Raw genomic sequence first — 55,421 nt, 5'->3', positions numbered from 1 at the left:
CGATCCGTCCGCTGTTCCCCGAAGGTTTCATGAATGAAGTGCAGGTCGTCTGCACCGTCGTTTCCACCAACAAGAAGTCCGATCCGGACATCGCCGCGATGATCGGTACCTCCGCCGCCCTGGCGATCTCCGGCATTCCGTTCGCCGGCCCGATCGGCGCCGCCCGCGTCGGTTTCCATCCGGAAATCGGCTACATCCTCAACCCCACCTACGAGCAACTGCAGAGTTCCAGCCTCGACATGGTCGTGGCCGGTACCGAAGACGCCGTGCTGATGGTGGAGTCCGAGGCCGACGAACTGACCGAAGACCAGATGCTCGGTGCCGTGCTGTTCGCCCACGACGAGTTCCAGGCGGTGATCCGTGCCGTCAAGGAGCTGGCCGCCGAAGCTGGCAAGCCGGCCTGGGACTGGAAAGCCCCGGCGGAAAACACCGTGCTGGTCAACGCCATCAAGGCAGAGCTGGGCGAAGCGATCTCCCAGGCCTATACCATCACCATCAAGCAGGACCGCTACAACCGTCTGGGCGAGCTGCGCGACCAGGCCGTGGCCCTGTTCGCCGGCGAGGAAGAGGGCAAGTTCCCGGCTTCCGAGGTCAAGGACGTATTCGGCCTGCTGGAATACCGCACCGTTCGCGAGAACATCGTCAACGGCAAGCCGCGTATCGACGGTCGTGACACCCGTACCGTGCGTCCGCTGCGCATCGAAGTCGGCGTGCTCGGCAAGACCCACGGTTCCGCGCTGTTCACCCGTGGCGAAACCCAGGCCCTGGTCGTCGCGACCCTCGGCACCGCGCGCGATGCCCAGTTGCTGGATACCCTGGAAGGCGAGCGCAAGGACGCCTTCATGCTGCACTACAACTTCCCGCCCTTCTCGGTAGGCGAGTGCGGCCGCATGGGCAGCCCGGGTCGTCGTGAAATCGGCCATGGCCGTCTGGCCCGTCGTGGCGTCGCTGCCATGCTGCCGACCCAGGACGAGTTCCCCTACACCATTCGCGTGGTTTCCGAGATCACCGAGTCCAACGGTTCCAGCTCGATGGCCTCCGTGTGCGGCGCCTCCCTGGCGCTGATGGATGCCGGTGTGCCGGTCAAGGCGCCGGTCGCCGGTATCGCCATGGGCCTGGTCAAGGAAGGCGAGAAGTTCGCCGTCCTGACCGACATCCTCGGTGATGAAGACCACCTGGGCGACATGGACTTCAAGGTTGCCGGTACCGACAAGGGCGTCACCGCCCTGCAGATGGACATCAAGATCAACGGTATCACCGAAGAGATCATGGAGATCGCCCTGGGCCAGGCCCTGGAAGCTCGCCTGAACATCCTCGGCCAGATGAACCAGGTCATCGCCAAGCCGCGCGCCGAGCTGTCCGAGAACGCCCCGACCATGCTGCAGATGAAGATCGACTCGGACAAGATCCGCGACGTCATCGGCAAGGGCGGCGCGACCATCCGTGGTATCTGCGAAGAGACCAAGGCCTCGATCGACATCGAGGACGATGGCAGCGTGAAGATCTACGGCGAAACCAAGGAAGCCGCCGAGGCCGCCAAGCTGCGCGTCCTGGCGATCACCGCGGAAGCCGAGATCGGCAAGATCTATGTCGGCAAGGTGGAGCGCATCGTCGACTTCGGGGCCTTCGTCAACATCCTGCCGGGCAAGGACGGCCTGGTGCACATCTCGCAGATCAGCGACAAGCGCATCGACAAGGTCACCGACGTGCTGCAGGAAGGCCAGGAAGTGAAGGTCCTGGTGCTCGACGTGGACAACCGTGGCCGCATCAAGCTGTCGATCAAGGACGTGGCTGCCGCCGAAGCTTCCGGCGTGTAAGTCGAGTCGTGATCGATGAAAACAGGGCCCTCGGGCCCTGTTTTCGTTTCCGCGACACGCTTCTCGGCGAAGGGGGCGAATCCTTGCATTTTGCAAGCCCTGTCATCGCCAATTCGGCATTCTGCAACCGTCTCGCTTCCAGCCTATTTTTTAACTTATTGTTTTTAAAGGATTTTATTTTAGAGAAAAACTGGCACAGCGCTTGCGATATCTACTATGCAACTGACGCCAGGAATGGCTGCAGTTTTTCGAAATCCATAGGAGAAACCGCAATGAAATTCAGCAAACTCGCTATTGCCGCTGCTACTGCCACTGCTCTGAGCTTCTCGATGGCCAATGCGTTCGCTGCCCAGCCCATCAGCCTGGCGGCCAACGACACTATGCAGAAAACCGAAGAAGCGGTTTCCGATACCTGGATCACCAGCAAGGTGAAATCCAGCCTGATCGCCAACAAGAATGTCAGTGGCGTCGATATCAAGGTCGAGACCAACAAAGGTGTGGTTTCCCTTTCCGGCAACGTGAAGAGCGATGCCGAGCGTGACCTGGCGATCGAGACCGCCAAGGGCATCAAGGGCGTGAAAGCCGTTTCCGCCGATGGCCTGAAATCGGTCGAGTAAGCGCCCGGGCCGAACGACCCCTTTTCCCTCGTCACCAGGAGGAAGACCGATGAATTCCGATGTGATCAAAGGTAAGTGGAAGCAACTCACCGGCAAGATCAAGGAGCGTTGGGGCGATCTGACCGACGACGATCTCCAGGCTGCCGACGGACATGCCGAATACCTGGTCGGCAAGCTGCAGGAACGCTATGGCTGGTCCAAGGAAAGGGCTGAACAGGAAGTTCGCGACTTCAGCGATCGCCTGTGAACAGGTAGAAAGAAGCCCCGCCGGGATTGCCCGGCGGGGCTTTTTCATGGGCGCTGGATTCAGTCGCCGCGCCGGCTCTGGATGGCGCTGAGGCGGTTGCCCTCGAAACGGACGAAATACAGCATGCCGTTCCATGGCCCATAGATCCATTCCTGGACCTCGACCTCGTAGCGCTTGCCCCATTCCCCGACGACCTCGCGATAACCCAGGCTGTCGCGGCTGCGTGGCTCGCCGCAGCGCGCAAGAACGTCGGCGCTGCTGTCGCCGGTGCTGACCAGGCGGCTGCCGCAACGCAGCGAATCGGCCTGCGCATGTGCCAATGGCAGCAGGGACAGCAGCGCCACCAGGCCGGTACGCGGAAGCGAGCGATTCAACGCTTGAACTCGATGCGTTTCAGCTTGTTGGCTTCGAAGGTCAGGATGTAGGTCACGCCGTTGCGCGGGCCGTACACCCACTCCTCGACCTTGAATTCCCGCCGATCGTAGCTGCCCAGGGTATAGCCGACGTCGTCGCGGTGATCCGGATCGCCGCACTTTTGCTGTACTTCGAAGGCCCGGTCGCCGACGCTGACCAGCGCACTGCCGCAACGCATGGTGTCGGCCTGCGCGCTCGCGCAGGCAAGGTAGAGCAGGGGGGCCGCGAGGGCGGCGAATCGCTTGTGCAAGGTATCACTCGCTATCCAGGTGCAATTGGGTGTCGACATTACCCTTGTCTTCGCCTTCGGCGAAACTGACGTCGATCAAGTAGATGCGATCGTCCGGCAACTGGCCTTTCTCCACCAGGTAATCCTTGATCCGGGTGGCCCGGGCCTGGCCGATCTGGCGCAGCAGCACCTGGCTCTTGGCCCAGGAAGCGATCACCGCTTCGCGCATCTTCGCGGTGCGTTCGTCGCTGTCCAGTTCCTTCCACTCGGCCGGTGGCTGCTGCTTCAGGCGGGTCCGGTAGATGCCTTCGAGCAGCGGCGCCTGCATGTTCTCCGGTACCTCGAGTTGCTTGGCGTCGCTCGGGACCTTGTCGCCGCGACGCTGGAGCATGCGGTAGTAGGTGTTCTGGTATTCCAGTTCGAGACGCTTGGCGCCGATCGAGGGACCGTCAGCCGCGGCGGAGGCCACGCCTTCCACTTCCAGGCGCAGCGCCGGCCGCTCCTTGAGCGCATCGGCGAGCTTGTCGAGGTTGGCCTGGGCTTCCGGCGTCAGCTCGTCGCTGCCCGCGGCGAAGGGTACCGTGCCGAGATCCTCGTTGCCGCCGGCGGCGAGGCCGGCGATGAACTTGAACGGCGCCTGCACGGCGCGCAGGACCAGGTTGCGCAGGGTCTGCCAGACGATCGGCATGACGCTGAACTCCGGGTTGTTCAGATCGCCGGCCACCGGCAACTGGATATCGATGTTGCCCTTGGTGTCCTTGAGCAGGGCTACCGCCAGCTTCACCGGCAGGTCCACGGCATCCGGGCTGTCGACCTTCTCGCCGAGTTGCAGGCCTTCCAGCAGGACCTTGTTTTCCGCCTTCAGTTGGCTGCGTTCGATCTGGTAGTGCAGGTCCAGGTTGAGTCGCCCCTTACGGATGCGGTAGCCGGCGAACTTGCCGGAATAGGGCGTCAGGGTGGTCAGCTCGACGCGCTTGAAGCTGGTGGTGATGTCGAGTTTCTTCAGCGGGTCGAATGGGTCCAGTTCGCCGGCGATGGTCACCGGTGCGTACTTGTCTACCTTGCCCTTGATGTCCACCTTGGCCGGCTGCGAGTTGCGCGTGTCGAGGGTGCCGACTTCGCCGCTGAGCTGCTGGATGGCGGTACCGAACGGCGGCATCAGGGTCAGGTCGGCGAAGTTCGCCGAGCCGTTGTTGATCCGTACGCCGCCGATGTGGATGCCCAGCGGCTTGCTCGCCGGCGCGTTCTTGCTTTCGGCGGCGGCCTTGCCGGACGAACTACCCGGTTGCGGGATGATCAGCTCGCTGACGTTGGTGCTGCGATCTTCGTTGATGATGAAGCGGGCGTAGGGCTCCTCGAAGGACACGCTCTGGATCGACAGGCTGTCCTCGTGCCGATAGGCGAGGCCGTTGAGGGTCAGCTTGGTCCATTTGACGAAGTCGCGGTCCTTGATGGTATCCAGGGTATGCAACTGGCTGACTTCGGCGCTGCCGTCGACGCTGAAGGCCAGCGGCTCGACGCTCTTCAGGTCGACCGCCAGCTCGCTGCCAAGGAAGCCGCTGCGCAGTTCCAGGCGGATGAACGGCGAGATGTAGGCCTGGGCCACGCGCAGGTCGATGTCGCGGGTACTGACCTTGAGCTTGGCGCTGACCGGGTCGAGCACCACCTGGCCGCTGGCCTGGACCTGGCCGCGGTTGCCGAGGCCGGTCTTGAGCTTGAGGTCGAAGGGGGTCTTGCCGAGGCTGTCGACGTTCTGCAGGTCGAGGTCCAGCGGGCCGACTTCCAGCGGGACCTCGGTGGCCGGCTGGCGATCCACCAGGTGCGCCTTGTAGCCGCGCAGCTGGGCGTCGCGCAGGACGATGTGCCAGGGCTTGGCGGGCGTCTCCGCGGCGGCTTTCGTACTTTCCGGCGGAGGCGTCTTTGCAGTGTCGGCGAGCTGTTGCGGAGAGTCGCTGGCCGCCTTGTCGATTTCCGCAGTCTTGGCCGTTTCCTGCCCGGTTGCCTTGCCGGTCTTCGGAGCCTTGTTCGTCTCTTGCTTGGCTACCTTGTCGGCAGTGCCTTCCGCGACCTTGGCGGACTCTTTGTCGTCCGTTGCCCTTTCCGTCTCGGCGACGCTGGCGTCCTTCTCCGCAGGCCTGTCCTTGCCCGCGTCGCCCGAGGCTATCGCGGCTGCCTTGGCGGCACCGTCGGTTGCCGGTTCGCGGGTGGTCTGCGCCGCGTCGGCCGGGGCAGCGGCGGGATCGGTGTTTTCCGCCGGCTTGGGCGCAGGCGCCTTGCGTGGCGGCGGAGTGAAGTCGGCGAACAGTTTCTGCCAGTCGAGCTGGCCGTCCTTCTCGCGCGCGGCCCAGGCTTCCAGGCCCTGGCTACGGACTTCGCCGAGCACCACTTCCTGCTTGGCCAGGTCCAGGGTGGTAGCGGCCACGTCGAGGCTGGCGAGCTTGGCCAGCGGCTTGCCCTGGGGCGAATTGATGCTGAAGTCGGCGAGTTTCAGCGCGGCCTTGTCGAGCAGCAGCTGGGTGTCCTTGGACAGGTCCAGGCGATAGTCGCTGGAGAGGCTGACCACGCCGTTCTCCAGCACCAGCGGGGCATTGTCGCGGACATAGGGCCACCAGGCCTTGAGCTGGATATCCTTGACGCTCAGGTGGCCCCTGGACGTGATCGGCACCAGGGTCAGGTCGCCTTCCCAGTCGAGGCGGCCGCCGTTCGGGCCGGTGGCGACCAGGGTCATCTTCGCGCCGTCGTCGGGCAGGGTGCTGAGGTTGTGCAGCTCGAAGCCCAGCGGATCGAAGCTGAAGTCCACCGGCTCGCTCGGTCGCAGGTCCTGGAAGTGCAGGCTGCCCTCGGCCAGTTGGATGCGGTCGATGCGCAGCGGGAACGGATCGCTCGGCTGTTCAGGCTCGGGCGATTCGCTCGGCGGGATCCTGAACAGGCTGGCCAGGTTGAGCTGGCCCTTCTCGTCGAACAGCAGTTCGGTATGCGGACCTTCCAGCTCGACGTCGGCCAGGTGCAGCTGGCGTTTCCACAGGCTGTCCAGCTGCAGGTTGGCGTACAGCCGGCGGAAGGCGAGCTGGGGGTTCTTCTCCTCGCCCAGGCGCAGACCCCAGAGGGTCAATTCCAGGCTGAAGGGGTTGAATTCGATACGTTCGAGACGTGCGGGGACGGTGGCGTATTGCGCCAGTTGCTGGTTGGCGACGCGCAGCCCGATGCCGGGTATGAGCAGGAAGCCCAGCAGGCAATAGACGAGGAAGGTGATCAGCAGGGCGCTGACAGCGCGTTTCAGTCCTTTGGGCATGGCTCTCTTTCGTTTTCCGTTCTAAGCGGTGCGTTGGAGTATGGCACGGCCTCAAGGTTCCGACCGTGATTCGCGCCGTTTCAGAGCCTTTGGACGGGTATTCTTGCTGTCACGGCACGAAAGTTCAGTGACTCACCGGCGGCAGCCCCATGCGCCGGCAGGCTCTATGCATCGAAGCGTTGCGCACCGCCCAGCGCAGCAAGGGTACGCTGCGCCTGACGCTGCCTCGGATCAGGCGGCGTTGCAGCGGACTGAACGGGAGGTCGAGCATCGATCCGGCCCATTCCGGCAACAGCTCGGCGCCTGCGCGCAGCATCAGCGCGCCGAACGGCCTGGCCAGGGTGCTGGGCGCTGGTGCGTTGAAGAGAATCCGCACCACTTCGCGGGTGCGTTCGTCGCAACGCAGGCGTGGACGCATCGCCTCCAGGTAGGCGGCGATCTGCTGGCGGTCGCGCGGTACCGCGCGGGCGCCGAGGCGTTCGGCGACCAGGGCGATTTCCGAGTAGTAACGGTCCTGCTCGCTGCCCGGCAGGTCGGGATTGAGATAGCGCAGGTAGGACTTGAGAAAGCTGCTGACCTCGGCGACATGCACCCAGGTCAGCAGGTCCGGGTCGCTGGCGGAGTAGGGCGTGCCGTCGGGCAACTGGCCAATGACGCTTTCGTGGATGCGCCGGACCCGCTCGATCAGTCGCTCGGCATCGGCCAACGGGCCGTAGGTGGTGGCCGAGATGAACTGACCGGTACGACGCAGGCGCCCGAGCAGGTCGTCGCGGAAATTGGAGTGGTCCCACACCCCCGCCAGGGCCAGCGGATGGAGCATCTGCAGGAGCAGCGCGCCGATGCCGCCGATCATCATGCTGCTGAAGTCGCCGTGGACCTTCCAGCAGGCGGCGTCGGGGCCGAACAGGCCCGGATCGCCTTTCGGCGATTCGAAGTCGACACCGCCGACGGCGAGCCCGGTAAGGCTCAGCACCTGGCTTTCAATATGGCGACGGACGCTTTCCATGGGGGGCTCGCTACGACGGGGCAGGCACGAGCTTAACCCAGGCGCCGGAGCGACTGGAACCGTCCCGCGCCGCAGGGCGGCGGGACGGTTGCGCGGGTCAGCGGTTGAGGCGATTGTCGATCAACCCCTGCACCACTCCCGGATCGGCCAGGGTCGAGGTATCGCCGAGACTGTCCAGCTCGTTGCAGGCGATCTTGCGCAGGATACGCCGCATGATCTTGCCGGAGCGGGTCTTCGGCAGGCTGGGCGCCCATTGCAGGTGATCCGGCTTGGCGAAGCTGCCGATCTCCTTGCCGACCAGGGCCAGCAATTCCTGTTGCAGCGCCTCGCTGGGCTGACTGCCGGCCATCAGGGTGACGAACGCGTAGATGGCCTGGCCCTTCACGTCATGCGGGCAGCCGACCACCGCCGCCTCGGCCACCGCATCGTGCAGGACCAGCGCGCTCTCGACCTCGGCGGTGCCGATCCGGTGTCCGGAGACATTGATCACGTCGTCGACCCGGCCGGTGATCCAGTAGTAGCCGTCCTCGTCGCGGCGCGCGCCGTCGCCGCTGAAGTAATACCCGGGGTAGGGCTTGAAGTAGGTGTCGATCATCCGCTGGTGGTCGCCGTAGACGCTGCGGATCTGACTCGGCCAACTGGCCTTGATCGCCAGTACGCCGCTGCCCGCGCCGTCGATTTCCTTGCCTTTCTCGTCGAGCAGCACGGGTTGCACGCCGAAGAACGGGCGGGTCGCCGAGCCTGGCTTCAGCGCAGTGGCGCCGGGCAACGGGGTGATCAGGATGCTGCCGGTCTCGGTCTGCCACCAGGTGTCGACGATGGGGCAGCGCTTCTCGCCGACCACCTGGTAGTACCACTCCCAGGCCTCGGGGTTGATCGGCTCGCCCACCGAGCCGAGCAGGCGCAGGCTGCTGCGCGAGGTCTGGCGGACCGGGGCGTCGCCTTCGCGCATCAGCGCGCGGATCGCGGTCGGCGCGGTGTAGAAGATATTCACCTGGTGCTTGTCGATCACCTGCCAGAAGCGCGAGGCGTCCGGGTAGTTGGGCACGCCCTCGAACATCAGGGTGGTGGCGCCGTTGGCCAGCGGGCCGTAGACGATATAGCTGTGTCCGGTGACCCAGCCGACGTCGGCGGTGCACCAGTAGACGTCGCCATCGTGGTAGTCGAACACGTACTTGTGGGTCATCGCCGCGCCGAGCAGGTAGCCCCCGGTGGTGTGCAATACGCCCTTCGGCTTGCCGGTGCTGCCGGAGGTATAGAGGATGAACAGCGGGTCCTCGGCGTCCATCGCTTCCGCCGGGCAGTCGGCTGAGGCCGCGTGGAGCGCCTCGTGGTACCAGATGTCGCGGCCTTCGACCCAGGGTATGTCGCCCTGGGTGCGCTCGACCACCACCACGGTGGAGACGGCTGGGCAGTCCTTCAGCGCCTTTTCCACATTCTGCTTCAGCGGGATGTACTTGCCGCCGCGCACGCCCTCGTCGGCGGTGATCACGGTGCGGCAGTCGGCATCGAGGATGCGGTCGCGCAGCGAGTCCGGCGAGAAGCCGCCGAACACCACCGAGTGCACCGCCCCGATGCGGGCGCAGGCGAGCATGGCGTAGGCGGCCTCGGGAATCATCGGCATGTAGATGCAGACCCGGTCGCCCTTTTCCACGCCGCGGCTCTTCAGCACGTTAGCCAGGCGGCAGACGTTGTGGTGCAGCTTGCGGTAGGTGATGTGCGCGGATTCGCTGGGGTTGTCGCCTTCCCAGACGATCGCGATCTGTTCGCCGCGGCGTTCCAGGTGGCGGTCGATGCAGTTGTAGGCGACGTTCAACTGGCCGCCCTTGAACCAGGTGGCCTGGCCTTTCCTCAGGTCGCCGTGGTGGACGCTGTGCCAGGGCTTGAACCAATCGAGGAAGGCCTTGGCCTGCTCGCCCCAGAACTCGTCGGGGTTCTCGACGGATTGGCGGTACAGGCGCTGGTAGTCGTCGTCGTTCAGGTAGGCACGCTGGCGGACGGCGTCCGGCACCGGGTGGACGCTGATCTCGAACATGGCGGTTTCCTTTGTTTTTCTGCTCCGCAAGGTGTCGAGAGACCGCACGCGGCCCCTCTTCAGGTTCGACCAAGGGTGGGCCAGGCGAGTGCCATGTTCAAGTGCCAAAGGCGCGAGCGGGGAAGGCGCCGGGGTCAATCGCAGGGCGGAATGAAAAAGCCCGGCCTAGGGCCGGGCTTTGGGGAGAGGCGGATCAGCCGCGATGGCGGCCGCGGAAGAAGTCGATCAGGCCTTGGGTCGAGGCGTCCTCGGCCGGGGTTTCCTCGCTGCCGACCAGGCGCGAATAGACACCCTTGCCGAGTTCCTTGCCAAGCTCCACGCCCCATTGGTCGAAGGCGTTGATGCCCCAGAGGATGCTCTGTACGTAGACCTTGTGCTCGTACATGGCGATCAGCGCGCCGAGGCGGCGGGCGCTGATGCGCTCGACCACCAGGGTGTTGCTCGGTCGGTTGCCCGGGATCACCTTGTGCGGCGCCAGGCGCTGCACTTCGGCTTCCGGCAGGCCCTTGGCGCGCAGTTCGGCCTCGGCCTCCTCGCGGCTCTTGCCGAGCATCAGCGCCTGGCTCTGCGACAGGCAGTTGGCGTACAGCCACTGGTGATGGTCGGCCACCGGGTTGTAGCTGCTCACCGGGACGATGAAGTCCGCCGGGATCAACTGGGTGCCCTGGTGCAGCAACTGATGGTAGGCGTGCTGGCCGTTGCAGCCGACACCACCCCAGATCACCGGCCCGGTGCCGCTGGTGACCGGCGTACCGTCCTGGCGCACGCTCTTGCCGTTGGATTCCATGTCCAGTTGTTGCAGGTGGTCGGTGATATTCCGCAGATAGTAGTCGTAGGGCAGGATCGCGTGGCTGTTCGCGCCCCAGAAGTCGCCGTACCAGACGCCGAGCAGGCCGAGCAGCACCGGGATGTTGCGTTCGAACGGCGCGGTCTGGAAATGCTGGTCCATGTTGTAGGCGCCGGACAGCAGTTCCTTGAAGTTGGAGATGCCGATGGACATGGCGATCGGCAGGCCGATGGCCGACCACAGCGAGTAGCGGCCGCCGACCCAGTCCCACATGGGGAAGATGTTTTCCTCGCGGATGCCGAAGGCGATCGCGGCCTCCTTGTTGCTGGAGACGGCGATGAAATGGCGGTAAAGCTCTTCCTCGGTGCCGCCCTGGGCCAGGTACCAGGCGCGTGCGGCCTGGGCGTTCTTCAGGGTTTCCAGGGTCCCGAAGGACTTGGAGGAAACGATGAACAGGGTGGTCTCGGCGTTCAGGCGGCTGGCCAGTTCATGGAACTCGCTACCGTCGATGTTCGCCAGGTAGTGGCAGCGCACGCCTTTCTGGGCGAACGGCAGCAAGGCTTCGGATACCAGTTGCGGGCCGAGGAAGGAGCCGCCGATGCCGATGTTCACCACGTCGGTGATCGGCTTTTCGGTATAGCCGCGCCACAGGCCGTTGTGCACGTAGCCTACCAGCTCGGTCATCTGGTGCAGGACGCGATGGACTTCCGGCATCACGTCGACGCCATCGACCAGCACCTTGTCGCCGATCGGTCGACGCAGCGCGGTATGCAGTACCGGCCGGCGCTCGGAGGCATTGATCGCCTCGCCGTCGAACATCGCCCGGATCGCGTCGCTCAGCCGTGCTTCCTCGGCCAGCTTCACCAGCAGGTCGATGGTGTCCTGGCGAATCAGGTTCTTCGAGAAGTCGAGGAACAGCCCACAGGCGCTGAAGGAAAACCGCTTGAAGCGCTCCGGATCGTCGATGAACGCCTGGCGCATTCTGAAGTCCTGCAGTTCCTGGCGATGGGCGGCCAGGGCGCGCCAACTGTCGAGTTGCGTGGCATCCAGCGGAGTGAGGTGGTGCTTCATGGCTGACCTTCTGGTTGGAATTCGATGGCGCACTTATTTGAACATGAAAAAGCCCGGATGAAACCGGGCTTTATCCAGAGGGGGCGAGGTCAGGCGACCTGTATCGGAATCGCCTCGCTGGTATGGCTGAGCTGGTTGCCCGGCGCCATGTACAGCATGCGCGGCTTGTGGCTGGCCAGTTCGGCTTCGCTGTAGTGTGCGTAGGCGCAGATGATCACGCGGTCGCCGACCTTGGCCTTGTGTGCCGCGGCGCCGTTCACCGAGATCATCTTCGAGCCGTTCTCGGCGCGGATCGCGTAGGTGGTGAAGCGCTCGCCGTTGTCGACGTTGTAGATCTGGATCTGTTCGTACTCGCGGATTCCGGAGAGGTCCAGCCAATCGCCGTCGATGGCGCAGGAGCCTTCGTAGTCGAGGACGGCATGGGTGACTTCGGCGCGATGCAACTTGGCTTTGAGCATGATGGCGTGCATGGGGCGACTCCTATCGGGTCCGCGGGGGGCGGCAGAGTATGGCGAGTCCGTGGTGAGCGCTCAAGCCCCCGGGAACCGGGGGCTCGGCATGTGTCAATCGAGGTGGACTGAGAGGTTGTCGATCAGCCGGGTACTGCCCAGGTAGGCGGCGGCCAGGATCACCAGTTGGCGGTCGCCGGGTACCCCGGGGCGTAGGCTGATCGGCTCGCGGATTTCCAGGTAGTCGGGGCGCAGCCCGGCCTGTTCCAGGGCCTGGCGGGCGTCGGCGAGCAATGCCGGGAAGTCCTCGGCGCCGGCGCGTATGCGTTCGCCGAGCTGCCGCAGGGTGCGGTAGATCGCCGGGGCGGCGGCGCGCTGCTGCTCGTCGAGGTAACCGTTGCGCGAGGACAACGCCAGGCCATCGGCGGCGCGCACCGTCGGCTCGCCGAAGATCTGCACCGGCAGGTTGAGGTCGCGGACCAGCTTGCGGATCACCGCCAACTGCTGGAAATCCTTTTCGCCGAACAGCGCGAGGTCCGGCTGGACCATGTTCAGCAGCTTGCTGACCACGGTCGCCACGCCTTCGAAATGGCCGGGACGACTGGCGCCGCAAAGGCCTTCGGAGACGCCGGGAACATGGATGCGGGTCTGCCCGTCCATGCCGTCGGGGTACATTTCCTCGACGGTCGGGGTGAACAGCAGGTGGCAGCCGGCTTCGAGCAGGCGTTCCTGGTCGGCTGCGAGGGTTCGCGGGTATTTGTCGAGGTCTTCGCTGGGGCCGAATTGCAGCGGGTTGACGAAGATGCTGACGACCACGAAGTCGGCGCGTTCGCCGGCTTTCTTTACCAGCGCGGCATGGCCGGCGTGGAGGTTGCCCATGGTCGGCACGAAGCCGATGCGCTTGCCTTCGCTGCGGGCGCGCGCCACCGCGGCGCGCAGTTCACGGACGGTCTTGACGGTGTTCATGCGTTGAATCCGTGTTCGGCGGCGGGGAAGGACACGTCCTTGACGGCGCGGACATAGGCCGCGATGGCGGCCGGGATGCTCTCCTGGCCTTGCATGAAATCCTTGACGAACTTGGGCGAGCGGCCGGTCAGCGAGAGACCCAGCATGTCGTGCATGACCAGCACCTGGCCATCGGTCGCCGCACCGGCGCCAATCCCGATCACCGGGATCTTCACCGCCTGGGTGATCTCTTCGGCCAGCACGCTGGGCACGCACTCCAGCAGCAGCATGGCGGCGCCGGCCTGCTCCAGGGCGATGGCATCGGCGCGCAACTGGCGCGCCTGGGTTTCCTGGCGGCCCTGGACCTTGAAGCCGCCGAACAGGTTGACCGCCTGCGGGGTCAGGCCGAGATGCGCGCAGACCGGCACGCCCATCTGTGCCAGGCGGGCGATCGGCTCCGCCAGCCAGGCCCCACCCTCCAGCTTGACCATGTGTGCGCCGGCCTGCATCAGGCGGACCGCGTCGGCAAGGGTCTGGGCCACGGAATGGCTGGATTCGAAGGCCAGGTCGGTGACGATCAGGGAACCTTTGTTACCGCGTTTCACGCAGGCCGTGTGATAGGCCATTTCCTCGTTGCTGACCGGCAGGGTGCTGTCGTGACCCTGCAATACCATTCCGAGCGAATCTCCGACCAGAAGCACGTCCACGCCGGCCTGGCTGGCGGTGTGGGCGAAGGTGGCGTCGTAGCAGGTCAGCATGGCGATCTTCTCGCCGCTCTGCTTCAACCCTTGCAGGGTGGTCAGGGTTACATCAGGCATGGAAAGGCTCCTCGTTGGGCCGGTGATGAGCCGGCGCGGGGCAAACGGCCACTTATAGTCCGGATGGGGTGGCTCGAAGTCAATTGCAGGTGTTACCGCATTGTTACGGCGTTACTGCCACTGCCGAACGCCGCGCCGCCTGCGGTTGCGCGCGCAGTGTACGCCCATCCGCGACGTCCTTCGTCAGCTTTTCGGTAACAGTGTGAAGAGCCCGCCGCGAGGTATCCGCGCAGCGGCGGGCAGGCAGGGTCAGGCGCCCGGAAGGCGTTCGATGCCCTCGAACGGACAGGCCGCGAGCAGCTCCGGCAGGTGGCGGCCATCGGGCAGGCGCAGGTCGGGGGCGAGATCGGCGAGGGGATAGAGCACGAAAGCGCGCGCCTGCATGTGGTAGTGCGGCACCTTCAGGCGCGGCAGGTCGAGCAATTGTTCGCCGAACAGCAGGATGTCCAGGTCGAGCGTGCGCGGACCCCAGCGCAGGTCGCGGACGCGCCCCTGTTCCAGTTCGATGGCCTGCAGGGCGTCGAGCAGGTCGAGCGGCGCCAGGTTGGTGTCGAGGGCCGCCACGCCGTTGACGAAGCGCGGCTGGTCGGCGGGGCCGAGCGGGTCGCTGATGTAGAGCGGCGAGACGGCGACCAGGCGGGTCTCGGGAAGCCGCTCGAAGGCATCGAGGGCAGCCTGGATCTGCTCGCGCGGTTCGGCCAGGTTGCTGCCCAGCGCCACGTAGACGCGCTGGATCATTCGCCGCTTCCGCCGCTGCCTTCCTTGCGCGGCCCGCGGCGCCGACGGCCGCTGTTGCCGCCGCGGCGACGCTTGCGCGGGGCGCTGCCGTCTTCCTGGCTGACCAGGTCGCGGATCATGTTGCGCCGCTCGCTGTCGCTGACTTCCTGGTAATCGGTCCACCATTGGCCGAGTCCTTCGGTTTCCTCGCCGGCACTTTCGCGCAGCAGGAGGAAGTCGTAGCCGGCGCGGAAGCGCGGGTTTTCCAGGAGCAGGTCGGCGCGCTTGCCCTGGCGTCGCGGCAGACGTTCCTGCATATCCCAGATCTCGCGGATCGGCAGGGTGAAACGCTTGGGAATGGCGATCCGCTGGCACTGTTCGCTGATCAGTTCGTGGGCGGCTTCCTGCATCGCCGGGATGGCCGGCATGCCTTTCTCCTGCAACTGCGCGACGCGTGCCGGCAGGGCCGGCCAGAGCAGTGCGGCGAAGAGGAAGGCCGGGGTTACCGGCTTGCCCTGGCGAATTCGCGCATCGGTATTGGCCAGGGCCTGGCGGATCAGCTTGCCGGTGTAGTCGGGGTTGGCCTGCAGTGCCTTGGCGCTGGCCGGGAACAGCGGCGCGAACAGTTCGTACTCGACCAGCAGTTCGAAAGTGCGCTCGGCCCGGCCGGCGAGGAACAGCTTGAGCACCTCGTCGAACAGGCGCGCCGAAGGGATTTCCCGCAGCAGCGGGGCCAGCCGGCGAATCGGCGTGGCGCTGTGCTTTTCGATCTCGAAGTCGAGCTTGGCGGCGAAACGTACCGCCCGCAGCATCCGCACCGGGTCTTCCAGATAACGCTGCTCCGGATCGCCGATCAGGCGGATCAGGCGATTGCGGATGTCGTGAACGCCATTGGCGTAGTCCAGCAGCCGCTCGCTGGTGACGTCGAAGTACAGGGCATTGATGGTGAAGTCGCGGCGCTGGGCGTCGTCTTCCAGGCTGCCATAGACGTTGTCGCGCAGGATGCGGCCGCTTTCGTTGCTGGACGCGCGGCTATCGCCATCGTCCTGGCCTTCCGGGTGATGGGCGCGGAAGGTGGCGACCTCGATGATCTCGCGGCCGAAGTGCACGTGTACCAGTTTGAAGCGGCGGCCGATGATCCGCGCGTTGCGGAATTCGGCGCGGACCTGCTCCGGCGTGGCGCTGGTGGCGACATCGAAGTCCTTGGGAGCGATGCCGAGCATCTGGTCGCGTACGCAGCCCCCGACCACGTAGGCCTGGTAGCCGGCACGCTGGAGGATCTCGACGACCTTGACGGCGTTCCGGCTGAACTGGTCCCGGCGCAGGGAGTGCTGGTTGTTACCGATGACTTCCGGGGTTGTACGGACGGCGCGCGGACGGCGCAGGGGGGAACGAATGGTCTGGATCAGCTTTTTCAGCATGGATGTGTTATCGGGAGCACGATGTGGGTGATTGCACGCCTGCGTTGCTCAAACAGGACGGACGTCGGGTAATGCTGCGGCATTATCAGGACCTCTCGGGCGAGGCGTGTTCTGTACCCGTTGAATGTTTGGCCCCGCGACGCACAGGGCGTCCCGGGCGCCGGAACCGACTGCGCCATGCATCCTGACAGAAACGAACAGGGGCCGTACATCCTGTTCCCGCGAAGCGGGAGAGGGCCGGGAAGGCTGCGGTGAATCTGGCAAGGCATGCGGATGGCCGCATAGTCTGCGCGGATTCTAGCATTGGATGGGGAAATGGTGTAAGGCGAAGGAAAAACGGGAAAAACGGAGGGAGGGGTGAAGCTACTGGGGGAGCCGAAGCTCCCCCCCAAGTAGGTGCGTGCTTTGTTTTTATTATGATTTCGGGCTTGTTGTTTTTGTTTGTCGACCCGTCCCTTGAGCCAGTCGCTTCAGGGATATCTCCCAGGCTGGGAGTTCAATAGCAAACGGATTGCTTTGGTCGCTGATGCTGCCATGATCGTCGAACGATCCAACCAGTCTGTGCGCTGCCTCAAGGCAGTTTTATTCTTCTTCCGACTGGCTGCGGGACGGGTCCCGACAGCAACTCCTCTCCAAAAGAATCAGTTAGCTGCGCCTCCGCGATTTTGTTTTTGTTGTGCTGGAGTCGTTACGTGTTGTTTTTATTGTCTTCGTCGTTGCTTGTTATTGTTGTTGTGCCAATACATAAGCAGATGCCGTGCCAGTTTTTCGAAACCCAGTAAAATCAAGGGGTTGAGGTTTTCGGTGGGTCGGCGGAGGGCACAAAAAAACCGGGTTCCCGTTACCGATGAACCCGGTTTCTGTTACGCGGTACGTCCGCGGTAACAGGTTGCAGGGTGTTACGAGTCGGCCGAGGCCCCTGATTTGCGTCGCGGAATGCCCAGGCGCTGGCGGCGTTCCCACAGGCATTTGCGGCTGATGCCCAGCTTGCGGGCCAGTTCGGTCTCGGTCATGTGGTCCTGGTGCTCGAGGACGAAGTGCTGGAAGTAGTCTTCCAGCGAAAGGTCCTCGGTGGGCTCGTGGTTGCTGGCCGCGGCGCCCGCCGGGCCGAGGCCGAGGTCGGCGGCGAAGTCGTCCTCGAGGTCGTCCAGCTCAATGTCGATACCCAGCAGGTCGGCGTGGATTTCCTGGCTCTCGCTGAGGATCACCGCCCGCTCGATGGCGTTTTCCAGCTCGCGCACGTTGCCCGGCCATGGGTAATGGCGGATCGCCTGTTCGGCGTCGTGGGCGAAGCTGAGCGGCGCGCGCCCCATCCGGGTGCACTGGCGAGCCAGAAAGGCGCGGGCGATCTCCATCACGTCGTTGCCACGCTCGCGCAGGGCGGGCAGCTTCAGCGAGATCACATGCAGGCGGTAATAGAGGTCTTCGCGGAATTGCCCGGTCTTGGCCAGGGTCTTCAGGTCGCGGTGGGTGGCGGCGATCAGGCGCACGTCGACCTTCTGCGATTGCACCGAGCCGACCCGGCGGATCTCGCCTTCCTGCAATACGCGCAGCAGGCGGGCCTGGGCCTCCAGCGGCAGTTCGCCGATCTCGTCGAGGAACAGGGTGCCGCCGTCGGCCGCTTCGACCAGCCCGGCGCGCCCGGCGCTGGCACCGGTGAAGGCGCCTTTTTCATGGCCGAACAGCTCGGATTCGATCAGGGTTTCCGGAATCGCCGCACAGTTCACCGAGATCAGCGGCGCCTTGGCGCGCTTCGACAGGTTGTGCAGGGCGCGGGCGACCAGTTCCTTGCCGGTGCCGGACTCGCCCTGGATCAGTACCGTGGAGTCGGTCGGCGCGACCTTGCGAATCTTGCTGTACAGCTCTTGCATCGGCGCACAGGAGCCGATGATGCCTATCTCGCCGTCGGCTGCCGCCGGGCTGGCGCCGCGCTCGCCGCCGGCCTTGCCGCCGTTGGCGGAGACCGGGGCCGCGCTGCGGTTCTCCTGGCGGTCCTTGAGGATGCGCGCCACGGCCTGGAGCATTTCGTCGTGGTCGAAAGGCTTGGCGATGTAGTCCACCGCGCCCATCTTCATCGAATCCACCGCCGAACGCAGGCTGGCGTAGCTGGTCATGATCAGCACCGGAATGCCTTCGGCGAGCTTGATCAGTTCGGTGCCGGGGGCGCCCGGCAGGCGCAGGTCGCTGACCACCATGTCGAAGGAGGGGATGGTGTAGCGCTCCTGGGCTTCCTGCACCGAGCCGGCTTCGCTGACCTGGTACTGGTTGCGCTCCAGCAGGCGTCGCAATGCAGATCGGATAATGGTTTCGTCTTCGACGATCAGAATATGTGCCATGTATTCAGCTCTCTCGACGTGCTCGTCTACAGCTCGGCCGTCGGGCCAGGGTGCCGCGGCAGGGTCACGCGGAAGCGGGTGCCGCCTTCTCGCTGGTGATCCGTCGGGCTCTCGATGGTTATCTGTCCATAATGCTCTTCCACGATCGAATAGACCAGTGCGAGGCCGAGCCCGGTCCCCTTGCCGGGGTCCTTGGTGGTGAAGAACGGTTCGAACAACTGGTCCATGATCGCCTTCGGGATGCCGCTGCCCTCGTCCTCGACGACCAGGTCCACGGTATGTTCCGAGGCTTCGCTGCGGACCCGGATCGCGCCGCCCGGCGGGCTGGCGTCGCGAGCATTGGAGAGCAGGTTGATAAGCACCTGGGCCAGGCGCTGCGAGTCGCCCTCGACCCAGTGCGCCGGATCGCAGAGGTTGAAGAACTCTACTTCGACGCTACGCCGGTTCAGCGACAGCAGTCCGATGGCCTCCTGGGCGACTTCGCTCAGGCACACCGGTTCCAGGGCCTGCAGGTGGCTGCCGGAGTGGGCGAAGCTCATCAACGACTGGACGATGCGCGATACGCGCTTGGTCTGGTCGAGGATCTGCTCGCTGATCTCGGTCAGCTCGCCGTCGCCTTCGCGTTCCTCGCGCAGGTTCTGCGCCAGGCAGGCGATGCCGGTGATCGGATTGCCGATCTCGTGGGCGACCCCGGCGGCAAGGCGGCCGATGGAAGCCAGGCGCTCGGAGTGGACCAGCTTGTCTTCCAACAGTTGGGTTTCGGTGAGGTCTTCCACCAGTAGCACCAGGCCGCTGTTGCCCGGCGCCAGGGGTTCCTCGATGGCCGCCTTGTGCAGGTTCAGCCAGCGGGTGTGGCCGTCGTAGACCAGGCGCTGCTTGTGCAGGTGCTCGTCGGGGGCGTCGATGAAACGTTCCAGCAGGCCCTTCCAGGGTTCGGGCAAGGCCGACAGGCGCGAACCGACGACCTTCTGCGCGCCGACCCCGGTGAGTTCCTCGATGGCGCGGTTCCACATCAGCACTTCCTGGTCCTTGGCCAGGGAGCAGACGCCCATCGGCAGGTCTTGCAGGGTCTGCCGGTGGTAGCGGCGCAGGGTGTCGAGTTCGGCAGCCAGGCCAGTCAGCCGGGAGTGATAGTCCTCCAGGCGGCTCTCGATGAAGTGGATGTCCTCGGTGACATAGCTTTCTTCGCTGGTCTTGTAGGGAAGGAAGGTCTCCACGATGTCCTGGGCGACACTGGGTCCCATCAGCCCGGAAAGGTTCGCCTCGATGCGGTCGCGCAAGCGACGCAGGGCATAGGGGCGACGTTCGTCGAAGGGTAGGTGGAGATCGCGCAGGGCCTGCTCGACCTCCTTCTGCGCGGTCTTGGCGCCCAGCGGCTTGGCCAGCTGGCTGGCGAACTCCTGCGGCGAGCCGGCGAACAGTTCGCGGCGTTGCGGACGGCGTACGTTGTCCACCGCGCAGGCCTCGGCGGCGCCTTTTTCCTCGTCGCTGGCCTCGGTGAACAGCGAGACCAGGGTGAACACCAGCACGTTGGCCGCCAGCGAGGACAGCGCCGCCAGGTGCCAGTTGGAGTCGTCCAGCACGTAGATCACGTCGAACAGCGGCAGGTACAGGCCCTGTACGTTCCCCATCAGGGGCAGCAGCATGGTGATCGCCCAGACCAGCATGCCGGCGATCAGCCCGGAGATGAAGCCGCGGCGGTTGGCGGTCGGCCAGTACAGCACCGAGAGGGCGCCGGGAAGGAATTGCAGGGTGGCGACGAAGGACACTATGCCCAGGTTGGAAAGGTCCTGTTCGGCGCCCAGCAGCAGGTAGAAGGCGTAGCTGGCCATGATGATGGCGACGATCAGCAGGCGCCGGGTCCATTTCAGCCAGCGGTAGATGTTGCCCTGCGCCGGCGGCTGGTAGAGCGGCAGCACCAGGTGGTTGAGGACCATTCCCGAGAGCGCCAGGGTCATCACGATAGTCAGCCCGCTGGCGGCGGAGATGCCGCCGATGAAGGCGGCCAGGGCCAGGGCCGGGCTGTCCACCGCCAGGCCAAGGCCGATGGTGTAGTACTCCGGTGTGGTCGAGGCGCCGAGGCGCAGCCCGGCCCAGAGGATCGGCGGTACCGCAAGGCTCATCAGCAGCAGGAACAGCGGCAGGCCCCAACTGGCGGAAATCAGCGCGCGCGGGTTGAGGTTCTCGGTGAAGATCATGTGGAACATGTGCGGCATCACGATGGCCGCGGCGAAGAACACCAGCAGCAGCGTTCGCCATGGACCCTCGGCCAGCGGCGTGTGCAGGGTGGTCAGCGCGGTCTGGTTCTGCAGCAGCCAGACTTCCAGGCCTTCCGGCCCGCCGAAGACGCCGTACAGGGCGTAGAGGCCGATACTGCCGAGCATCACCAGCTTGACCAGCGACTCGAAGGCGATGGCGAACACCAGTCCCTCGTGGCGTTCGCGGGTGGCGATGTGGCGAGCGCCGAAGAGGATCGCGAACAGGGTGATCAGGGTGCAGAAGACGAATGCGACCCGCTCCTGGGCCGGGTCGCGGGTGAGAATGCTGATCGAGTCGGTGACCGCCTGGATCTGCAGGGCCAGCATCGGCAGCACGCCGATCAGCATGAACAGCGTGGTCAGGGCGCCGGCCCAGGTACTGCGGAAACGGAAGGCGAAGAGGTCGGCCAGCGAGGACAGCTGGTAGGCGCGTGTCACCCGCAGGATCGGATAGAGCAGCACCGGGGCGAGCAGGAAGGCCCCGGAAATCCCCAGGTAGATGGCGAGGAACCCATAGCCGTACTGGTAGGCCAGGCCTACCGTGCCGTAGAACGCCCAGGCACTGGCGTAGACGCCCAGCGACAGGGTGTAGACCAGCGGGTGGCGTACCAGCCGGCGCGGCACGTAGCCGCGCTCGGTGATCCAGGCGATGCCGAAGAGGGTGGAGAGGTAGGCGACGCTGATCAGGATCAGCTGGGTCAGGCTAAAGCTCGTCAGCATCGCGCTGGCTCTGCAGGATGAAAGTGACCACGATGAGGATCAGCCACAGCAGGTACGGGCGGTACCAGGCGCCGTTGGGGTCGATCCACCAGTCCATGATGGCGGGGGAAAAGAGATAGATGCCCACGACCAGGAGCAGGACCAGTCGGTAGATGTACATGCCGCTTCCCTCATGCTTGGGCCGGCAGGCTACAGGCTGCGGGTGGGTGCCGGCAAGCCGCCGGGCGGGCTACAGGCGTTCCTCGGGAAGGGTAGCGCAGCGCGGGATGCGCGTGGCGTCCCAGTGCGCCACGCCCCAGGCCAGCGCCTCGCTGGCGCTGGCCTGGGCCAGTTCGGCCGGCGGCCGCTGGCCGAGCGCGCGCAGGGCGCGGGTCAGCGGCGCGGCGGCCTGCTCGGCGGGCAGTGGTGGGGAGCGGTAGGACTTGCCGAGCTTGTGCCCGTCCGGCTGGACGATCAGCGGCACGTGCAGGTAGCGCGGCTGGCTCAGCCCCAGCAGTTCCTGGAGGTAAAGCTGGCGCGGGGTCGAGTCGAGCAGGTCGGCGCCGCGGACGATGTCGGTGATGCCCTGCCAGGCGTCGTCCAGCACCACCGCCAGTTGGTAGGCGTAGAAGCCATCGCGGCGCTGGATGACGAAATCGCCGACCTCGCGGCCGAGATGCTGGCGGACTTCGCCCTGCACGCGGTCGACGAAGCGATATTCCAGCTCCGGCACGCGCAGGCGGATCGCCGCGTCCTCGCGGGCGTGCCCGGCGTCGCGGCAGAAGCCCGGGTAGATCCCGGCGAATCCCTCAAGCTGCTTGCGCGAGCAAGTGCAGGCGTAGGCCAGGCCGCTGCGCAGCAGTTGCTCGACCACTGCGGCGTAGGCCGGGAAGCGTTCGCTCTGCCGCTCCACCGCGCCGTCCCATTCGAAGCCGTAGCGCTCCAGGGTTTCCAGGATCGCCTGCTGGGCGCCCGGGACTTCGCGGGGCGGGTCGAGGTCTTCCATGCGCACCAGCCAGCTGCCGCCGACGGCACGCGCGTCCAGGTAGGAGGCGACGGCCGCCACCAGGGAACCGAAGTGCAGGTAGCCGCTGGGCGTCGGGGCGAAGCGGCCTACATAGGAAGAGCTCATGGCGCGGGCGGTGCGGCGGGGAACGGCGGAAACGAAACGGGGCGCCTTGGCGCCCCGTCGGTCCGGCTCAGGAGCCGAGTTGCTTCTCGCGGATTTCCGCGAGGGTCTTGCAGTCGATGCAGAGGGTCGCGGTGGGGCGCGCCTCCAGGCGACGGATGCCGATCTCGACGCCGCAGGAGTCGCACCAGCCGTACTCTTCGTCTTCGATCAGTTGCAGGGTCTCGTCGATCTTCTTGATCAGCTTGCGCTCGCGGTCGCGGGCGCGCAGTTCCAGGCTGAATTCTTCTTCCTGGCTGGCGCGGTCGGCCGGATCGGGGAAGTTGGCCGCTTCGTCCTGCATGTGATGCACGGTACGGTCGACCTCTTCCATCAGCTCCTGTTTCCATTTGTTCAGGATCGCGGTGAAGTGCGCGCGCATGCGCTCGCTCATGTACTCCTCGCCCTTGGTTTCCTGATAGGGTTCGAAGCCGCGGGTCATCTGCTGGCTGCTCTGTTGTTTTGCTTTGGTGGACATGAATGGCCGCCTCTCACTTTCGCTAATCCTGTCCGCGGCAGGGTTCCCTCGCCGGCTCTCCGGCCCCGCGGTCGCAAGCGGGCGAACTTACCAGAACGATAACCTTGGCGCTACTCCCGGTTGTCGAGGCTGGTGTCGCCCGCGTAATGGCTTGGTTAGAATCGGTTTTTCCTCGCAAAGTTCGGAATATCCATGGCTACCTCCTATAGCGCGCGCAGTCGGGCCATCGAGCCTTTCCATGTCATGGCCCTGCTGGCGCGGGCCAACGAGTTGCAGGCCGCCGGCCACGATGTGATCCACCTGGAGATCGGCGAGCCGGACTTCACCACGGCCGAGCCGATCGTCGAGGCCGGGCGCGCCGCCCTGGCCGCCGGGCATACCCGCTACACCGCCGCCCGCGGCCTGCCGGCGCTGCGCGAGGCGATCGCGAAATTCTACGGCGAACGCTACGGGGTCGACCTCGACCCACAGCGCGTGCTGGTCACTCCGGGCGGTTCCGGCGCCCTGCTGCTGGCCAGCAGCTTGCTGGTCGACCCCGGCCGCCACTGGTTGCTCGCCGACCCGGGCTACCCGTGCAACAGGCATTTCCTGCGCCTGGTGGAAGGCGCCGCGCAACTGGTGCCGGTGGGGCCGGACAGCCGTTACCAACTGACGCCGGATCTCATCGAGCGGCACTGGGATTCAGACAGTGTAGGCGCTCTGGTGGCGACGCCGGCGAATCCGACCGGGACCCTGCTCGATCGCGACGAACTGGCCGGCCTGTCGGGCGCCTTGAAGGCCCGCGGCGGGCACCTGGTGGTGGACGAGATCTATCACGGCCTGACCTATGGCGTGGACGCCGCCTCGGTGCTGGAAGTCGACGACGACGCTTTCGTCCTGAATAGTTTTTCCAAGTATTTCGGCATGACCGGCTGGCGCCTGGGCTGGCTGGTGGCGCCGGCAGCGGCGGTGCCTGAGCTGGAGAAGCTGGCGCAGAACCTCTACATCAGCGCGCCGAGCATGGCCCAGCAGGCCGCGCTGGCCTGTTTCGAGCCGACCACCATCGCCATTCTCGAAGAGCGTCGCGAAGAGTTCGCCCGCCGTCGCGACTTCCTCCTGCCGGCCCTGCGCGAGCTGGGTTTCGGAATCGCCGTGGAGCCGGAAGGCGCCTTCTATCTCTACGCCGATATCAGCGCGTTCGGCGGCGATGCCTACGCCTTCTGCAAGCACTTCATCGAGACCGAGCACGTCGCCTTCACCCCGGGGCTGGATTTCGGCCGCCACCAGGCCGGCCACCACGTGCGTTTCGCCTATACCCAGAACCTGCCGCGCCTGCAGGAAGCGGTGGAGCGGATCGCCCGCGGCCTGAAGAACTGGCGACCCTGATGCGTTTCGAGCAGCCACTGGAAGAAGGCCGCCTGCTGCGTCGCTACAAGCGTTTCCTCGCCGATATCGAGAGCGCCGGCGGCGAGCGCCTGACCATCCACTGTCCGAATACCGGTTCGATGCTCAATTGCATGAGCGAAGGTTGCCGAGTCTGGTTCAGCCGCTCCAACGACCCCAAGCGCAAGCTGCCGGGGACCTGGGAGCTGAGCGAGACCCCGCAGGGCCGCCTGGCCTGCGTCAACACGGCGCGGGCCAACCGCCTGGTAGAGGAGGCGCTGCTGGCCGGGGACATCGCGGAGCTTGCCGGTTTCACCGCTCTGCGCCGGGAAGTGGCCTACGGCGTGGAGAACAGTCGCGCCGACTTTCGCCTGGAATACCCCACGGGCGCACTGTTCATCGAGGTGAAGAGCGTCACCCTGGGCTTCGACGAAACCGCCGTGGCGGCCTTTCCCGACGCGGTGACGCTGCGCGGCGCCAAGCACCTGCGCGAACTGGCGGCGCTGGCGCGGGAGGGGATCCGCGCGGTGCAGCTGTACTGCGTGAACCTTTCCGGGGTCGAGGCGGTGCGCCCCGCCGACGAGATCGATCCAGCCTATGGCAAGGCGTTGCGCGAGGCGGCGCAAGCGGGCGTCGAGGTGCTGGCCTATGGCGCCGAGGTGACGACGGAAGGATTGCACCTGGCGCGGCGCCTCCCGGTGCGACTCTGAGGCATGGCCGCGCCGTGGGGCGCGGCCACTCGCTCAGCGGCGTTCGAGCAGGACGCCGCTTTCCATGTGGTGGGTGTAGGGGAACTGGTCGAACAGCGCGCAGCGGCTGATCCGGTGCGTGTCGTGCAGTTGGGCGATGTTCTGCGCCAGGGTTTCCGGGTTGCACGAAATGTACAGGATGCGCTCGAAGCGCCGGGTCAGCTCGCAGGTGTCCGGATCCATGCCGGCTCGTGGCGGATCGACGAAGACACTGCCGAAGGCGTAGCTCTTCAGGTCGATGTCGGCCAGGCGGCGGAACGGGCGAACCTCGTTCAGCGCCTGGGTCAGCTCTTCGGCCGACAGGCGCACCAGGCTGACGTTGTCCACCGCGTTGTCGGCCAGGTTGGCCAGCGCCGCATTGACCGAGGACTTGCTGATCTCGGTGGCCAGCACCTTGCGTACCCGGGTGGCCAGGGGCAGGGTGAAGTTGCCGTTGCCGCAGTACAGTTCGAGCAGGTCGTCGTCGCGCTGGCCGAGCGCCTCGTAGGCCCAGCCGAGCATCTTCTGGTTGACCTCGCCGTTGGGCTGGGTGAAAGCCCCCTCGGGCTGGCGGTAGCGGAAGCGCCGGCCGGCGACCGACAGTTCCTCCTCCACATAGTCGCGTCCGACGACGATACGCTTGCCGCGCGAACGCCCGACCAGGTTCACGCCCAGTTCCGCCGCCAGCTTTTCCGCTGCCTGTCGCCAGGCGTCGTCGATCGGCCGGTGGTAGCAGAGGGTGATCAGCGCGTCGCCGGCCAGGGTGGTGAGAAACTCCACCTGGAACAGCTTGAAGCCCAGCGCCGGGTCGGCCCAGGCCGCCTTCAGGCGCGGCATCAGTTCGTTGATGCGGCGGCTGGCGATGGGGAAATCCTCGATCAGGATCGGCGTGTGCTTGTCGCCCTGCTCGAACATCGCGTAGTGACGCTTCTCGTTGCCGGTTTCCCGCCACAGGCGGAATTCGGCGCGCAGCCGGTAATGCTCGCGCGGCGACTCGAAGACCTCCGGCGCGGGTGCCGCGAACGGGGCCAGCAAACCGGCGAGGCGGGACTTCTTGTCTTCCAGTTGCGCGGCGTAGGCGCTGGGGGCGAACTGTGGACGGCTCATGCGTTGAAGAAGCCCAGCTTGATCACGAACAGGACGGAGAGGATCACCAGCGCCGGGTTCAGTTCGCGCCAGCGCCCGGACAGCACCTTGATCGCGGTCCAGGAAATGAAGCCGAAGGCGATGCCGGTGGCGATCGAATAGGTGAACGGCATGGCCAGCGCGGTGACGACCACCGGCGCGGCGACGGTGATGTCTTCCCAGTCGATCTCTGCCAGGCCCGAGGCCATCAGCACGGCGACGAAGAGCAGCGCCGGGGCGGTGGCGAAGGCCGGTACGCTGCCGGCCAGCGGGGCGAAGAACAGCGCGAGGAGGAACAGGATGGCGACGACGATGGCGGTCAGGCCGGTGCGGCCGCCGGCGCTGACGCCCGCGGCGGACTCGATGTAGCTGGTGGTGGTCGAGGTGCCCAGCAGCGAGCCGCCCATGGCGGCGGTACTGTCGGCGATCAGCGCGCGGCCCATCTTCGGCATGTGGCCGTCCTTGCCCATCAGTCCGGCGCGCTTGGCGACGCCGATCAGGGTGCCGGAGTTGTCGAACAGGTCGACGAAGAGGAAGGCGAAGATCACGCTGACCAGGCCGATGTCCAGCGCGCCCTTGATGTCCAGTTGGAGGAAGGTCGGCGCCAGCGACGGCGGCATCGAGACCACGCCGCCGAACTGGGTCACGCCGAGCAGGATGGCGATGGCGGTGACCACCAGGATACCGATCAGCACCGCGCCGGTGACGCTACGCGCCTCCAGGGCGACGATCAGGATGAAGCCGAGGGTGGCGAGGATCGGTGCCGGCTTGGTCAGGTCGCCCATGCCGATCAGGGTTGCCGGGTTGTCCACCACGATGCCGGCGTTCTGCAGGGCAATCAGTGCGAGGAACAGGCCGATGCCGGCGGCGATCGCCGAGCGCAGCGGCAGGGGGATGCTGTTGATGATCCATTCGCGGATGCGAAAGATCGACAGCAGGAAGAACATGGTGGCGGAAATGAACACTGCGCCCAGCGCGACCTGCCAGCTGTGGCCCATGTGCAGCACCACGGTGTAGGTGAAGAAGGCGTTGAGGCCCATGCCGGGGGCCAGGGCGATCGGGTAGTTGGCGATCAGGCCCATGATGGTCGAGCCGATGGCCGCTGCCAGGCAGGTGGCGACGAACACCGCGCCCTTGTCCATGCCGGTCTCGCCGAGGATGCTCGGGTTGACGAAGAGGATGTAGGCCATGGTCAGGAAGGTGGTGATCCCCGCCAGGATCTCGGTGCGCACCGTGGTGTTGTGCGCCTTTAGTTGAAACAGCTTTTCCAGCATGTTGGATTCCCCTGAATGTGCTCTGCAACGATCCCCATGGCGCCAGCAGAAGTGGCCGGCCGTGGAGCCGGCCGCCGACCAGGGAAAACCGAATTTCCGCGTGGCGGGCGTTGCATCGCTGTCTCGTCGGCGCGGTACCGCGAACGATCCCGGCAGACGGCTGAGTCCCGAAAATGCGCGAGCCGCATGAAACGACCCACGCACGCCAGGGGCCTCGCGGCGGCCTGCGTGGGGTTCATACGGCTCGAAAAGGCGCGCATCATACCAGTTCGCGGGAGAGGGGTGAATTTCCGCCAGTCTAGTCGATCGTCGCCTCGCGGAAGGCCCTGCTCGCCCGCCCGGCGCGGGCGGCGTTAACATAGGCGTTGGCGTCCGGACGGACGCTCCGCCCAGGTTTTCTGCAGTACCTCATCATGAAACGCTCGAAACTCGCACTCCTTCCGCTGGGCCTGGCGCTGCTGCTGGCCGCCTGCGCCAGCGATCCGCTGCCGATCCCGCAGCACAGCTTCGGGGTCTATGCCACCGCCAGCACGCCTTCCGCGGCGTTCCGCACCCTGGCCGACCCGCAGGGCAAGGCCATGCTGGTAGCGCTGAAGCCCAGCCTGACCCAGGCTGACGTACTCCGCGCCGAGGTCCTGTACGACCAGAACGGTCGACCCGGCGTCGAAGTCACCTTCACCGAACCGGCCGCCCGCCGCCTGGCCGCGCTGACCGGCGAGGCCCGGGGCGCACTCTCGCGGTACTGGTGGACGGGCGCCTGCGCCTGGCGCCGCGGGTGCGCGAGCCGATCCGCAACGGCAAGGTCTATCTCGACGGGTTGGCTTCGGCCTACGAGGCCAGGGAACTGGCCGATCAGTTGAATACGCTGGGAAGCCAGCCGGGGCGCTAAGCGCCCGGCTGGCGGCGAGGCTCAGAGCGTCTGGGCCTTGAAGGTATCGCAACTGGCCGGCGAGCCGCTCTCGAAGCCGGTCTTGAACCAGCGCATGCGTTGCGCCGAGGAGCCATGGGTGAAGGAGTCCGGCACCACCATGCCGCGGCCCTGGCGTTGCAGGCGATCGTCGCCGATGGCGTTGGCGGCGTTCAGGGCTTCCTCGATGTCGCCCGGCTCCAGCCAGTTCAGCCGCTGCTGTGCACGGTTGGCCCAGACCCCGGCGAAGCAGTCCGCCTGCAGTTCCTGGCGTACCGACAGGCCGTTGGCGCCCTCCATGCGCGCGCCGCGCTGGCGGGCTGCGTTGATCTTGGCCGAGATGCCCATCAGGTTCTGCACGTGGTGGCCGACCTCGTGGGCGATCACATAGGCCTGGGCGAAGTCGCCGGCGGCGGAGAAGCGCTGTTCCATCTCGCGGAAGAACTCCAGGTCGAGGTAGACCCGGCGGTCGGCCGGACAGTAGAACGGCCCGGTGGCCGACGAGGCGAAGCCGCAGGCGGAATTCACCCCATTGCTGAACAGCACCAGCTTGGGCTGTTGGTATTGTGCCTGGCCGCTGGCGAAGATCTGTTCCCAGGTATCCTCGGTGTCGCCGAGGATCGAGCGGACGAACTCGCTCTGCTCGTCGTTGGCCGCCGGGGCCCGACCGCCGGCCTGCTGTTGGGTGGCCGGCGCCGGGCTGTCCATCTGGCCGAGCAGCGACCCGAGGATCTGCATCGGGTCCTGGCCCATCAGCAGGCCTACCACCACCACGATGGCCACCCCACCCAGGCTGAGGCCCTTGCCGCCGATGCGCATGCCGCCACCGCCGCCTGCGCCTCCTTCACCCCGGGCATCAATCACGTTGTCACTGCGTCGTCCTTTGCGCCACAGCATGGCGGTTCTCCTGTACGTTTCGCTTCTTCAGTGTTGTCGTCGTCCGCCGCCAGCGCCACCCCGACCGTCAGGCCGAGGTCAGCAGCTCGGCGCGGGCGAGCAGTTGGACGTGGCCGCCGACCCTGACGCCGCCGTCTGTCGCGACCTGGACGTCGAGCCGGCTCGGCCGGTCGAGGAAGCGTCCCTGGTGCAGGACGAAGGGTTCGCCGCGCGCGGCAAGCCCGTATTCCACCAGGTAGGCGGCGACCGGACCGGCAGCGCTGCCGGTAGCCACGTCTTCCACCAGCCCCAGGTTGTCCCAGGTGCGGCCCTCGCGCCCGTCGACGTCGAGCAGATAGACAAACGCCGCGCCGAGTTTATCCAGGGCTTCTTGCAAATCGTTGACCTGACGGGCTCGACCCAGCGCCTCGGCGGTTACCGGCAGGAGCAGGTAGGGCAGGCCGGTGCTCACCACCCGCGGTGGATGCCCGGACAGGTCGTTGGCCGATAGCGAGAAGGCTTCGGCGAACCAGCGGCAGGTCCCGGCGTCCGGGGTGGCGCCGAATTCGGCGCGGCCCTGGTCCATCTCGGCGTAGAAACCGCTGCCCGCCCGCACGCTGCGCAGGGCCACCGACTTGCTGGCCAGGTGCAGCGTCCAGTGCTGTTCGTTGTCGCCGCCGCGCAGGTGATGGAGCAGGGCGGCGGCGCCGAGCAGCGGGTGGCCGGCGAACGGCAGTTCTTCCTCCAGGGTGAAGATCCGTGCGCCGAAGGCCCGTGGGTCGTCGCCCGGCAGCAGGAAGATCGACTCGAACTGGCGCAGTTCGCGGGTCCAGGCCTGCATGGCGGCGTCATCGAGGGCGCTGGCGTCGTCGAACACGGCCAGGCCGTTGCCGGTGAGCGGACGCTCGGCGAACACATCGAGTTGCCAGTAGCGTCGGGACATGGGCCTTTTCCTGTGAAATGGAATGAAAAACGCGAGGGGGGACTCGACAAGCAGCCTATCGGCCTTTATGTTCGCCGACAAGAAAGCGCCTGGCTGGTGCTTTCCAGGCCGCCGCAGCGGCCGGCGTCGCTCGGACGGTTCCGGGCGCTTACGTTACTCCGAGGACAGCATGGCTGAATCACGCCCTGCGCGCCGTTTCGCGCGCATCGACCGCCTTCCCCCCTACGTTTTCAATATCACCGCCGAACTGAAGATGGCCGCTCGTCGCCGTGGCGAGGACATCATCGACCTGAGCATGGGCAATCCCGACGGGCCGACCCCGCCGCATATCGTCGAGAAGCTCTGCACCGTCGCCCAGCGCGAAGACACCCATGGCTACTCCACCTCGCGCGGCATCCCGCGCCTGCGCCGGGCCATCTCGCACTGGTACCGCGACCGCTACGACGTGCAGATCGACCCGGAAAGCGAAGCCATCGTCACCATCGGCTCCAAGGAAGGCCTGGCGCACCTGATGCTGGCGACCCTCGACCATGGCGACACCATCCTCGTGCCCAACCCGAGCTATCCGATCCATATCTACGGTGCGGTGATCGCCGGCGCCCAAGTGCGCTCGGTGCCGCTGGTGCCGGGCATCGATTTCTTCAACGAGCTGGAACGGGCGATCCGTGAATCGATTCCCAAGCCACGCATGATGATTCTCGGCTTCCCCTCCAACCCGACCGCGCAGTGCGTCGAGCTGGACTTCTTCGAGCGCGTGGTGGCGCTGGCCAAGCAGTACGACGTGATGGTCGTGCACGACCTGGCCTATGCCGACATCGTCTACGACGGCTGGAAAGCGCCGTCGATCATGCAGGTGCCGGGCGCCAAGGACATCGCCGTGGAGTTCTTCACCCTGTCGAAGAGCTACAACATGGCCGGCTGGCGGATCGGCTTCATGGTCGGCAATCCCGAGCTGGTCTCGGCCCTGGCGCGGATCAAGAGCTACCACGACTACGGCACCTTCACGCCCCTGCAGGTGGCGGCCATCGCCGCTCTGGAAGGCGACCAGCAGTGCGTCCGCGATATCGCCCGGCAGTACCAGCAGCGCCGCGACGTCCTGGTGAAGGGGCTGCGCGAGGCCGGCTGGATGGTGGAGAACCCGAAGGCCTCGATGTACGTCTGGGCGAAGATCCCCGAGCCCTACGCGCATCTGGGCTCGCTGGAGTTCGCCAAGAAGCTGTTGCAGGACGCCAAGGTCTCGGTGTCGCCGGGGATCGGCTTCGGCGACTACGGCGACGATCATGTGCGTTTCGCCCTGATCGAGAACCGCGACCGCCTGCGCCAGGCGGTGCGCGGGATCAAGTCGATGTTCCGCGCCGACGGGCTGCTGTCGCCGCAGAGGAAGGTCGATAGCCTGGCGGAGTGATCCTCACGCCCTGCTACAAGGAAAAACGCCGTTTCCCCTGGGGGAAACGGCGTTTTCGTTAGCGTCCCGGGTACTCCGCCAGTACCGAGGCCTGGCCGCTCCTGGTCAGGCCGACGACCTGGTAGGCGTCCTGGCGGTCGCCCATTTCCATGCCCGGCGAGCCGACCGGCATGCCCGGTACGGCGGCGCCGACCAGGTCGGCACGTTCGCGCAGCTTGAGGATGTCGGCTGCCGGCACGTGGCCTTCGACGAACTTGCCGTCGATCACTCCGGTATGACAGGAGCCCATGCTGTAGGGCACGCCGAGGCGGCTCTTGACTGCGCTCATGTCTGCTTCCACATGGTCGGTGACCTTGAAACCGTTGGCTTCGAGGTGCTTGATCCAGTCCTTGCAGCAGCCGCAGTTGGCGTCGCGGTGGACGTCGATGGCCAGCGGTTCGGCGGCCTGGACCAGGGAACCGTGGAGCAGGGTGGCGGCCAGGACGGCCAGGGGTGCGAAGCGGCGCATGGGATTCTCCTTGCTGCGAGCGAATGCCGGGAGCATACCGCTGGCACCCGCCGCCACCCAGCCGGTGAGCTGTATCCACTTGTGACGAAGCGATGCGCTGCCCGCCGCGCCGGGTTGCCGTTGGGCAGGGACGGATTGTCGCAGCGAACTCGTCGGCGCGGTTTGGGTCTGCTGTCCTTAGGGTTGCCGGGGCGTGCGCCGCCGGTGTCGAACTGACCGCTGGGGGCAACAGGCCCGAGGAGAAAGGGGATGCTCTTCGCCCGTTTGGTTTTGCTGGTTCAGGCGCTGGTATGGGGCGCGCTGGGAGTGCTGTACTGGGTGCGTCCCTACGAGATGGCCAATCTCAGTGGCATGCTGCTGATGGAGCCTTCGGCGGTCAGCGATGCGCGGGTGTTCTATGGCGGCCATCAGTTCGCCCTGGCGTTGTTCCTGCTGTTCGCCCTGCGCCGGGCTTCGCTGGTGCAGCCGGCGTTGATCCTGGTAGTGCTGCTGCAATCGATCCTGACCCTGTCGCGGCTATTGATTGCCTGGATCGAGGGCGGGATGGAGGCCGACGGCAACCTGTTCGGCCTGCTGTTCCGCGGCGCAATGGCTGCCCTGGGGATCGCCGCCCTGTGGTGGCTGCAACGGCGGCCGCCCCGGCTGTCGACGCCCGGCGAGAACACCGAGCGCCGCGAGGACGACTTCGACGGCCTGTGACATTCAAGGTTGACTGCGACTCGGGAAGTCCTTCAGCAATTGCGCGACGCCGCGGTCGAACGCTTCCTGGGTCAGCGCCGGATCGTGCAGCTGGCGGCTCAGCACGCTTTCCAGAAGGACCCTGCCGTTGCTTTCGTCAAGGATGCGCAGCGCCAGCCTGGCCTCGGTGTCTTCGGTCAGTTGGGTCTGGGTGAAGACGCCATCCTGGGTGATCACCGGTCGCATTTCCAGGCCCGGCTGGCGTTGCAGGCCGAGGGCGTAGATCACCCGCAGGTCGCCGTGTTCCGCCTGGTAGCGATAGCCCTTGGCCTCCAGGGCGCGGCGCACGGCCGTATCGAAACGCTCCTCGAAGTCGATGCGGTGCCCCTCGGCGCGTACCGCCTGGATGAAGAAAGTCCGGTAATCCGCCGCTGTTACGCCAGGGGCGAGCCGTACGGGGCCCGGTTCATTGCGGCAGGCATAGAGCAGCAGGCCGAACAGGAGCAGCAGGACGAAGCGCAGGCTGAATCGGCGCATGGCGCGTTCCTTCCTCTTTTTTATCTTTGTGCCGCAAGCCTAGCCGTTGCCTCGCGGCTTGCCGCCCATCCCCCGTTGGGTCAGTCGTCCAGCTCCACCCAGAGGCCCTCGGCGTCTTCCCGGCAGGGCAGGGCGCGCAAGCGCTCGCCAGCGCAGGGGCCGGCGACGCACTCGCCGGACTCGATGAGGAACAGCGCGCCGTGGCTGGCGCAACGGATCAGGCTGGCGCTGTCGTCGAGGAAGGCATCGGGCTGCCACTCCAACGGGATGCCGCGATGCGGGCAGCGGTTCAGGTAGATGTAGGCGCGGCCGTCGCGACGCACCGCGAACAGCCGCCGCTCATCGACGAGGAAGCCGCGGCTGTTGCCTTCGGCGAGATAGGAAGAGGGACACAGGTGGATCATGGGCGCTCCGTTTGCCGGGATCATTATCCCTGATCCGGAGGACGGCTTTCACCTGTGGCATGGAAAGCGCCCGGCATGGCCAGGCGCTGGGTATGGGGGCACTTCCGTGTGCGAAGGGGTAACGGGTCAGATGTCCCAGACCAGGTTGACCGCTAAATTACGGCCTGGCTGGGACAGCCGGTCGATGTTGGCCGGGGCCAGCGCCGAAGCCTCGCCGACGCTGTCGTAGCCGCGCACGTCATCCCACAGCCAGTATTTCTTGTCGGTCAGATTGTAGAGACCGGCGTTGAGGGTCAGGTCCTTGCTCAGCCTGTAGTAGGCGCTGAGGTCGAGGACGCCGAAGCCCGGGGTCTTGAACTGGCTGGCGGTGCCATCCGGGGTGTGGAAGGTGCTGTCGTCGACGCGGTCCTTGCGTTTGACCAGGGTCCAGCTGAGCAGCCCGCCGTAGTTGCCGTCTGCTTCGTCGTAGCCCAGGCCGAACACTCCGGTGAGTGGGTTGACGCTGTTGATCGGCTCGCCGTTGTCCTTGTTGCGACCGTAGGCGTAGGCCACGCTGCCCTGGGTGTAGAGTCCCTGCGGCGCGCCGAAGGCGCCCAGCTCCAGGCGGCCCTTGAGTTCGACGCCCTTGATCACCGCACGCTCGATGTTGTTGGACTGGAAGGTCTGGCCGTTGCCGCCGGTGCTATCGGTATTCAGGGCGTCTTCGTCGATGAAGTCGCGATATTTGTTGTAGAACACCGCCACGCCGAAGCTGCCTTCGTCGAACTTGCCGCGCAGCCCGGTCTCGAAGCTCTGGCTCTTTTCCGGCTTGAGGTTGGGGTTAGGCTCGATGTGGTAGCCCGCCTGCAGGTTCTCGAATCGACCGTACAGCGCCTTGGCGGTGGGCGTGCGGAAGCCCTGGGCGTATTGGCCGTACCAGGTGTAGTGCTGGGCGAAGTCGTAGGTCACGCCGAACTTGGGCGAAACCCGGTGCCATTTCTTGTCCGACTCGTCGACCGCGGTGTTCTGGCTCTGCTTCATAGTGCGCAGGAACTCTTCGGTGATGTGCGGCTCCATGCGCGTGTAGTCGTAACGCAGGCCGGGAGTGAAGGTCCAGTCGTTCCAGCTGATGCTGTCCTGGGCGAACAGGGCGTAGGTCTTCACCGTCGGATCGGGAAAGTCGCTGCTGCGCTCCAGGGCATCGCGCGGGCTGTCCGCGCCGGTGTCCAGGTTGGTGCCGGTGCCGCTGCGCATGCCGGTGACCTTCTGGTGCTTGAGATTGATCCCGTAGCTCAGCAGGTGCTCGGTCTCGCCGATGGCGAAGCTCTTGTCCAACTGGCTGTCGAAGACCCACAGGCGTTCCTTGTAGGTAGTGTCGCGGGTGCGCAGGACCTTGCGGGTGATCGGGTAGTAGAACTCGCGGGTCGCCTGGTCGGTCTTCGCCAACTGGTAGTTCAGGCTCCACTGGATGCGATCGGCGACCGGGCTGTCGAGCAGGAAATGGTGCTCCAGGCCGTAGCGCTCGCGAGTCAGGGTGTCGTTGCCCTTGCGCCACTGGTACATGCCGCCCGGCAGCATGCTCGGTGGGATGGCCGGCTTGCCCTTGTCGTAGGGGCCGCCATAGGCGCTCTTCTGGTCGGTATCGACGTCGCTCTTGTACTTCTCGAAGACCAGCCCGAAGCGGCTGCCCTCGGCGTAGTTCCAGCCCAGCTTGCCGAGCAGGCTGTAGCTGTCGGCGTCTTCCGGGTTGGCTTCGCTGCGCGAGAGCCCGGTGCCGCCGTGGCCGCCGTTGGATTCGGTCTCGTGGCCCTGGCGGTAGCCATAATGCAGCAGGCCGTCGAAGTCGTCGGCGCGGCCGGCGACGGTGGCCGAGGTCAGCCAGGAGTGGCTTGCCGACTCGTAGCCGGCCTTCAGCCGGGCGCCGACGTCCTTGCCGTCCTTGATGATGTCCGACGGGTCGAGGGTGAAGTAGCTCACCGCGCCGCCGATGGCGTTGCTGCCGTACAGCGCCGAGGCCGGGCCGCGAAGGATTTCCACGCGCTTTACGATGTCCGGATCGACGTAGTTGCGGTGGGTCTGCGCGTAGGGGCCGCTGAAGAAGTCGTTGGGCAGTTCGACCCCGTCGATCTGCGTAAGGATGCGGTTCCCGTCGATGCCGCGGATGTTGTAGCCGGTGATCCCGGCACGCTGGCCGGCGCCGCCGACCGAGACTCCCGGTTCGTAGCGCACCAGTTCCTTGATGTTGTTGACGTTCTGCCGGTCCAGTTGTTCGCGGGTCTGCACGCTGACGGTGCTCGGCACCGAATCCACTGCCTGCTCGGTACGGGTGGCGGTGATGGTGGTCGGGGTCAGCGGGACGGCGTTCCCCGCCAGAGCCAGGGAAGGGCTGAGCAACAGCAGGGCCAGGCAGGGGCGCAGGGCGAAGGGCGGGGAGAGCGGCATGTGGGACTCCTTGGGTCGGGCCGGTGGCGAATAGCCAGGGGGACGTCGGGCGCACAAGGTACTGCCAGAAAAACGCTAATGCAAATAATTATCAAATGGATTCAGATATGCGTTTTGTGGCAAAGTTCACCTGTTTTTGCGCGTAGCGCGACCGAACCGGATATGCCCGAGGAACCGTCGATGAGCAGCACTCCCAGCCTTTCCCATTCCCCTGCCGAGCTTTACCGCGCCTGGCAGGACCTGCGCGCCGAGCGACCGCAGCTACGCGCGCGCGACGCCGCCGCGCTGTTGCAGGTCAGCGAAGGCGAGCTGGTCGCCAGCCGGGTCGGCATCGATGCCGTGCGCCTGCGGCCGGACTGGGCCGCCTTGCTGCCGGCGCTCGGCGAACTGGGGCCGATCATGGCGCTGACCCGCAACGAGCATTGCGTCCACGAACGCAAGGGGCCGTATCGCGAAGTGACGGTCTCTGCCAATGGGCAGATGGGCCTGGTGGTCTCGCCGGATATCGACCTGCGCCTGTTCCTGGGGGGCTGGAACGCCGTCTTCGCCATTGCCGAGGAGGCATCGCGGGGTACTCAGCGCAGCATCCAGGTGTTCGACCAGCAGGGCGTGGCGGTGCACAAGGTGTTCCTTACCGAGGCCAGCGACGTCCGCGCCTGGGAGCCGCTGGTCGAGCGCCTGTGGGCTGCCGAGCAGGATGCCGTGCTGGCGCTGCACGAACCCCGCGCACCGGCTGCGACGCTCGTCGATGCGCAGATCGATGCCGTAGCCTTGCGCGAAGGCTGGGCCGCGTTGAAGGACACCCATCATTTCCACGCCCTGCTGAAGAAGCATGGCGCGCAGCGCACCCAGGCGCTGCGCCTGGCTGGCGGCGAATGGGCCGAGCGCCTGGACAATGGCGACCTGGCGAAACTCTTCGAAGCGGCGGCCGAAAGCGGGTTGCCGATCATGGTGTTCGTCGGCAACGCCCACTGCATCCAGATCCATACCGGGCCTGTGTGCAACCTGAAGTGGCTGGACGACTGGTTCAACGTGCTCGATCCGGAATTCAACCTGCACCTGAAGACCACCGGCATCGCCGAGCTTTGGCGGGTGCGCAAGCCGAGCACCGATGGCATCGTAACCAGTTGGGAGGCCTTCGACGCCGACGGCGAACTGATCGTGCAACTGTTCGGCGCGCGCAAGCCCGGCGAGCCCGAGCGCGACGACTGGCGCGAACTGGCCGAATCCTTCAAGGCGCTCTGAGGAGAGATCATGCGTATCGATCGACTATTCAACGGGTTGGCGCTGGGCATCCTGCTCGGCACCGGCATGGCCCAGGCCGCCGAGCTGCCGCAACGCTGGGTGAGCGCGGGCGGCTCGCTGAGCGAATGGGTGGTGGCGCTGGGCGGCGAGAGCAAGCTGGTCGGGGTGGACACCACCAGCCAGCATCCGCAGGCGCTGAAACAGTTGCCGAGCGTCGGCTACCAGCGCCAACTGGCTGCCGAGGGCGTGCTGGCGTTGCGTCCGGATATCCTCATCGGCACCGAGGAAATGGGGCCTCCGCCGGTACTCAAGCAGCTCGAAGGCGCCGGCGTGCGGGTCGAGACCCTCTCCGCCAAGCCGGATCTGGAGGCACTGGAAAGCAACCTGAAGAAGCTCGGCGACTGGCTCGGCGTGCCCCAGCGCGCCGAGGCCGCCGAACTTGACTATCGTCAGCGGCTGCGGCGCCAGGCGGACTGGATCGCGGCCGCGCAGAAGAGCCAGCCGGCCCCGGGCGTCCTGCTGGTGATCGGCAACGCCGGCGGTCAGTTGCTGGTAGCCGGGCGCAATACCGGCGGCGATTGGGTCCTGAACCGGGCCGGAGCACACAACCTGGCTACCCATGAGGGTTACAAGCCGATCTCGGTGGAAGCCCTGGCCGCGCTCGATCCGGCCGCGGTGGTGATCGCCGACCGCAGCCTCGAAGGTGATGCGGCGCGTGCCGCGCTGCTCAAGCAGAACCCCGGCCTCGCCGCTACCCGCGCGGCGCGTGACGGACGTCTGCTGGTGCTGGACCCGACGCTCCTGGTGGGCGGCCTCGGTCCGCGCCTGCCGGATGGCCTGGCGGCTCTCTCCGCAGCCTTTTATCCTTCCGCGAAACCGCTGAGTACGGAAGCCGCCCATTGAAATCGGTTGTTCGTCCCCGCGCACTGTTCGGTGCGCTGGGGATTTCGCTCGTGTTGGTCCTCTGGTTGTCCCTCGCCCTCGGTCCCGTCAGCCTGCCGCTGGGCGATACCCTGCGCGCCGCGCTGCGCCTGGCCGGGCTGCCGCTCGATGGAACGGGCCTGGCCCAGGCGGAAATGATCCTCGGCCAGATCCGCCTGCCGCGGACCCTGCTCGGCCTGGCCGTGGGCGCGGTGCTGGCGCTGTCCGGGGTGGCGATGCAGGGCCTGTTCCGCAACCCGCTGGCCGATCCAGGGCTGGTCGGGGTGTCCAGCGGCGCGGCCCTCGGCGCGGCGCTGGCCATCGTATTCGGCGCCTCGCTGGGCGGCTTGCCGGCGTTCCTCGCGCCTTACCTGCTGTCGCTGTGCGCCTTCGGCGGCGGCCTGGGGGTGACCTGGCTGGTCTATCGGCTTGGCCGCCGCGATGGCCAGACCAGCGTGGCCACCATGTTGTTGGCAGGGATCGCCTTGACCGCACTGTCCGGCGCGGTGATCGGACTGTTTACCTATCTCGCCGATGACGCCACCTTGCGTACCCTGACCTTCTGGAACCTGGGCAGCCTGAACGGCGCCAGCTACCCACGACTCTGGCCGCTGCTGCTGGTGGCGCTGCTGGTGGCCTGCTGGCTACCGCGCCGGGCAGATGCGCTGAACGCACTGCTGCTCGGCGAGTCCGAGGCCCGTCACCTGGGCTTCGACGTCGAGCGATTGAAGGCCGAACTGGTGCTTTGCACTGCCCTCGGCGTCGGCGCCGCAGTGGCGGCTGCGGGGATGATCGGCTTCATCGGCCTGGTGGTGCCGCACCTGATCCGTCTGGTTGCCGGTCCGGATCATCGGACGTTGCTGCCGGCCTCGATGATGGCCGGCGCCATTCTCCTGCTGCTTGCCGACCTGCTGGCGCGCCTGGCGCTGGCTCCGGCGGAGTTGCCGATCGGCATCGTCACGGCACTGATCGGCGCGCCGTTCTTCCTTTATCTGCTATTGCGGGGGCGGGCCTGATGCTGCGCGTGGAGAACCTGTCCATCCGCCGTGGCGGAAAGACTGTACTGGAAGGCCTCGAGCTGGAGCTGCGGCCTGGCGAGATGCTCGGCGTACTCGGCCCCAACGGCGCTGGCAAGAGCACCTTGCTTGGCGCTCTCTGTGGCGAACTGGAGCCGGCCGAAGGGCTGGTGCTGCTCGACGAGCGCGGCCTCGACGACTGGCCGGGCGTCGCTCGCGCGCAGCGCCTGGCGGTGCTGCCGCAGAGTTCGTCGCTGGGCTTCGCCTTTCCGGTGGAGGCGGTGGTCGGCTTCGGTCGGCTGCCCCATTCCAGCGGCCGCGAGCGCGATGTGCAGATCGTCGCCGAGGCCTTGGCGGCGGCCGACGCCAGCCATCTGGCCGGGCGCAGCTACCTGGCGCTGTCCGGCGGCGAACGCCAGCGCGTGCACCTGGCGCGGGTGCTGGCGCAGCTGTGGCCGGGCGAGCCGGGGCAGGTGCTGCTGCTCGACGAACCGACCTCGGCGCTCGACCCGCTGCACCAGCACACTACCCTGCAGGCGGTGCATGATTTCGCCCGCCGCGGTGCCTCGGTGCTGGTGATCCTCCACGATCTCAACCTGGCCGCGCGCTATTGCGACCGCCTGCTGCTGTTGCAGAATGGTCGCCCGCACCTGCTCGGTACGCCCGAGGAAGTCCTGCGCCCCGAGCCGTTGCGCGCGGTGTTCGGCCTCGAGGTCCTGGTCCAGCGTCATCCCGAGCGAGGTCATCCGCTGATCGTCACCCGTTGAAGGAGTCGCCATGCGCATTCGCCTGTTCGCTTTCTGTCTGCTGCTGGGCGGCTGCCAGTCCCAACTGCCGCCGCTGCCTGATTGGCAGAGCCCGGAAGGGCGCGACGATCCGCAGACGGGACGAATCGTCGAATTGCGCAGCGGCGTGACGCTGAGCCCGCAGCAACTGGTCGCACGCCTGGCGGCCGCGCCGCGAGTGATCGTCGGCGAGAAGCACGACAATCCCGATCATCATGCCGTGGAACTGTGGCTGGCGCAGGCCCTGGGCGAATATCGGGCGCAGGGCAGCCTGCTGCTGGAAATGCTCGATCCCGGCCAGCAACCACGGGTGGATGCGGTCCGCGTACAACTCGGGTCCGGCAAGCCGGTGGCGAACCTGGAGCAGGCCCTGGACTGGCAGAAAGCTTGGGACTGGACGCAGTACGGACCCCTGGTGTCCTGGGCGGTTGCGCAACCCGCGCCGTTGCTGGCGGCGAACCTCCAGCGGAGCGAGATCATGCGCATCTACAGGGAGCGTCCGCCGCTTCCCGGAACGGCCTCCAGGCGTGACAGCGTGCGCCTGCCGCTGCTTGCGCAGATTCGCGAATCCCACTGCGGCATGCTTCCCGACGATCAATTGCCGGCGATGCTCGCCGTCCAGCAGCAACGCGACCGCCGCATGGCCGAGCGTCTTCGCGATGCGCCGCGGCCGGCGATGCTCGTCGCCGGCAGCTTCCACGCCCGGCGCGACCTCGGCGTACCGGTCCACCTGCGCGACCTTGGTGCGGAGAAGGGCACTCAGGTACTGATGCTGGTCGAGGCCGGGCAGGCGGTAACGACGCGTGAGGCCGACTACGCCTGGTACACGCCGGCACAGCCGGACAAGGACTATTGCGCGGAGATGAAGAAGACACGTTGAAGGAAGGGCGCGAGGCCTGGAGCCGCGTATCGCGCTACGTTTTCGCGGGCAAAAAAAGACCCGGCAAAGTGCCGGGTCGAAACCGTGATTAGCCTGATGAGGAGATAATCTGAAGAGTCCGACTGCTTGGTCTCTCAGCTTACCTGCTGGCCTCGCGACCAGTTGGTGTAATAATAACTATTCTCATTATCAGGTCAAGCCGGTTCTCATTCATTCCATCGCCAGCCGATGAACGGTCGTCTCCGGCCGAATCGCAGGCAAAAAAAGACCCGGCAAAGTGCCGGGTCAAAAACCGTGATTAGCCTGATGAGGAGATAATCTGAAGAGTCCGACTGCGTGGGTCTCTCAGCTTACCGGCTGATCTCGCGACCAGTTGAGTGACATAATAATGATTCTCATTTCCATGTCAAACGCTTTCGCCAAACTTTTCTGCTAGCTAGTCGCGAGTCCTCTGGAATGGGCCTCAGGCGCTGCGGCGCAGGCGCAGCTGGGTCACTTCCCGGTTAAGCAGGTCTATCCGCCGGGCCATGCCTTCGATCAGGCTATGGGCGATTCGCGGGTTGTTCTGCATAAGGCCGAGGAACTGCTCCTTGGGAATCACCATCACCGTGCAGGGTTCGCTGGCGACCACCGTGGCGCTGCGTTTCTCGCGAGTGAACACGGCCATGGCGCCGAAGATCTCGTCCTTCTGCACATCGCCGACTTTCTGGCCGTCCACCAGCGCTTCGGCGTGCCCTTCGATGATGATGAATACATGATCCGCATCGTCGCCCTGGCGGATCAGCGCCTCGCCCGCGGCGAAGTGGCGGAAGCCGGTGGCCGGGCGGACTTCCGGCTGCTTCAGGTGCGCCAGCGCATCGCCGAGCAGGGCAGTCTGTCCGATCAGGTACTGCAATAGCAGTTCCTGACGTTCCTGGTCAGCATGGATGTGCTGGAGCAGCGCATCGCGCGAATAGGGCAGCAGGCGGATCGGTTCTTCGTTGGCATGCCGGCAGGCGGGGAGCTCGAGTCCGCGTCGAAGGCCGAGGAGGTCGCCTTCCTGGAGGTAGAACAGTGGGCGTTCGTCGACCAGCGCATGCAGCAGGCCGCTTTCCACCAGGAATACCTGGTCGGCGGGCAGCTCGCGTTCCAGGTCGTCGCTACGTTCCAGTTCCAGGGCGGGGCCGCTGGGTGCCAGGCCTTCGAGCAAGCGGTGAGGGATTCCCTGCAGGCGATTGATCAATTGGTCGGCATAAGCCGGTTGCTCGCCGAGTAGATACATGGCCATTTCCTTGAGCTGCCTGGTCGGGAGAGGAGGTACGAACGTCCACGAGACGATAGGTGGGCGCCCGGGGGGAGTAAATATCTTCCCGTGGCAGGTGTGAGCTAGCTCTTGTTTCGCACGGGGAAAGTCTCCAGCTCGCCGAGCAGTGCGGCCTTGTGGTCTGGGGACAGCTCGTTCCAGTGAACGTCGAGGAGTGCGCCTTCGATGGCATAGAGCAAGACTTTCGAGGCTCGGAAGCCGCGCGCGCGGACCGCGCGATAGGCTCCCACCGAGCCGAGCCGACGCAGATCGGTGGCGCTGTGGATACCCACGGCATGCAACCATTGGGTCGAGGTTTTCCCGAGGTTTTTCAGATTCAGCAGTTCGTCGTTCATCGTCGGTCCTTGCGATGCCGCTCAGAAGCGTGATGGCGCGGAACTGCCTGGAACCGGTCCGGAGCCGACAGGGCCGGCGCGATGGAGCGAGATGGCCGACGCGAGCGGCCTTCGCCCTTACGATCCGGCGTAGGCGGTCCGGGACCGATCCTCAGCCGGCCGGGTACCTGCCAGAAGTGTAGCGGCCTCCCGGCAAAACGTGGCCTGGCGTGGTCCTTCCGCTTCTCAGGGCTCCGGCAGGTAGCGCAGGCGGGTGCCGAAGTTCACCGACATGCGGATCTCGTCCGGCGCCAGGCGCAACGGGAAATACGTACCGGATATCTGCGCATGGGCCAGGCTGGCGCCCTCCAGGCGCGCCTCGCGCAGATCCACGCCGCGCAGGTCGGCGCCGCGGAAATAGGCATCGCTGAAGTCGACGCGGGCGGCATCCAGCAGACGCAGGTCAAGGCCGCGGAAGTCGCCGCCGGCCAGGTCGATCCAGCCGTCGGCCGGCTTCTGTCGGTTGAAGCCTTCGATGTCTTCGGCGTGGAGCAGTTGGTAGAGCGGCGAGTCGAGCTGACGGGGCGAGTTCATGGGCGGCGTCCTGCGCAGAAGGCTCGCCGTGAGTATAGAAGAGCAGCGGCACGGCGCCCGCCCTGGAGGGGCGGGCGGCATGGCAGTTCGTTCAGAGACCGGGCAGGCGCTGGCGAATGCCGTCGATCAGCCCGTCGAGGCTGGCCGCGTCGTGGGTGTCTACGCGCTTGCTCTGGACCGTCTCCGCCGCTGTCAGCGGCTCGCGGGTAGCCTGCTGGGTGCGGATCACGTCGAGAGTCGCGTCGGACGGGTCCTTGCCTTCCGCCTGGCGTTGCGCAAGCCAGCCGGCGATCACCGCTTCGGGCGCCTGGCAGTCGAGGATCAGGAACGGCACGCCGGTTTCTTCCGCGATGTGGCAAGCGGCCTGGCGCTGATTCTGCTTCAGGTAGGCGGCGTCGATCACCACCGGATAGCCGGCCTGGAGGATCTTCGCGGCCAACTGGTGAAGGTGCGCATAGGTCGCTTCGCTGGCCTGGCTGCTATAGATGCCGGCGGCGAACTGGCCCCTGTCGTGTTCCGGCTGCTCGCCGAACAGACGCTTGCGTTCGACATCCGAGCGCAGGCGCACGGCGCCCAGAGCCTCCACCAGACGCATGGCCACCTGGCTCTTGCCGACCGCGGAGACACCATGGGTGACCGCCAGGAAGCGCGAGGGAATGGCGCTGTAGCTTTCCGCCAGGTTGGCGTAGTTGCGGTACTGGCGCAGGGTCGCCGCGCGCTGCACGGCATCGGTCTGGTAGCCGAGGCTGAACAGCGCGACCTTGGCGCGGACCATGGCGCGGTAGGCCTTGTAGAAGTTCAGCAGTTCCAGGGCCTGGTAGTCGCCGGTGTGTTCCAGATAGAGGCTGACGAAGCGTCGAGCGTGGCACTTCAGGCCGCGATCTTCCAGGTCCATCGCGAGGAAGGCGAAGTCGGCGCAGACATCGGTGAAACGGAACGGCTCGTTGAATTCGATGCAGTCGAACAGCACTACCCTGCCGTCGATCAGCGCGGCGTTGCCCAGGTGGATGTCGCCGTGGCATTCGCGGATGAAGCCCTTCGCCTTGCGCTCCTGGAGCACCGGCAGCAGGCGTTCGAAGCTGCTTTCCGCCCAGGCTTCGAGGGCATCCAGCTGTTGCAGGTCGGCCTTGTCCTTGAGCAGCGGGCGAACCTGCTCGAAATTCTGCCGCACCGGCGCCATGCAGGACTCGGCGGTGCCCAGCGGGTGCTCCAGCGGCACCTTCGGAGTGTTCTGGTGGAAGTGCGCGATCTGCTCGGCCAGTTCGTCGATATGCTGGTTGGACAGTTCGCCGCGGCCCTGGATTGCCGCCAGCAGGTTGTCCTGCGGGAACTGGCGCATCTTCAGCAGGTATTCGATTGCCTCGCCGTCGCCGCCGATCCGCGGCGCCTCTTCGCTGCCGGTGATCGGCAGGACCTCCAGGTAGAGATCGTCGGTGAGGCGCTGGTTCAGGCGCAGCTCTTCGTTGCAATAGAAGCGGCGCTTGTCCAGGCTGGTGAAATCGAGAAAGCCGAAATCCATCGGCTTCTTGATCTTGTAGGCGTAGGGACCGGTCAACAGGACCCAGGAGATGTGCGTCTCGATGACCTCGAAGCGCTCCACCGGGTGGGGGTAGAGGGCCGGGTTCTGCAGGGCGGCGATCAGGGTCTGGCTCACGGGATATCCTTGCCTCTGAAATATGCGAAAACCCGCATTATGGCGGGAAGGGGTGACAGTGCAAACCTCGCTGGCGGATAGCAACCATTTGCCGGATCGCCGGTCGAATGCGCCGCGCTGCCGCCGCGCCTATCCACCGGGGCCGCGCAGACCGTGGATGCCGCCGATGCGGTGTCTGTCCGCTGTGGATAAAGTACGTATAATGCGCCGCCATGACGCGTCCCCGATCCCCCCGTTCCCGTAACAGCAAAGCACGCCCGGCACCCGGCCTGAACAAATGGCTCGGCTGGGCCCTCAAGCTCGGCCTCGTCGGCCTGGTGCTCCTCGCCGGCTTCGCCATCTATCTCGATGCCGTGGTGCAGGAGAAATTCTCCGGCCGGCGCTGGACCATCCCGGCGAAGGTCTATGCCCGCCCGCTGGAGCTGTTCAACGGCCTGAAGCTGAGCAGGGAAGACTTCCTGCGCGAACTCGACGCCCTCGGCTACCGTCGCGAGCCCAGCGTGAGCGGCCCTGGAACCGTATCGGTGGCGGCCAGCGCGGTCGAACTCAATACCCGTGGCTTCCAGTTCTACGAAGGCGCGGAACCGGCCCAGCGCGTGCGCGTGCGCTTCAACGGCAACTATGTCAGCGGGCTGAGCCAGGCCAACGGCAAGGAACTGGCGGTGGCGCGCCTTGAGCCGCTGCTGATCGGCGGCTTGTATCCGGCGCACCATGAGGATCGCATCCTGGTCAAGCTCGACCAGGTGCCGACCTACCTGATCGACACCCTGGTCGCGGTCGAGGATCGCGACTTCTGGAACCACCATGGCGTGTCGCTGAAATCCGTGGCCCGGGCGGTGTGGGTCAACACCACGGCCGGCCAGCTACGCCAGGGCGGCAGCACCCTGACCCAGCAGTTGGTGAAGAACTTCTTCCTGAGCAATGAGCGCAGCCTGAGCCGCAAGATCAACGAAGCGATGATGGCGGTGCTGCTGGAACTGCACTACGACAAGCGCGACATCCTCGAGTCCTATCTCAACGAGGTGTTCCTCGGCCAGGATGGGCAACGAGCGATCCATGGCTTCGGCCTGGCCAGCCAGTATTTCTTCAGCCAGCCGCTGGCCGAGCTCAAGCTCGACCAGGTGGCGCTGCTGGTCGGCATGGTCAAGGGACCGTCCTACTTCAACCCGCGGCGTTACCCGGATCGTGCGCTGGCGCGGCGCAACCTGGTGCTCGACGTGCTCGCCGAGCAGGGCGTGGCGACCCAGCAGGAAGTCGACGCCGCCAAGCAGCGCCCGCTCGGCGTTACCCGGCAGGGCAGCATGGCCGACAGCTCCTATCCGGCCTTCCTCGACCTGGTCAAGCGCCAGTTGCGCCAGGACTACCGCGACGAGGACCTGACCGAGGAAGGGCTGCGCATCTTCACCAGCTTCGATCCGATCCTGCAGGAGAAGGCCGAGACCTCCGTCAACGAAACGCTCAAGCGCCTCAGTGGGCGCAAGGGAGTCGACCAGGTCGAGGCGGCGATGGTCGTGACCAATCCGGAAACCGGCGAGATCCAGGCCCTGATCGGCAGTCGCGACCCGCGCTTCGCCGGCTTCAACCGGGCCCTGGACGCGGTGCGGCCGATCGGTTCGCTGATCAAGCCGGCGGTCTACCTGACCGCTCTCGAGCGGCCGAGCAAGTACACCCTGACCACCTGGGTGCAGGACGAGCCCTTCGCGGTGAAAGGCCAGGACGGCCAGGTCTGGCGACCGCAGAACTACGACCGGCGCTCGCATGGCACGATCTTCCTGTACCAGGGCCTGGCAAACTCCTACAACCTGTCCACCGCCAAGCTCGGCCTCGACGTCGGTGTGCCCAACGTGCTGCAGACCGTCGCCCGGCTGGGTATCAACCGTGACTGGCCGGCCTATCCGTCGATGCTGCTGGGCGCCGGTTCGCTCAGTCCGATGGAGGTCGCCACCATGTACCAGACCATCGCCAGCGGCGGCTTCAACACGCCGTTGCGGGGGATCCGCAGCGTCCTCACTGCCGACGGCCAGCCGCTCAAGCGCTATCCGTTCCAGGTCGAACAGCGCTTCGACTCGGGCGCCGTCTACCTGGTGCAGAACGCCATGCAGCGGGTCATGCGCGAAGGCACCGGGCGTTCGGTGTACAGTCAATTGCCGTCGTCGCTGACCCTCGCCGGCAAGACCGGCACCAGCAACGACTCGCGCGATAGCTGGTTCTCCGGTTTCGGCGGCGACCTCCAGGCTGTGGTCTGGCTCGGTCGCGACGACAACGGCAAGACGCCGCTTACCGGCGCCACCGGTGCCTTGCAGGTGTGGGCCAGCTTCATGCGCAAGGCGCATCCGCAATCGCTGGAAATGCCGATGCCGGAGAACGTGGTGATGGCCTGGGTCGACGCGCAGACCGGGCAGGGCTCGGCGGCGGATTGCCCGAATGCCGTACAGATGCCCTATATTCGTGGCAGCGAGCCCGCCCAGGGCCCAGGCTGCGGGAGCCAGAACCCCGCCGGCGAGGTGATGGACTGGGTACGTGGCTGGCTGAATTGATCCGAGAGGACCTGACGTGAAGAAGATTTTCGTATTCGCCGCGCTTGCCGGCAGTGCCGTGCTCGCGGGCTGCGCCAGCCCGCAGCACGGGGCGATCCCGGTGGTGGATTCCGGTACTCCGGTGTCCAACCAGGAAAGCGGCGGTTTCCGCATCACCCGTACCCAGGTACCGCGTACCCAGCAAGGCGCCGCCACCCAGGGCATTCCCCAGGGCGGCGACTCCGGTGTGGTGGTGATGGTGCCGCAGGGCGCCAATTCCGCACCGATCCAGACTTTCCCGGCGCAGTCCGGCGCCGCGCCGATCAGCAGCGCTCCGCTCGGCACCGGCACCCAGTACCAGGCTCCGCCCAGCAGCGCCTCCACGCCACCGCTGGGTGGCAGCTACAACATGCCGCCCAGCGGCGCCAGTCGTTCCGCGCCCACCGGCATTCCGGCCTCCGGCTCGGCCGGCAGCCTGGCGGCCGACGAGCAGTTGGACGGGCCGGTCCTGGCGATGCTCACAACCGCCCAGCAACAGCAGGGCAGCGGCGACCTGAACAGCGCCGCCGCCAGCCTCGAGCGAGCCCAGCGCATCGCTCCGCGCGAGCCGCAGGTGCTCTATCGCCTGGCCCAGGTGCGCCTGGCCCAGGGCGATGCGGCCCAGGCCGAGCAGGTCGCGCGCCGTGGCTTGAGCTACGCCAATGGCCGGCCGGCCTTGCAGGCCGGGCTCTGGGAACTGATCGCCCAGGCTCGGGAGAAGCAGGGAGACTCCGCCGGCGCTGCGCTGGCCCGGCAGAAGGCCAAGGTCAGCTCCTGATGGATCGACGGGTCTATGCGCTGGCCGACCAGTTGTTGCTGATCGAGCGTGAGTTGCGTGCCCTCGGCTGGTGGAGCGAAAGCAGCCCCGCCCCGGAAGCGCTGGCCAGCCCCGAGCCGTTCTGCGTGGATACGCTGGCGCTCGAGCAATGGCTGCAATGGATCTTCCTGCCACGGATGAAGCTGATTCTCGAAAGCGACAGCGCCTTGCCGCAAGCCTCGGGTATCCTGGCCATGGCCGAGGTGGCCTATGCGCAGCGTGGCGAGGAAGTCGCCGGCCTGCTGGCGGCGCTTGGCGAGTTCGACCGGCTGATCGGCGGGCCGTCATGAAGCTTCGGCAGTAAAGAAAAACCCGGCTACAGGCCGGGTTTTTCTTTGCTTCAAGCAAAGCGGAGAGCCGGGTCAGCCCCATGCTGCGGGACGGGGCTGTGTTCGCCTCAGCGGCAATTCTCCTGGATCGCCTTTTCGGCCTTGGCGATTCGCTCCTGGCGTTCTTCCTCGCCGAGGCGACGGAGTTCGCCCTTGCCTTCGTCGACCCTTACGCGCGGGTTGTTCTTCAGTTGCGCGAGGTTGTTGCGGGTCTCTTCGCAGAACTGCTTGCGCTCGGCCTCTTCCTTCGCCACTTGCTGCTTCACCTTGTCGTCGATCGCCTTCTGCTCGGGATCGGCCGGTTTCTGCTGGATGGTCGGTGCCGGGGTCGAGGGGGGCAGGGGGAAGTTGTCCGGCGGCGGGGCGGTCTGGGTATTCACCGTGGTCGCTTGTGCACCTTGCGGCGGTTGTGCGCCGAAGTGGGTGACGCCCTCGGCGTCGACCCATTTGTAGATCGGGGCGGCCATGGCGAAAGAGGAGAGGGCGAGCAACAAGCTGGCCGGGAGGATCATGCGTCGCATGCGGAGTCCTTGGAATGCGCTAACTGCGGCTAACTATAACCAAATCCGCCAGCGCGGCATGCTGCACGGCATCACAACCGCCGCCGGAGACGGCCTCGCCGTGGCAAGTCCTCGCGGGAATCATGGGCATTTTGGAAAAGTTTGCTCTAAATCGGAATTTTCTAGCCATAAAATCTGTTTTTGGTCATTGATCAGCTTTTTTATAGAAGGGTATGGCAGCTTCCTTGGAATTTTTTTTGATAATTTTCAGAATAAAGCTTGACTTGCGTTCGACGAATGCGAAGAATCCAAGCTCGCTGTAGCGGGCCGTCTGCAACCCAGTCCCCTCTCCGGCAGACCATGAGGTGCCTACCCGCGCCGAAAGTTACACCCTGCTTCGCGTTACCTCGCGCTGGGTGGAAGAGCTCCGTAACACCAGGCGCCCTTCCAAGTTTGCTCAATCGGCAGTTGACGTAGCCGGTGACTACCGTCACCCATGCTCTGCCGGGCAGCCAACCGAATTTCGGTCGCCCGCCCCTGGGTGGCCGTATAGCGTTCTAGAGGTGAAAACGTGGAGCTTTTATCTGGCGCTGAAATGGTCGTCCGCTCGTTGCGCGACGAAGGCGTTAAGTACATCTACGGGTACCCGGGTGGTGCCCTCCTGCATATCTACGACGCGCTCTTCAAGGAGCACGACGTGACCCACATCCTGGTGCGCCACGAACAGGCGGCTACCCATATGGCCGACGGCTACGCCCGCGCCACCGGCAAACCCGGTGTCGTGCTGGTGACTTCCGGCCCGGGCGCGACCAACGCCATCACCGGTATCGCCACCGCGTACATGGACTCCATCCCGATGGTGATCCTGTCGGGCCAGGTGCCGAGCAACATGGTCGGTACCGACGCGTTCCAGGAAACCGACATGGTCGGGATCTCCCGGCCGATCGTGAAGCACAGCTTCATCATCAAGCATCCCTCGGAAATTCCCGAGGTGATCAAGAAGGCCTTTTACCTGGCGCAGTCCGGTCGTCCGGGGCCGGTGGTCGTGGATATTCCGAAGGACATGGGCGACCCGACGCAGAAGTTCGAATATTCCTATCCGAAGAAGGTCAAGTTGCGTTCGTACAGCCCGGCCGTTCGCGGTCACTCGGGACAGATCCGCAAGGCCGCCGAGATGCTCCTGGCCGCCAAGCGCCCGGTGGTCTATTCCGGCGGCGGCGTGATCATGGGCAATGCCGCGGCGCCGCTGACCGAGCTGGCGCAGATGCTCAACCTGCCGGTGACCAACACCCTGATGGGCCTCGGCGGGTATCCCGGCGCGGACCGCCAGTTCCTCGGCATGCTCGGGATGCATGGCAGCTTCACCGCCAACCTGGCGATGCATCACAGCGACGTGATCCTCGCGGTCGGCGCGCGTTTCGACGACCGGGTCATCAACGGTGCGGCGAAGTTCTGCCCGAACGCCAAGATCATCCACATCGACATCGATCCGGCGTCGATTTCCAAGACCATCAAGGCCGACATCCCGATCGTCGGCCCGGTGGACAGCGTTCTCACCGAAATGGTCGCGATCGTCAGGGAAATCGGCGAGACCCCGAACCAGGATGCCCAGGCTGCCTGGTGGAAGCAGATCGACGAATGGCGTGGTAACCGTGGGTTGTTCCCGTACGACAAGGGCGACGGCAGCATCATCAAGCCGCAGACCGTCATCGAGACGCTCTACGAGGTTACCCATGGCGATGCCTTCATCACCTCCGATGTCGGCCAGCACCAGATGTTCGCCTCGCAGTACTACAAGTTCAACAAGCCCAATCGCTGGATCAACTCCGGCGGTCTCGGCACCATGGGCTTCGGCTTCCCGGCGGCGATGGGCATCAAGCTCAACTTCCCGGACGACGATGTCGCCTGCGTGACCGGCGAGGGCAGTATCCAGATGAATATCCAGGAACTGTCTACCTGCCTGCAGTACGACCTGCCGGTGAAGATCGTCAACCTGAACAATGGTGCCCTGGGCATGGTCCGCCAGTGGCAGGACATGCAGTACAACAGCCGTTATTCGCATTCCTACATGGAATCCCTGCCGGACTTCGTCAAGCTTGCCGAAGCCTACGGGCATGTCGGCATGCGCATCACCGACCTGAAGGATCTGAAGCCGAAGATGGAGGAGGCGTTCGCCATGAAGAATCGCCTGGTCTTCCTCGACATCCAGGTGGACGCCAGCGAACACGTCTATCCGATGCAGATCCGTGACGGCGCGATGCGCGACATGTGGCTGAGCAAGACGGAGCGTACCTGATCATGCGACACATCATTTCCCTGCTGCTGGAAAACGAGCCAGGCGCATTGTCCCGCGTGGTCGGCCTGTTCTCCCAACGCAACTACAACATCGAAAGCCTGACCGTGGCGCCGACCGAGGACCCGACCCTGTCGCGTCTGACGCTGACCACCGTGGGGCACGATGAGGTGATCGAGCAGATCACCAAGAACCTCAACAAGCTGATCGAAGTGGTCAAGCTGGTGGACCTGTCGGAAAGCGCTCATATCGAGCGCGAGCTGATGCTGGTGAAGGTCAAGGCCACGGGCGCCCAGCGCGCCGAGGTCAAGCGCACCACCGATATCTTCCGTGGGCAGATCGTCGACGTCACCAGTAGCGTCTATACCGTGCAACTGGCGGGTACCAGCGACAAACTGGACAGCTTCATCCAGGCCATCGGCACCGCGTCGATCCTGGAAGTGGTCCGCAGTGGCGTCACCGGCATCGCCCGTGGCGACAAGACTCTGAGCATCTGAACTGAAAGCAGGCCCGCGAGGCCTTACTGAAGGGGAATTCCCATGCGCGTTTTCTACGATAAAGATTGTGACCTCTCGATCATCCAGGGCAAGAAAGTTGCCATCATCGGCTACGGCTCCCAGGGCCACGCCCATGCCTGCAACCTGAAGGACTCCGGCGTCGACGTCACCGTGGGCCTGCGTAGCGGCTCTGCCACCGTGGCCAAGGCCGAAGCGCACGGTCTGAAGGTTGCCGACGTGAAGACCGCCGTCGCCGCAGCCGACGTGGTCATGATCCTCACCCCGGACGAGTTCCAGGGCCGCCTGTACAAGGAAGAGATCGAGCCGAACCTGAAGAAGGGCGCCACCCTGGCCTTCGCTCACGGCTTCTCCATCCACTACAACCAGGTCGTCCCGCGCGCCGACCTCGACGTGATCATGATCGCGCCGAAGGCCCCGGGTCACACCGTGCGTTCCGAGTTCGTCAAGGGCGGTGGCATCCCTGACCTGATCGCCATCTACCAGGACGCTTCCGGCAACGCCAAGAACGTCGCCCTGTCCTACGCCTGCGGCGTCGGCGGCGGTCGTACCGGTATCATCGAAACCACCTTCAAGGACGAGACCGAAACCGACCTGTTCGGTGAGCAGGCCGTTCTCTGCGGTGGTTGCGTCGAGCTGGTCAAGGCCGGTTTCGAAACCCTGGTCGAAGCCGGTTACGCGCCGGAAATGGCCTACTTCGAGTGCCTGCACGAGCTGAAGCTGATCGTCGACCTGATGTACGAAGGCGGCATCGCCAACATGAACTACTCCATCTCCAACAACGCCGAATACGGTGAGTACGTAACCGGTCCGGAGGTGATCAACGCCGAGTCCCGTGCTGCCATGCGCAACGCCCTGAAGCGCATCCAGGACGGCGAATACGCGAAGATGTTCATTACCGAAGGGGCGGCCAACTACCCGTCGATGACTGCCTACCGCCGCAACAACGCCGCTCACCCGATCGAGCAGATCGGCGAGAAGCTGCGCGCGATGATGCCGTGGATCGCAGCCAACAAGATCGTCGACAAGAGCAAGAACTAAGCGGCTCCGGCGACAGACGAAGAAACGCGGCCCTGGCCGCGTTTTTTCGTTCTTGCCTGGCGATCTGGTATAAAGCCTGGGCCGGCGGAGTTGTCTTCCTAGTCAGAAGAGCTGTCGGCATATTCGTACCCCATCAGTTCCCAAGGAATTGTCCATGAGTGAACGTCCCGAGGAGCCGAACAAGGCCTCCGACGAAGAAAGCCTGCTGCCCATCGACGAACATATAGAAGAAGGGCACGACGCCGAAGGGCGGAAGGTTCGTCACCGCGGTATCTACCTGCTGCCCAACCTGTTCACCACGGCGGCCCTGTTTTCCGGCTTCTACGCCATCATCAATGGCATGAGCGGCCAGTTCGCCAATGCCGCCATCGCTATCTTCGTGGCCATGGTCCTCGATGGACTGGACGGCCGCGTGGCTCGCCTGACCAACACCCAGAGCGCCTTCGGCGCCGAGTATGACTCGCTGTCCGACATGGTCGCCTTCGGTGTGGCGCCGGCGCTGGTCGCCTTCGAATGGGCGCTTGGCAGCCTCGGCAAGGTCGGTTGGATGGTTGCCTTCATCTACGTTGCGGGCGCCGCCCTGCGTCTGGCTCGTTTCAACACCCAGGTCGGCAAGGCCGACAAGCGCTATTTCATCGGCCTGGCCAGTCCGGCCGCCGCGGCGCTGGTGGCGGGCACGGTATGGGCGTTCAGCGATTTCGAGATCCAGGGCGCCAAGGTTGCCTTCCTCGTCGCCCTGCTGGTCGCCGCCGCCGGTGTGCTGATGGTCAGCAACATCAAGTACCACAGCTTCAAGGATCTCGACCTGCGCGGCCGGGTGCCGTTCGTGGCGATCCTTATCGTGGTGCTGGCCTTCGCCGTGGTCTTTACCGACCCGCCGCGCATCCTCCTGTTGCTGTTCCTTGCCTACGCGGCCTCCGGTCCTGTGCAATACCTGCTGCAACTGCGTCGCCGGAAGCAGCCGAGCTGATGTAATTTCCAACGGGCTCCGCAGTCTACTGGCATAAAGCTGGTCATTGCGGAGCCCGTCATGCTGATCAAGATTCCCTCCCGTTCCGACTGTTCCGAGTCGGAAGTCACGTCCGAAACCCTCTATCTGTCCCGTCGGCGTCTGCTCGGTGCTTCCTTCGCCGGATTGGCGCTGGCCAGCGGCCTGCCGCGCCTGGGCTTTGCCGACGAACAGCGCTATGCCGGCGTCGAGCCGGTGCCGGCGCCGGGCTGGTTCGCCAAAAAGCTACCGCAGACCCGCTGGCAGGCGGTGGATGTCCAGGGGGAGGCGATCACGCCATTCAAGGACGCCACCCACTACAACAATTTCTACGAATTCGGGCCGAACAAGGGCGACCCGGCGGAAAACGCCTCGGCCCTGAAGACCGAGCCCTGGTCGGTGGTGATCGACGGCGAGGTCGGCAAGCCGGGTACCTATGCCCTCGAGGATTTCGTCAAACCCTACCAACTGGAAGAGCGCATCTATCGGCTGCGCTGCGTGGAAGCCTGGTCGATGGTGATCCCTTGGCTGGGCTTTCCCCTGGCGGACCTGCTCAAGCGGGTCGAACCCAATGGGCAGGCGAAGTTCGTCCGTTTCGAAACCCTGCAGCGTCCGGAACAGATGGTCGGCCAACGCTCCGGTTTCTCGGTGATCGACTGGCCTTATATAGAAGGCTTGCGCATGGACGAGGCGATGCATCCCCTGGCAATTCTGGCGGTGGGCATGTACGGGCGGCTGTTGCCCAACCAGAATGGCGCGCCGTTGCGCCTGGTGGTGCCGTGGAAGTATGGCTTCAAGAGCATCAAGTCCATCGTGCGTATCAGTCTGGTCCGTGAGCAGCCGAAGACCACCTGGGAAAGCATTGCCGCCAACGAGTACGGGTTCTATGCCAACGTCAATCCGCAGGTCGACCACCCGCGATGGTCCCAGGCTCGCGAGCGGCGCCTGCCCAGTGGGTTGTTCAGCCCCAATGTACGGGATACGCAGATGTTCAATGGCTACGGGAGCGAGGTCGCTTCCCTTTATAGCGGCATGGATCTGAGGAAGTACTACTGATGCGCTACTGGTATCTGCGCCTTGCGGTATTCCTGGGGGCGCTGGCAGTGCCGGCCTGGTGGTTGTACCAAGCCTGGATCTTTGCCCTCGGACCTGACCCGGGCAAGACCCTGGTCGATCGACTGGGGCTGGGCGCCTTGGTATTGCTGCTACTCACCCTGGCGATGACCCCACTGCAGAAGCTGAGCGGCTGGCCGGGCTGGATCGCCGTGCGTCGCCAGTTGGGGTTGTGGTGCTTCACCTATGTGCTGCTGCACCTGAGCGCTTACTGCGTGTTCATCCTGGGGTTGGACTGGGGGCAGTTGGGCATCGAGTTGAGCAAGCGTCCCTACATCATCGTGGGAATGCTTGGATTCATCTGCCTGTTCCTGTTGGCGATCACTTCCAACCGCTTCGCCATGCGCAAGCTCGGTAGTCGCTGGAAGAAGCTGCATCGCCTGGTCTACCTGATCCTTGGGCTCGGCTTGCTGCACATGCTCTGGGTGGTGCGGGCAGACCTGGAGGAGTGGACCCTGTACGCTGTGGCTGGTGCGTCGCTCATGCTGCTGCGGCTACCCTCGATCGCTCGCCGCCTGCCCAGGCTTCGAACTCGTCCCGGTGTTTCGTAATAAAAGTTTCAAATAAGTGTTGACGCCAGTTTCTA

At 65.4% G+C, this 55,421-nt stretch carries 52 protein-coding genes (1 of these 52 running past the window's edge); 23 read left to right on the top strand and 29 right to left on the bottom strand.

The window, feature by feature from the left end:
- From pnp to HMPREF2914_RS11990, 3 genes are all read left to right on the top strand, one after another.
- Positions 1–1,817: the 3' portion of a polyribonucleotide nucleotidyltransferase gene (pnp, locus tag HMPREF2914_RS12000; protein WP_003095181.1), read on the top strand. 289 nt of this gene lie to the left of the window's left edge; the window shows 1,817 of its 2,106 coding nt (coding positions 290–2,106); its start codon lies off the left edge, out of view; it ends in the stop codon at positions 1,815–1,817.
- A 272-nt stretch (positions 1,818–2,089) separates the two neighbouring features.
- Positions 2,090–2,434: a BON domain-containing protein gene (locus HMPREF2914_RS11995; protein ID WP_003095177.1), complete on the top strand. Its 345-nt coding sequence runs from the start codon at positions 2,090–2,092 to the stop codon at positions 2,432–2,434.
- A gap of 49 nt (positions 2,435–2,483) precedes the next feature.
- On the top strand, positions 2,484–2,681 hold the full coding sequence (locus HMPREF2914_RS11990) for a CsbD family protein (protein WP_003095174.1): 198 nt from the start codon (positions 2,484–2,486) through the stop codon (positions 2,679–2,681).
- A gap of 59 nt (positions 2,682–2,740) precedes the next feature.
- Here the strand turns inward: HMPREF2914_RS11990 and HMPREF2914_RS11985 are convergent, their stop codons facing one another.
- From HMPREF2914_RS11985 to dksA, 16 genes are all read right to left on the bottom strand, one after another.
- Positions 2,741–3,055 carry a DUF2845 domain-containing protein gene (locus tag HMPREF2914_RS11985; RefSeq protein WP_003095173.1) on the bottom strand — a complete coding sequence of 105 codons (315 nt, stop codon included), beginning with the start codon at positions 3,053–3,055 and terminating at the stop codon, positions 2,741–2,743.
- The gene (locus HMPREF2914_RS11980) at positions 3,052–3,345 is read right to left on the bottom strand and encodes a DUF2845 domain-containing protein (RefSeq protein ID WP_003100541.1); all 294 of its coding nucleotides are present in this window, start codon (positions 3,343–3,345) and stop codon (positions 3,052–3,054) included. Before HMPREF2914_RS11980 ends, HMPREF2914_RS11985 begins: the two co-directional genes overlap by 4 nt.
- Before the next feature lie 4 nt (positions 3,346–3,349).
- Positions 3,350–6,616: a DUF748 domain-containing protein gene (locus HMPREF2914_RS11975; protein ID WP_023092637.1), complete on the bottom strand. Its 3,267-nt coding sequence runs from the start codon at positions 6,614–6,616 to the stop codon at positions 3,350–3,352.
- 124 nt (positions 6,617–6,740) lie between these two features.
- The gene (locus HMPREF2914_RS11970; RefSeq protein ID WP_003113910.1) at positions 6,741–7,622 is read right to left on the bottom strand and encodes an oxygenase MpaB family protein; all 882 of its coding nucleotides are present in this window, start codon (positions 7,620–7,622) and stop codon (positions 6,741–6,743) included.
- Positions 7,623–7,719: 97 nt separating this feature from the next.
- The gene (gene acs / locus HMPREF2914_RS11965) at positions 7,720–9,657 is read right to left on the bottom strand and encodes an acetate--CoA ligase (protein WP_023092636.1); all 1,938 of its coding nucleotides are present in this window, start codon (positions 9,655–9,657) and stop codon (positions 7,720–7,722) included.
- Between the two features lie 193 nt (positions 9,658–9,850).
- Positions 9,851–11,515, bottom strand: a complete 1,665-nt coding sequence (gene pgi, locus HMPREF2914_RS11960) for a glucose-6-phosphate isomerase (RefSeq protein ID WP_003100194.1) — start codon at positions 11,513–11,515, stop codon at positions 9,851–9,853.
- 89 nt (positions 11,516–11,604) lie between these two features.
- Positions 11,605–11,985: an aspartate 1-decarboxylase gene (gene panD / locus HMPREF2914_RS11955; RefSeq protein WP_003095150.1), complete on the bottom strand. Its 381-nt coding sequence runs from the start codon at positions 11,983–11,985 to the stop codon at positions 11,605–11,607.
- Positions 11,986–12,078: 93 nt separating this feature from the next.
- The gene (gene panC, locus HMPREF2914_RS11950; RefSeq protein ID WP_003121072.1) at positions 12,079–12,930 is read right to left on the bottom strand and encodes a pantoate--beta-alanine ligase; all 852 of its coding nucleotides are present in this window, start codon (positions 12,928–12,930) and stop codon (positions 12,079–12,081) included.
- Positions 12,927–13,727, bottom strand: a complete 801-nt coding sequence (gene panB / locus HMPREF2914_RS11945) for a 3-methyl-2-oxobutanoate hydroxymethyltransferase (RefSeq protein WP_003095147.1) — start codon at positions 13,725–13,727, stop codon at positions 12,927–12,929. Before panB ends, panC begins: the two co-directional genes overlap by 4 nt.
- Positions 13,728–13,976: 249 nt before the next feature.
- Complete coding sequence (gene folK / locus HMPREF2914_RS11940) at positions 13,977–14,465, bottom strand: 2-amino-4-hydroxy-6-hydroxymethyldihydropteridine diphosphokinase (RefSeq protein ID WP_003095144.1); 489 nt, start codon at positions 14,463–14,465, stop codon at positions 13,977–13,979.
- Positions 14,462–15,865 carry a polynucleotide adenylyltransferase PcnB gene (locus tag HMPREF2914_RS11935; RefSeq protein ID WP_003135224.1) on the bottom strand — a complete coding sequence of 468 codons (1,404 nt, stop codon included), beginning with the start codon at positions 15,863–15,865 and terminating at the stop codon, positions 14,462–14,464. The genes folK and HMPREF2914_RS11935 overlap by 4 nt, the downstream gene beginning before the upstream one ends.
- An 899-nt stretch (positions 15,866–16,764) precedes the next feature.
- Positions 16,765–18,201 carry a two-component system response regulator CbrB gene (gene cbrB, locus HMPREF2914_RS11930; RefSeq protein WP_003095138.1) on the bottom strand — a complete coding sequence of 479 codons (1,437 nt, stop codon included), beginning with the start codon at positions 18,199–18,201 and terminating at the stop codon, positions 16,765–16,767.
- 26 nt (positions 18,202–18,227) lie between these two features.
- On the bottom strand, positions 18,228–21,179 hold the full coding sequence (cbrA, locus tag HMPREF2914_RS11925; protein ID WP_003095132.1) for a two-component system sensor histidine kinase CbrA: 2,952 nt from the start codon (positions 21,177–21,179) through the stop codon (positions 18,228–18,230).
- Positions 21,163–21,339 carry a hypothetical protein gene (locus HMPREF2914_RS11920; protein WP_003095129.1) on the bottom strand — a complete coding sequence of 59 codons (177 nt, stop codon included), beginning with the start codon at positions 21,337–21,339 and terminating at the stop codon, positions 21,163–21,165. Before HMPREF2914_RS11920 ends, cbrA begins: the two co-directional genes overlap by 17 nt.
- Before the next feature lie 69 nt (positions 21,340–21,408).
- On the bottom strand, positions 21,409–22,290 hold the full coding sequence (gluQRS, locus tag HMPREF2914_RS11915) for a tRNA glutamyl-Q(34) synthetase GluQRS (RefSeq protein ID WP_023092635.1): 882 nt from the start codon (positions 22,288–22,290) through the stop codon (positions 21,409–21,411).
- A gap of 67 nt (positions 22,291–22,357) precedes the next feature.
- Positions 22,358–22,804 (bottom strand): RNA polymerase-binding protein DksA, encoded by a 447-nt coding sequence (gene dksA, locus HMPREF2914_RS11910; protein WP_003095122.1) that lies wholly within the window; start codon positions 22,802–22,804, stop codon positions 22,358–22,360.
- A 192-nt stretch (positions 22,805–22,996) separates the two neighbouring features.
- Between dksA and HMPREF2914_RS11905 the strand changes: the two genes are divergently transcribed.
- Complete coding sequence (locus HMPREF2914_RS11905) at positions 22,997–24,169, top strand: pyridoxal phosphate-dependent aminotransferase (protein ID WP_003095120.1); 1,173 nt, start codon at positions 22,997–22,999, stop codon at positions 24,167–24,169.
- Positions 24,169–24,876, top strand: coding sequence for a DNA/RNA nuclease SfsA (gene sfsA / locus HMPREF2914_RS11900; RefSeq protein WP_003100180.1), 708 nt, complete (start codon positions 24,169–24,171; stop codon positions 24,874–24,876). The genes HMPREF2914_RS11905 and sfsA overlap by 1 nt, the downstream gene beginning before the upstream one ends.
- Before the next feature lie 33 nt (positions 24,877–24,909).
- Here the strand turns inward: sfsA and trmA are convergent, their stop codons facing one another.
- Together trmA and HMPREF2914_RS11890 are read right to left on the bottom strand one after the other, a co-directional pair.
- Positions 24,910–26,001, bottom strand: coding sequence for a tRNA (uridine(54)-C5)-methyltransferase TrmA (trmA, locus tag HMPREF2914_RS11895; protein ID WP_023092634.1), 1,092 nt, complete (start codon positions 25,999–26,001; stop codon positions 24,910–24,912).
- On the bottom strand, positions 25,998–27,293 hold the full coding sequence (locus HMPREF2914_RS11890; RefSeq protein WP_003095114.1) for an NCS2 family permease: 1,296 nt from the start codon (positions 27,291–27,293) through the stop codon (positions 25,998–26,000). Before HMPREF2914_RS11890 ends, trmA begins: the two co-directional genes overlap by 4 nt.
- Positions 27,294–27,706: 413 nt before the next feature.
- Between HMPREF2914_RS11890 and HMPREF2914_RS11885 the strand changes: the two genes are divergently transcribed.
- On the top strand, positions 27,707–28,153 hold the full coding sequence (locus tag HMPREF2914_RS11885) for a hypothetical protein (RefSeq protein WP_238328596.1): 447 nt from the start codon (positions 27,707–27,709) through the stop codon (positions 28,151–28,153).
- 50 nt (positions 28,154–28,203) lie between these two features.
- Here the strand turns inward: HMPREF2914_RS11885 and HMPREF2914_RS11880 are convergent, their stop codons facing one another.
- Together HMPREF2914_RS11880 and HMPREF2914_RS11875 are read right to left on the bottom strand one after the other, a co-directional pair.
- The gene (locus tag HMPREF2914_RS11880; RefSeq protein ID WP_003095112.1) at positions 28,204–29,097 is read right to left on the bottom strand and encodes a KPN_02809 family neutral zinc metallopeptidase; all 894 of its coding nucleotides are present in this window, start codon (positions 29,095–29,097) and stop codon (positions 28,204–28,206) included.
- 67 nt (positions 29,098–29,164) lie between these two features.
- Positions 29,165–30,019: a PhzF family phenazine biosynthesis protein gene (locus tag HMPREF2914_RS11875; protein WP_019485572.1), complete on the bottom strand. Its 855-nt coding sequence runs from the start codon at positions 30,017–30,019 to the stop codon at positions 29,165–29,167.
- A 169-nt stretch (positions 30,020–30,188) separates the two neighbouring features.
- On the opposite strand from HMPREF2914_RS11875, the gene alaC reads away from it, so the two are divergent.
- Positions 30,189–31,424 carry an alanine transaminase gene (alaC, locus tag HMPREF2914_RS11870; RefSeq protein WP_004365361.1) on the top strand — a complete coding sequence of 412 codons (1,236 nt, stop codon included), beginning with the start codon at positions 30,189–30,191 and terminating at the stop codon, positions 31,422–31,424.
- Positions 31,425–31,482: 58 nt separating this feature from the next.
- Here alaC and HMPREF2914_RS11865 read toward each other — a convergent pair whose 3' ends face one another.
- Complete coding sequence (locus tag HMPREF2914_RS11865; protein ID WP_003095106.1) at positions 31,483–31,932, bottom strand: DUF411 domain-containing protein; 450 nt, start codon at positions 31,930–31,932, stop codon at positions 31,483–31,485.
- 249 nt (positions 31,933–32,181) lie between these two features.
- Between HMPREF2914_RS11865 and HMPREF2914_RS11860 the strand changes: the two genes are divergently transcribed.
- Complete coding sequence (locus tag HMPREF2914_RS11860) at positions 32,182–32,631, top strand: DUF4345 family protein (RefSeq protein WP_004365359.1); 450 nt, start codon at positions 32,182–32,184, stop codon at positions 32,629–32,631.
- A 3-nt stretch (positions 32,632–32,634) separates the two neighbouring features.
- Here the strand turns inward: HMPREF2914_RS11860 and HMPREF2914_RS11855 are convergent, their stop codons facing one another.
- The 3 genes from HMPREF2914_RS11855 to phuR all read right to left on the bottom strand — a co-directional run bounded on the left by HMPREF2914_RS11855 (position 32,635) and on the right by phuR (position 35,972).
- The gene (locus HMPREF2914_RS11855; protein ID WP_003095104.1) at positions 32,635–33,147 is read right to left on the bottom strand and encodes a DUF4136 domain-containing protein; all 513 of its coding nucleotides are present in this window, start codon (positions 33,145–33,147) and stop codon (positions 32,635–32,637) included.
- Between the two features lie 80 nt (positions 33,148–33,227).
- Positions 33,228–33,575, bottom strand: a complete 348-nt coding sequence (locus HMPREF2914_RS11850) for a Rieske (2Fe-2S) protein (protein ID WP_073668231.1) — start codon at positions 33,573–33,575, stop codon at positions 33,228–33,230.
- A 102-nt stretch (positions 33,576–33,677) separates the two neighbouring features.
- The gene (phuR, locus tag HMPREF2914_RS11845) at positions 33,678–35,972 is read right to left on the bottom strand and encodes a heme/hemoglobin uptake receptor PhuR (protein ID WP_023092632.1); all 2,295 of its coding nucleotides are present in this window, start codon (positions 35,970–35,972) and stop codon (positions 33,678–33,680) included.
- A gap of 180 nt (positions 35,973–36,152) precedes the next feature.
- On the opposite strand from phuR, the gene HMPREF2914_RS11840 reads away from it, so the two are divergent.
- The 5 genes from HMPREF2914_RS11840 to HMPREF2914_RS11820 are packed head-to-tail and all read left to right on the top strand — an operon-like array spanning position 36,153 to position 40,819.
- Positions 36,153–37,217 (top strand): hemin-degrading factor, encoded by a 1,065-nt coding sequence (locus tag HMPREF2914_RS11840; protein ID WP_023092631.1) that lies wholly within the window; start codon positions 36,153–36,155, stop codon positions 37,215–37,217.
- Positions 37,218–37,226: 9 nt separating this feature from the next.
- Positions 37,227–38,120 carry a hemin ABC transporter substrate-binding protein gene (locus HMPREF2914_RS11835; RefSeq protein ID WP_023092630.1) on the top strand — a complete coding sequence of 298 codons (894 nt, stop codon included), beginning with the start codon at positions 37,227–37,229 and terminating at the stop codon, positions 38,118–38,120.
- Between the two features lie 50 nt (positions 38,121–38,170).
- The gene (locus HMPREF2914_RS11830) at positions 38,171–39,154 is read left to right on the top strand and encodes a FecCD family ABC transporter permease (RefSeq protein ID WP_003121063.1); all 984 of its coding nucleotides are present in this window, start codon (positions 38,171–38,173) and stop codon (positions 39,152–39,154) included.
- Positions 39,154–39,921, top strand: coding sequence for a heme ABC transporter ATP-binding protein (locus tag HMPREF2914_RS11825; RefSeq protein WP_023092629.1), 768 nt, complete (start codon positions 39,154–39,156; stop codon positions 39,919–39,921). The genes HMPREF2914_RS11830 and HMPREF2914_RS11825 overlap by 1 nt, the downstream gene beginning before the upstream one ends.
- 10 nt (positions 39,922–39,931) lie before the next feature.
- Positions 39,932–40,819 (top strand): ChaN family lipoprotein, encoded by an 888-nt coding sequence (locus HMPREF2914_RS11820; protein WP_023980525.1) that lies wholly within the window; start codon positions 39,932–39,934, stop codon positions 40,817–40,819.
- A gap of 463 nt (positions 40,820–41,282) precedes the next feature.
- Here the strand turns inward: HMPREF2914_RS11820 and cbpA are convergent, their stop codons facing one another.
- The 4 genes from cbpA to HMPREF2914_RS11800 form a co-directional block, all read right to left on the bottom strand.
- A complete protein-coding gene (gene cbpA, locus HMPREF2914_RS11815) occupies positions 41,283–42,080 on the bottom strand; it encodes a cAMP-binding protein CbpA (RefSeq protein ID WP_003095096.1) in 798 nt (265 codons plus the stop codon).
- A 104-nt stretch (positions 42,081–42,184) separates the two neighbouring features.
- Positions 42,185–42,457 (bottom strand): TfoX/Sxy family protein, encoded by a 273-nt coding sequence (locus HMPREF2914_RS11810; protein ID WP_003095094.1) that lies wholly within the window; start codon positions 42,455–42,457, stop codon positions 42,185–42,187.
- Positions 42,458–42,682: 225 nt separating this feature from the next.
- On the bottom strand, positions 42,683–43,030 hold the full coding sequence (locus HMPREF2914_RS11805; protein WP_003095090.1) for a pentapeptide repeat-containing protein: 348 nt from the start codon (positions 43,028–43,030) through the stop codon (positions 42,683–42,685).
- 91 nt (positions 43,031–43,121) lie between these two features.
- Positions 43,122–44,684, bottom strand: coding sequence for a bifunctional aminoglycoside phosphotransferase/ATP-binding protein (locus HMPREF2914_RS11800; RefSeq protein WP_021264071.1), 1,563 nt, complete (start codon positions 44,682–44,684; stop codon positions 43,122–43,124).
- Between the two features lie 212 nt (positions 44,685–44,896).
- On the opposite strand from HMPREF2914_RS11800, the gene mrcB reads away from it, so the two are divergent.
- From mrcB to HMPREF2914_RS11785, 3 genes are read left to right on the top strand one after another with little or no spacing between them, the layout of a single operon-like run.
- A complete protein-coding gene (gene mrcB / locus HMPREF2914_RS11795) occupies positions 44,897–47,221 on the top strand; it encodes a penicillin-binding protein 1B (protein WP_003111352.1) in 2,325 nt (774 codons plus the stop codon).
- A 16-nt stretch (positions 47,222–47,237) separates the two neighbouring features.
- Entirely contained in the window at positions 47,238–48,017 is a 780-nt protein-coding gene (gene lpoP, locus HMPREF2914_RS11790) for a penicillin-binding protein activator LpoP (RefSeq protein ID WP_003095080.1), read from the top strand.
- Entirely contained in the window at positions 48,017–48,346 is a 330-nt protein-coding gene (locus tag HMPREF2914_RS11785) for a YqcC family protein (protein ID WP_003111351.1), read from the top strand. Before lpoP ends, HMPREF2914_RS11785 begins: the two co-directional genes overlap by 1 nt.
- 107 nt (positions 48,347–48,453) lie before the next feature.
- On the opposite strand, the gene HMPREF2914_RS11780 is transcribed toward HMPREF2914_RS11785, so the two are convergent.
- Positions 48,454–48,906, bottom strand: coding sequence for a DUF4124 domain-containing protein (locus HMPREF2914_RS11780; RefSeq protein ID WP_003095076.1), 453 nt, complete (start codon positions 48,904–48,906; stop codon positions 48,454–48,456).
- Here HMPREF2914_RS11780 and HMPREF2914_RS32635 point away from each other — a divergent pair.
- The 7 genes from HMPREF2914_RS32635 (at position 48,896) to msrQ (ending at position 55,386) form a co-directional block, all read left to right on the top strand.
- Positions 48,896–49,168 carry a hypothetical protein gene (locus HMPREF2914_RS32635; protein ID WP_153514944.1) on the top strand — a complete coding sequence of 91 codons (273 nt, stop codon included), beginning with the start codon at positions 48,896–48,898 and terminating at the stop codon, positions 49,166–49,168. The two genes, HMPREF2914_RS11780 and HMPREF2914_RS32635, sit on opposite strands and share 11 nt — an antisense overlap.
- 288 nt (positions 49,169–49,456) lie before the next feature.
- A complete protein-coding gene (locus tag HMPREF2914_RS11775; protein ID WP_003095071.1) occupies positions 49,457–51,181 on the top strand; it encodes an acetolactate synthase 3 large subunit in 1,725 nt (574 codons plus the stop codon).
- 2 nt (positions 51,182–51,183) lie between these two features.
- A complete protein-coding gene (gene ilvN, locus HMPREF2914_RS11770; RefSeq protein WP_003095069.1) occupies positions 51,184–51,675 on the top strand; it encodes an acetolactate synthase small subunit in 492 nt (163 codons plus the stop codon).
- Positions 51,676–51,717: 42 nt separating this feature from the next.
- On the top strand, positions 51,718–52,734 hold the full coding sequence (gene ilvC, locus HMPREF2914_RS11765; protein WP_003095066.1) for a ketol-acid reductoisomerase: 1,017 nt from the start codon (positions 51,718–51,720) through the stop codon (positions 52,732–52,734).
- Between the two features lie 154 nt (positions 52,735–52,888).
- Complete coding sequence (gene pssA, locus HMPREF2914_RS11760; protein WP_003095061.1) at positions 52,889–53,704, top strand: CDP-diacylglycerol--serine O-phosphatidyltransferase; 816 nt, start codon at positions 52,889–52,891, stop codon at positions 53,702–53,704.
- 60 nt (positions 53,705–53,764) lie between these two features.
- A complete protein-coding gene (msrP, locus tag HMPREF2914_RS11755) occupies positions 53,765–54,778 on the top strand; it encodes a protein-methionine-sulfoxide reductase catalytic subunit MsrP (RefSeq protein ID WP_023092627.1) in 1,014 nt (337 codons plus the stop codon).
- Positions 54,778–55,386, top strand: a complete 609-nt coding sequence (msrQ, locus tag HMPREF2914_RS11750) for a protein-methionine-sulfoxide reductase heme-binding subunit MsrQ (protein WP_003111346.1) — start codon at positions 54,778–54,780, stop codon at positions 55,384–55,386. The genes msrP and msrQ overlap by 1 nt, the downstream gene beginning before the upstream one ends.
- Positions 55,387–55,421 lie beyond the last annotated feature (35 nt).

Origin of the sequence: Pseudomonas sp. HMSC067G02, assembly GCF_001813485.1 — a bacterium.
Lineage (GTDB): Bacteria > Pseudomonadota > Gammaproteobacteria > Pseudomonadales > Pseudomonadaceae > Pseudomonas > Pseudomonas aeruginosa.
This window is presented reverse-complemented; position numbering and strand designations above follow the sequence as displayed.

Coding starts and splice junctions, on each gene's coding strand:
- HMPREF2914_RS11820 (WP_023980525.1), top strand. CDS start 39,932: ATGCGCATTCGCCTGTTCGCTTTCTGTCTGCTGCTGGGCGGCTGCCAG.
- HMPREF2914_RS11975 (WP_023092637.1), bottom strand. CDS start 6,616: ATGCCCAAAGGACTGAAACGCGCTGTCAGCGCCCTGCTGATCACCTTC.
- dksA (WP_003095122.1), bottom strand. CDS start 22,804: ATGTCCACCAAAGCAAAACAACAGAGCAGCCAGCAGATGACCCGCGGC.
- msrQ (WP_003111346.1), top strand. CDS start 54,778: ATGCGCTACTGGTATCTGCGCCTTGCGGTATTCCTGGGGGCGCTGGCA.
- pgi (WP_003100194.1), bottom strand. CDS start 11,515: ATGAAGCACCACCTCACTCCGCTGGATGCCACGCAACTCGACAGTTGG.
- HMPREF2914_RS11860 (WP_004365359.1), top strand. CDS start 32,182: ATGCTCTTCGCCCGTTTGGTTTTGCTGGTTCAGGCGCTGGTATGGGGC.
- ilvN (WP_003095069.1), top strand. CDS start 51,184: ATGCGACACATCATTTCCCTGCTGCTGGAAAACGAGCCAGGCGCATTG.
- HMPREF2914_RS11880 (WP_003095112.1), bottom strand. CDS start 29,097: ATGCTGTGGCGCAAAGGACGACGCAGTGACAACGTGATTGATGCCCGG.
- panD (WP_003095150.1), bottom strand. CDS start 11,985: ATGCACGCCATCATGCTCAAAGCCAAGTTGCATCGCGCCGAAGTCACC.
- pssA (WP_003095061.1), top strand. CDS start 52,889: ATGAGTGAACGTCCCGAGGAGCCGAACAAGGCCTCCGACGAAGAAAGC.
- HMPREF2914_RS11865 (WP_003095106.1), bottom strand. CDS start 31,932: ATGCGCCGCTTCGCACCCCTGGCCGTCCTGGCCGCCACCCTGCTCCAC.
- acs (WP_023092636.1), bottom strand. CDS start 9,657: ATGTTCGAGATCAGCGTCCACCCGGTGCCGGACGCCGTCCGCCAGCGT.
- HMPREF2914_RS11835 (WP_023092630.1), top strand. CDS start 37,227: ATGCGTATCGATCGACTATTCAACGGGTTGGCGCTGGGCATCCTGCTC.
- HMPREF2914_RS11780 (WP_003095076.1), bottom strand. CDS start 48,906: ATGCGACGCATGATCCTCCCGGCCAGCTTGTTGCTCGCCCTCTCCTCT.
- trmA (WP_023092634.1), bottom strand. CDS start 26,001: ATGAGCCGTCCACAGTTCGCCCCCAGCGCCTACGCCGCGCAACTGGAA.
- HMPREF2914_RS11840 (WP_023092631.1), top strand. CDS start 36,153: ATGAGCAGCACTCCCAGCCTTTCCCATTCCCCTGCCGAGCTTTACCGC.
- HMPREF2914_RS11995 (WP_003095177.1), top strand. CDS start 2,090: ATGAAATTCAGCAAACTCGCTATTGCCGCTGCTACTGCCACTGCTCTG.
- HMPREF2914_RS11825 (WP_023092629.1), top strand. CDS start 39,154: ATGCTGCGCGTGGAGAACCTGTCCATCCGCCGTGGCGGAAAGACTGTA.
- panC (WP_003121072.1), bottom strand. CDS start 12,930: ATGAACACCGTCAAGACCGTCCGTGAACTGCGCGCCGCGGTGGCGCGC.
- cbrA (WP_003095132.1), bottom strand. CDS start 21,179: ATGCTGACGAGCTTTAGCCTGACCCAGCTGATCCTGATCAGCGTCGCC.
- HMPREF2914_RS11885 (WP_238328596.1), top strand. CDS start 27,707: ATGAAACGCTCGAAACTCGCACTCCTTCCGCTGGGCCTGGCGCTGCTG.
- cbrB (WP_003095138.1), bottom strand. CDS start 18,201: ATGGCACATATTCTGATCGTCGAAGACGAAACCATTATCCGATCTGCA.
- sfsA (WP_003100180.1), top strand. CDS start 24,169: ATGCGTTTCGAGCAGCCACTGGAAGAAGGCCGCCTGCTGCGTCGCTAC.
- HMPREF2914_RS11855 (WP_003095104.1), bottom strand. CDS start 33,147: ATGCGCCGATTCAGCCTGCGCTTCGTCCTGCTGCTCCTGTTCGGCCTG.
- HMPREF2914_RS11785 (WP_003111351.1), top strand. CDS start 48,017: ATGGATCGACGGGTCTATGCGCTGGCCGACCAGTTGTTGCTGATCGAG.
- panB (WP_003095147.1), bottom strand. CDS start 13,727: ATGCCTGATGTAACCCTGACCACCCTGCAAGGGTTGAAGCAGAGCGGC.
- HMPREF2914_RS11990 (WP_003095174.1), top strand. CDS start 2,484: ATGAATTCCGATGTGATCAAAGGTAAGTGGAAGCAACTCACCGGCAAG.
- HMPREF2914_RS11850 (WP_073668231.1), bottom strand. CDS start 33,575: ATGATCCCGGCAAACGGAGCGCCCATGATCCACCTGTGTCCCTCTTCC.
- msrP (WP_023092627.1), top strand. CDS start 53,765: ATGCTGATCAAGATTCCCTCCCGTTCCGACTGTTCCGAGTCGGAAGTC.
- gluQRS (WP_023092635.1), bottom strand. CDS start 22,290: ATGAGCTCTTCCTATGTAGGCCGCTTCGCCCCGACGCCCAGCGGCTAC.
- HMPREF2914_RS11805 (WP_003095090.1), bottom strand. CDS start 43,030: ATGAACTCGCCCCGTCAGCTCGACTCGCCGCTCTACCAACTGCTCCAC.
- mrcB (WP_003111352.1), top strand. CDS start 44,897: ATGACGCGTCCCCGATCCCCCCGTTCCCGTAACAGCAAAGCACGCCCG.
- HMPREF2914_RS11810 (WP_003095094.1), bottom strand. CDS start 42,457: ATGAACGACGAACTGCTGAATCTGAAAAACCTCGGGAAAACCTCGACC.
- HMPREF2914_RS11920 (WP_003095129.1), bottom strand. CDS start 21,339: ATGTACATCTACCGACTGGTCCTGCTCCTGGTCGTGGGCATCTATCTC.
- alaC (WP_004365361.1), top strand. CDS start 30,189: ATGGCTGAATCACGCCCTGCGCGCCGTTTCGCGCGCATCGACCGCCTT.
- cbpA (WP_003095096.1), bottom strand. CDS start 42,080: ATGTATCTACTCGGCGAGCAACCGGCTTATGCCGACCAATTGATCAAT.
- phuR (WP_023092632.1), bottom strand. CDS start 35,972: ATGCCGCTCTCCCCGCCCTTCGCCCTGCGCCCCTGCCTGGCCCTGCTG.
- HMPREF2914_RS11875 (WP_019485572.1), bottom strand. CDS start 30,019: ATGTCCCGACGCTACTGGCAACTCGATGTGTTCGCCGAGCGTCCGCTC.
- HMPREF2914_RS11890 (WP_003095114.1), bottom strand. CDS start 27,293: ATGCTGGAAAAGCTGTTTCAACTAAAGGCGCACAACACCACGGTGCGC.
- HMPREF2914_RS32635 (WP_153514944.1), top strand. CDS start 48,896: ATGCGTCGCATGCGGAGTCCTTGGAATGCGCTAACTGCGGCTAACTAT.
- HMPREF2914_RS11905 (WP_003095120.1), top strand. CDS start 22,997: ATGGCTACCTCCTATAGCGCGCGCAGTCGGGCCATCGAGCCTTTCCAT.
- folK (WP_003095144.1), bottom strand. CDS start 14,465: ATGATCCAGCGCGTCTACGTGGCGCTGGGCAGCAACCTGGCCGAACCG.
- HMPREF2914_RS11970 (WP_003113910.1), bottom strand. CDS start 7,622: ATGGAAAGCGTCCGTCGCCATATTGAAAGCCAGGTGCTGAGCCTTACC.
- ilvC (WP_003095066.1), top strand. CDS start 51,718: ATGCGCGTTTTCTACGATAAAGATTGTGACCTCTCGATCATCCAGGGC.
- HMPREF2914_RS11935 (WP_003135224.1), bottom strand. CDS start 15,865: ATGCTGAAAAAGCTGATCCAGACCATTCGTTCCCCCCTGCGCCGTCCG.